We start from the raw sequence: 57,671 nt of genomic DNA on the forward strand, positions 1-57,671 counted from the left end.
CGGCGACCGCCCGCCGCTGCACCCCGTCCCACGGGGTGCCGCCCGGCCGCGGCGCGCCCTCCATCGCGGGCAGCGGCAGCCGCGCCACCACGCGCGGCTCCTCCGGGTCGAGCAGCACCAGCTCGTCGCCGTCCGGGTGCACCCGGGCGAAGGCGACGTGCGCGCTGGAGACGGCGAGACGGAAGACCAGTCCGCGCCCGAGCGGTATCCGGCCGGTGCGGCGGTCGTCGTCGAGGCCCTGGAACCACGCGTCGTTGGACCACTCCGGCCACCGGCCGGGGTCGGCGGGCCCGCCGCGCACACAGGACCACAGCGTCCGGCGGACCGGATCCAGCCGCAGGTAGTAGCCGCGTCCGGGACCGCCCCAGGACAGCGGCTCCTCGCGCACCAGCCGGTCGCCGTCCCGCCGCGCCCGGTGCACCCCGGAGCCGGCCGCCGCGAACAGCCGCCCCGTGACCGGGTCGTGGGCGTCGCCGTGGCCGTCCGCGTCGGGCAGCCGCGTCTCGTACGCCGGTACGGCGGGCGGGCAGGAGGGCGCGGCGGCCGCCAGGTCGGCGTGGCGGTACGCGGCGAGCGCGCCGGGCTCGCGGTGGCGCACCACCACGAGCGGGTCGTCGGCGCCGAGCACGGTGACGCCGGGCTCGCCGACGCGGGTGCGCACCCGTACCGCCCTCGGGCCGCCGGGCGCGCCGAGGTCGACGGCGGTCAGCAGGTCCGTCCAGGGCTCGTGGTTGCGGCCGAGGCCCGTGGTGACGGCGAGGCGCCGGCCGGACGGGTCGGCGGCCAGGTGCTCGGCGGGGACGGCCACCGGGGCGGTCGCCTCGACGAGGGGGCGCCCGGCGCCCGGGCCGTACGGGTCGAGGACGACCAGTTCGCCCGCGAGGTCGTCCACGAAGGCCGCCCGGCCGCCCGGAAGGGCCAGGAACCCGGCGTGCTCGGCGAGGTGGCGTCCCGTCAGTTCGCCGATTAGCGCGCCGTCCGGAAGGTCCAGCAGGCGCAGCGTTCCGGCCACCTGGTCGGCGACGAGCAGGCGGGGGGAGAGGGGCATCGCGGACTCCGTCCGTGGGGTGGGGGCGTAGGCACAGTTATCGATAATGATTATCATGTGGCGGATTCCCGCTCCACCCCTCAAGGAAAGAGGTCCGATGCCCCACCCGACGATCCCGAGGTCACGCAGGATGGCGCGAACCGTGCGCCGTTGGGCCGCCGCCGCCGTCCTCGGCGCGCTCATCACCGGCTGCGGCACCGCCGCGACGACCGACGAGGGCCGGAAGGCGGGGGAGGAGCGGCCGAAGACCGAGGTCTCCGTCCGCCCCATCGCCGCCGCCCGCCAGATCACCGACCCCCACGGCCACACGGTCGCCACCAAGGCGCCCCCGCGCCGGATCGTCTGCCTCGTCGCCCTCTGCGACGACATGCTGACCGAACTCGGCCTCACCCCCGCCGCCACCAACTCCGGCCTGCTGGCGCACCCGGGCTTCCTCGGCAAGGAGGCGGCGGCCCGCGTGCCCGTCGTGCCGGGCGGGTTCATCGCCCCCGAGACGGAGGCGATCCTCTCCCACAAGCCGGACCTGGTCATCGGTCTGGAGGACACCCACGGCAAGCTCGCCCCCGCCCTGGAGGGCGCCACCGTCTTCTGGCCCGTCCAGCCGCGCAACTGGCAGGACAGCGTCGGCTACCTGCGCGGCCTCGCCGCCCTCACCGGGCGCACCGCCCAGGGCGAGGACGCCGAACGCGCCTTCCGCGCCAAGCTCGCCGCCGCCGAGAAGAACCGGAGCGGCAAGACCGCGCTGATCATCTTCGGCAGCGACGAGAACTTCGGCGTGGCGACGCCCGGCCGGGACGTGGCCGGCGGCCTGATGCCCGGCCTGGCCGACTACCCGTGGAAGGACCGGGGCGTCGAGGGCACCTACAGCATGGAGGAGATCCTCGCCCGCGACGTCGACGTGCTGTTCGTGGAGACGCTCTCCTTCGGCGGCTCGGACGGCAAGCTCTCCGAGAAGCTCGCCGAGAACCCGCTCTGGTCGCGCATCCCGGCGGTGCGCGAGGGCGCCGTCCACGAGGTGGACGCCGAGGTCTGGGCCAAGGGGCGCGGCACCCGCTCCCTCGGCATCGTCCTCGACGAGGCGACGGCCGCGCTGAGGTGACCGGGACCCCACCGACCCCCCGCCCCCCGTCCGGCGACCGGCCCGCGCCGGGGACCGCCGAGCCGGCGGGGGCGTCTGAACCGATGGGGGTGCCCGAGCCGACGGGGGTCCCCGAGCCGACGGAGGCGCCTGAGCCGACGGGGGCGCCTGAGCCGTCCGGGGGTACCGGGCCGACCGGCGCCGCCGGGCGGTCCGGTGCCGCCGCCGAGCCGATCGGGGCCGCCGGGCGGTCCGGGCGGTCCGGGCGGTCCGGGCCGTCCCGGCCGTCCGGGGCCTCCGGGCCGTCGGAGGTTGTCGGGCCGTCCGGGGCGGTCGGGCCGTCCGGGCGGCCCGGGGTGGATGCCGGGCGCGAGGCGGTGCGTCCGCGCAGGGCGGGCCGCCCGTCCGGGGCCTGGCGGTCGTACGCGGGCGGCGGGGCCGTCCTCGTCGCCGCCACCGGTACGGCGCTCTGCCTCGGCACCCCGTACGTCCCGCCGTCCGAGCTGTTCGCGGCGATCGGCGGCGACGGCCTCGCCGGGGTCGTCGTCACCGAACTGCGGCTGCCCCGGCTGCTCCTGGCCCTCGTCGCCGGGGCCTGCCTGGGCGCCGCCGGGCTCGTCCTCCAGGAGGCGCTGCGCAACCCGCTCGCCGTGCCAGAGATGCTCGGCGTCTCCGGCGGAGCCGCCCTCGGCGTCGCCGCGCCGCTCGTCCTCGCCCTGTCCGTGCCGCTCGCCGCGCAGCCGTTCCTCGCCCTGGGCGGGGCGGCGCTCGGCGGGATTCTCACCCTGGCCGCCTCCGGGTTCGGGCGCAGCCCGTCCGCCGTGCTGCTCACCGGCGCGGCCGTGTCCGCCGCCCTGCAGTCCGCGCTGCTCGTGATGATGGTCCTGGCCGACCAGCTCGACCTCCAGCTGATCTACCGGTACCTGCTGGGCAGCCTGTCCGCCCGGACCTGGGACGACCTGGCGGGCCTGTGGCCCTGGCTCGTCGCGGCCGTGCCCGCGATGGTGCTGTGCGCGCCCGTCCTGGGGGTGCTGCGGCTCGGCGACGACGACGCGCGCGCCCTGGGCGTCAGGGTGCGGCGCGCCCGGCTCGCCGCGCTCGCCGTCGCCGTCGTGCTGATCGCGCCCGTGGTGGCGGTGTGCGGGCCGGTCGCGTGGGTCGGGTTCCTCGCCCCGCACCTGGCGCGGCGGCTGCGCCCCGACCTGGACGCGGTCGGCTGGCTCCCCTGGTCGGCGGCGTGGGGCGCCCTCGTCGTCGCCGTCGCCGACCAGCCGGCCCGCCTCGCCCTGGCGCCGACGGAGACCCCGGTCGGCGCCTGGACGGCCCTCGTCGGCGTGCCGGTGGGCGTGGCGCTGCTGCGACGGGGGGTGCGGAAGTGAACCTCCTCCGAGGCCGACTGCCCCTCGTCCTGCTGCTCGCCGCCGCCCTCGCCGCCGCCTTCGGCGGGCTCGTCGCCGGACGCGCCGTCGGGCCGTCCGGCGTGGCCGATGTGCTGGCCGGCGGCGGCGACCCCACCGCCCGGCACGTCGTGCTGAACCTGCGCCTGCCCCGTACCCTCGTCGCCCTCGTCGCCGGCGCCTGCCTCGGCGTGGCCGGCACCGTGCTCCAGTCCGCGCTGCGCAACCCGCTCGCCGGGCCCGAGGTCACCGGCGTGACGCCCGGCGCCGTGCTCGGCGCGGTGGCCGCGACGGGGCTGGGCATCGCCGGGTGGCGCTCACCCGCCGCCGTGGTGGCCGCCGCGTGCGTGGGCGGGTTCGCCGGGGCCGGCCTGCTGTGGCTGCTCGCCGGGCGGGACCGGGGCGACCCGGCGCGCACGGCCGTGCACGGCGTCCTCGTGTCGGCCGTGCTGTCCGGGCTCACCGCCATGGTGCTGCTGGTCGCCCCCGGCGAACTGGGCAGCGTCGTGCAGTGGCTGGTGGGCTCCACCGAGGGGCGGGTGTGGACCCACTGGGCGCTGCTGTGGCCGTGGGCGCTCGTCTGGGGCGGCGCGGCGTGGCTGCTGGCCGTCCCGCTGACCCTGCTGCGGTGCGGTGACGAGCAGGCCGCCGCCGCCGGGCTGAGCGCCGGCCGCGCCCGGCTGGCCGCGCTGGCCTGCGCGGTGGCCCTGACCGCCGGGGCGGTGTCGGTCGTGGGCGCGCTGGGCTTCGTCGGACTGCTCGTCCCGCACCTGGCCCTCGCGCTGTTCGGCGCGGACCTGCGGTACACCGTGCCGGGCGCGGCCCTGACCGGCGCGGCCGTGGTGGGCGGCGCCGACGCCGCCGCGCAGTGGCTCTCCCGGCTCCTCGGCCCCGCCCTGGGCTCGGACCGGCTGAGCATCCCGGCCGGTGCGCTGACCACCTGCGTGGGTGCGGCGCTGCTGCTGATCGTGGCTCGACGACGGAAGGATCCGACATGACGTCCGTACCCGCCGGGGCCGCCGCCCCGGAGCCCGTGCCCGCCGGGGCCGCCGCCCCGGAGCGCGTGCCCGCGGCGCGTCCTGCCCCGCAGCGCGTGCCCGATGCGCCGCCCCCCGCCCCGGACGGCCCGACGGCCGCCCGGCGGGGGCCCGCCGGCCCGCAGGCGCCCGCCGGGTCGGTGCGGGTGGAGGGGGTGCGGTTCGGCTATCCGGGCCGGGAGGTGCTGGCCGGGGTCGACCTGCGGGTGGAGCCCGGTGAGTCGGTCGCCCTCGTGGGGCTCAACGGCTGCGGCAAGAGCACGCTCCTGCGGTTGTGCGCCGGGCTTCTGCGCCCGGCCGCCGGCCGCGTGCTGCTGGACGGCGAGGAGGTCGCCCGGCTCTCCCGGCGGGCCACGGCCCGCCGGGTGGCGCTGCTGCACCAGTCGGCGCCTCCGGTGCCGGGCATGACGGTGCGTCAGCTCGTGCGGCAGGGGCGGTACGCGGCGCGCGGGCCGCTCGGGATGCTGCGCGACGGCGACGACGCCGTGTGCGCGCGGGCGCTGGCCGACGTGGGCGTCCAGGAGTGGGCCGACCGGCCCGTGGACGACCTGTCGGGCGGCGAGCGGCAGCGCGTACGGCTCGCCATGGCCCTCGCGCAGGACACCCGCGTGCTGCTGCTGGACGAGCCGACCACCTACCTGGACCTGCGCCACCAGCTGGAGGTCATGCGGACCGTCGTACGGCTGCGCGAGGAGCGGGGCCTGACGGTCCTGATGGTCCTGCACGACCTGGGGCACGCCGCCCGCTTCGCCGACCGGATCGTCGCGCTGCGGCGGGGCCGGGTCGCGGCGGACGGGCCGCCGGACGAGGTGGTCACCCCGCACCTGCTCGCCGAAGTCCTGGGCGTGGTGGGCCGGGTGGGGCGCGACCCGGAGGGCGGGTGGCCGGTGTGTTACCCGGATCACCCTCTGCCCTCCGGCCTTGCGGAATGATAATCATATTCATTAGTGTCTGAGTGTGCCGCCGGAACCGGTGGCACACCGTCAGACGCATCACTCATCCGATATGGAGGATCAATCCATGGAGCAGCAGAGCGTGTTCTCGCCGATCGCCGAGCAGGGCCAGCTCGCCCACCTCTCCGCGACCCACTCCAACGCCCTCGTCGAGAACCCCTTCGACGAGGTGGCCGAGGCGGACGCGGACAAGTAGTCCACGGCCGACCCCGTACTGGGCCCGCCCGGATCGCCTTCCCGGGCGGGCCCGCCCCGTCCCGCCCGGGCCGCCTTCCCGGGCGGGCCCGCCCCGTCCCGCCCCGTGCCGGCCGCATCCCGGCCCGGTGCGGCGCCCCGGCCCCGCGCCCCGATCCAGGAGGAACCCCGTGCCTCTCGCCCCCGGCGTCGTCCTCGTCACCGTCCCCGGCGGAGGGCTCGCCGTCCGCACGCCCGACGGAACGTTCCTGCGGGTCGACACGGCCGGCACCGAACCGCACGCCGCCACCGCCCTGCTGACCGGCCGTCCGGCACCGGACGGGGCTCCGGCCGCCGCGCCCGGCACCCGCCCCGGCCCGGGTCCCGGCACCCGCCCGGCCGTCGACTCGTCCCCCGAGCCGGGCCCCGAGCCGGGCCCCGACCGCCTCACCGCCGCCTTCGCCGAGGCGGGCTACACGGGCGACACCCCGCCGCCGCCCCTCACCGGGCGCACGGTCGCCGTCCTCGGCGACCCGGTCCTCACCGCGCCCCTCACCCGGTTCGTACGCGACGCGGGCGGCCTCACCCGCACGGTCACCCCCGAGGAGGCCGCCGCGCTGGACGGCGACCGCACCGCCGTGGTCTGGTGCCTCGACGGGCCCGTGCCGCCCGGCCTCTGGGACGACGCCGACCGGCTCCCCGACCGGGGCACCGCCTGGCTGCGCACCCACCGCGAGGGCGCCCACGCCTGGATCGAGCCGCCCGCCACCGGCCCCGGCGACGTCACCTCCGCCCATGTGCGGCTGCGGCGCCTCGCCGCCACCCCCGCCCACCGCGAACTGGCCGCCCTGTGGGCCGGACACGGCACCCCCGACAACGGCCCCCGGCACAGCGAGGCGTCCGCCGCGCTGACCGCCGCGCTGCTCACCGCCGACCTCCTCGCCTGGGCCGCCGGGGCGCCGCCGGCCGTACGGCGCCGACTGCGCCGCCTGGACCTGCGCGACCTGGCCGTCACCGGTCACCCGGTCCTGCCCGTCCCCGACGTGGCCCCGCTCCCGGCCCCGGCGTCCGGCGCCGTACCCCCCACCCCCGCACCGGCGCCCGCGCCGGGCCCCGCGCCGTCGGTGCGGCCCGCATGACGGCCGCGCACCCGGCGGCCCCGAGGCCGTCCGCGCCCTCCGTGTCCCCCGCGCCCCCCACCACCGTGCGGATCGACGGCCTCGCCACCGACGTGCTCCTCCCCACCGGGCCCGGACCGCACCCCGCCGTCCTCGTCCGCACCCCCTACGACCGGCGCTCCCACACGGCCGAGCTCGCCGCGTGGGCCGCGCACGGCTTCGCCGCCCTCGCCCAGGACGTGCGCGGCCGGTACGGCTCACGCGGCGACTGGCGCCCCTACGGCGACCACGAGTCCCGCGACGCCGCCACCACCCTGCGCTGGGTCCGCGACCAGCCGTGGAGCGACGGACGGGCCGTCGCCGCCGGGGCGTCCTACGCCGCGTACTGCGCCCTCGCCGCCCCCGGCGCCGACGCCGTCCTCGCCGCCGTGCCCGCCCTCGGACCCGCCGAGACCGCCCGCGAACCCACCGGACCCGAACGGCTCCACGCCCGCGCCGGCTGGTGGACCGCCCACGGCCGGGGCCGCGCCTCCACGGCCGCCGCCCCGCCCGACCTGCGCCGGCTCCCCGTGCGGGCCCTCCTCGACACCCCCGGCTGGGCCGCCCTGTGGGACGCCCCCCGCCGCCCGCCGCGCACCGGCGACGTGCCGCTCCTGGCGGTCGGCGGCACCCGCGACCCGTTCGCGGAGGACACCGTACGGCTGTGGCGCGGCTGGCGCGGCCCCGCCCGGCTGCTGCTCGGCCCCTGGGGCCACGGCCTCACCGCCGACCCCGCGCCGGAGGCCCGGCCCGCCCACCGCGTCCCCCTCGGGCGGCTGTACACGCGCTGGGCGCACGCCGCCCTCGCGGGCGCCCTCCACGGGCACCGGGCGGCCGTCGGGCTCGGCGACAGCGACCACTGGTACGCCCTGCCCGACCCGGCCGGGGCCGCCCTCTACCGCTTCGGCGACCCGGCGGGCCTGCGGCTGCTGCACGGCGCCGAGTTCACCGCCGACCCCGAGCACCCCGTGCGCTCCGACGACCTCGCCGTCCCCGCCCGCACCCCCGCCGACCGCTGCCTCCTCGCCGGGCCGCCGCTGCCCCGCCCCCTCGACCTGCTCGGCCCCGCCGAGGTTCGGCTCGACGCCACCGCCGACACCCCGTCCGCCGACTGGGCCGTCCGCCTCGTCGCGCTCACCCCCGACGGCCACGCCCGCCCCCTCGCCACCGGCGTCGTGCGCCGCACCCGGCCGGGCCCCTTCACCGTGCCGCTCGGCCACCTCGCCCGCCGCCTCGACGCGGGGACCCGCCTGCGCGTCGAGGTCGCCGGCCACCACTTCCCCGCCCACGCCCGCAACCCGCACACCGGCGAGGACCCGGTCACCGCGACCCGCCTCACCGCCTCGCGGCGCACCGTGCGCCCCTCCGGCAGCCACCTGCGGCTGCCCGCCGTGCCCCGCGCCCGGCTGCACCGGGCCGACCCCCTACAGGAGATACCGACGTGAGCAGCGCCCTGGACATCGAGTCGCTGGTCGACCCCGTCTGCGGCATCGTCCGCGAGGTCGCGCCCGTACCGCACCCCGACGGCGCCCCGCCCCGCTACACGGCCGTGACCGCCGACGTCGCCGACGCCCGCCGGTTCGGGGCCTGGCCCGCCGACCGGGTCTCCCTCGGCACCACGTTCGGCGACCCCGAGGGCGCCCGGATCGCCGCCGTGGCGGAGGCCGTGGAGCGCTACTGCGGCAACCGGCTGCCCCCGCCCGGCCACCCCGGCGCCCCCGTCCGCGCGACCGCCGCCGAACTCGCCGGGCGCGGCGAGCGGCTGTACGGACCCGGCGACCTCCCCGCGTACGCCCCCTGGCAGTACGACCGGCCCGGCTTCCCCTACCGGCCCCTCACCCCCGACACGCCGGCCCTGTGGGCCCGCGCCACCGAGGACGGTGCCGACTGCTGGGTGCCGGTCGCCCTCAGCCACCTCAACTGGCGCCAGGGGTCCTTGCGCTCGCTGCCCCGCACCCACCACCTCAACTACGCGGGCATCGCCACCGGCCAGGGCCTCGACGACGCCGTCGAGCGCGGTCTGCTGGAGGTCGTGGAGCGCGACGCGCTCGAACTGTGGTGGCACCTCGACGGACCCACGCGCGGCATCGACCCGGCGAGCGTCCCCGGCCTCGACCGGGACCTCGAGGGGACCGGCCTGGACGTGGCCCTGGTGGAGATGCCGTCCGAGTTCGCGCCGTGCGTCGCCGCGCTCGTCCACGACCCGGCGACCGGCATCCACGCCGCCGGATTCGCCTGCCGCCACGACCCCGCCGAGGCCGCCCGCAAGGCCGTCCTGGAGGCCGTCCACACCTGGGTGTTCACCCAGGGCGCCACCGAGCCGGACGGCTGGGTGTTCCGCGCCATCGAGACGGGCCTCCTCGCGCGCGGCCTCTACCTCGACCACCGCGCCGACCGCCGCTACCTCGACGCCTGCGGCGAGGACTTCGCCGCCGTCCGCGACCTCGGTGCCCACGTGCAGGTCTGGCTCGACCCGCGCATGGCCCCCTACGCCCGCCGGTTCACCGCGCCCGCCCTGGGCACCGTCCCCGTCCAGGACCTCGCCCCCGGCGGCCCCGAGACCCTGCGCGCCCGCCTCGCCGAACGCGGCCACCGCGTCATCACCCTCGACCTCACCACCGAGGACGTCGCCGAGACCCCGCTGCGGGTCGCCCGCGTCCTCGTCTCCGGCCTCGTGCCCAACGCCCCGGCCGCCTTCGCCTACCTGGGCTGCCCGCGCTTCGCGGACGCCGCCCTCGAGCGCGGCTGGCGCGACCGGCCGCCCACCGCTCCGGGCGACTTCACCCTCGCCCCGCCCCCGCACATGTGAGGCCCGCCGTGTCCTCCGAACCCGCCGGCTCCCGCGCCTCCTCCACGTCCCGCGCCTCCTCCGCCTCCTTCATGTCCCCCGCCCCCCGCGCCCTCCCGGGCCGCTCGCCGGTCTCCGTCGCCCTGTCCCTCGCCCGCTCCGGCCGGGTGCCCGGCCCGCGCTTTCCCGCCGGGCCGCAGACCACGCCCTGGCCGGGCCCCGCCCTGCCCGTACCGGGCCCGCTCGACCGGCTGCTGCGCCGCTCCCTGGCGGGCGGCAGACTGCGTCCCGCCGCGTCCGCCGGGGCGCTGCACCCCGTCAACGCCCACCTGCTGCTGGGCGCGGGCACGGGGCTGCCGCCCGGGAGGTACGCGTACCAGCCCGTCACGCACCGGCTGCACCCGCGCGGCGCCGTCGACGGGAACGTGCCGCCCGGCGCCCTGGCGGTCCTGACCGTCACGGCCCGGCGGACCGTGTCCCAGTACGGCCACCGCGGCTGGCCGCTGCTCCTCCTGGACACCGGCCACGCCGCCGCCGCGCTCGTCCTCGCCGGGGCGCCCGCCTGGTGCCCCGACGCGGACGGCGCCCTCCTCGCGGCCGCCGCCGGGCTGCCGTCCGGCCGGTGCGGCGAACACGCCCTGGCGGCCGTGCGGCTGACGCCCGGCCCGGAGGACGCCCTCGCCTGGTGGGCCGCCCGCCCGCCGGGCGCCCCGCCCCCGCCGGACGCCCACCCCGCGCCGCCCGTCCTGCGGCACGCGTGGGACGTGCTGGACGCCCTGACGGCGCCCGCCCGCGGCCGTGCGGTGCCGGCCGCGCGGCGGCGCGGGGGCGCGCCGTACCCGGACGCCGTCTGGCGGGCGCCGGGCGCGGCCGTACCGCCCGAGGCCGGGACGGGGCCGGACGGGGCGGAGGCGGGGCCGGACGGGGCGGAGGCGGTGGCCGCCCGGCGCAGCGCGCAGCCGCCGTTCCCGGGCGTCCCGGACGAGACGCGGCTCGCCGCCGTCGCACGCGCCGCCGCGGCCGCCGCCGCGGCCGCGCACCCCCCGCGTGGCCGCGCCACCGGGGCCCCCGCCGGGGCGACCGCCGGGGCGACCGCCACCACCGCCGGCCCGGCGCTCGCCTGGGACCTCGTACGGGCCGACGCCCCCGGCGCGCCCCGCCGCGCCGAGGACCTCGCCCGCCGCGCCGCCGGGCAGGCGTGGCTGACCCGCACCGGGGCGCTGCTGCTCGCCCACGGCTGCCCGGACGACGCCGGCCCCGCGCACGTACGCCACGCCCACCTCACCGCCGGGTACGCCGTCGGCGCCGCCCAGGCCACCGCCGCCCGGCTCGGCCTGGCCTCCCGCCCCGTCGGGTCCTGGCAGCACGGACCCGGCGGCCCCGCGCACCTCGTCCACGCCCTGGCGCTGGGCACCGCCACCGAAGGGAACAGCCCCCGATGATGCTCCACCCGGAGCTGCTGCGCGCCGCCCGGACCGCCCGCCGGCCCCTCCTCGGCGCCACCGCGCTCCTCGCCGCCGTCACCGCCACCCACCTGGCCCAGGCCGTCCTCCTCGCCGTCGCGCTCGCCCGCATCGCGCGCGGCGAGACGGCCGCCCTGCCGCCCGTCCTCGGCGGCGTCCTCGCCGCCGTGGCCGTACGGGCGCTCCTCGGCCGCCTCCAGCGCGCACTCGCCGCCCGCGCGGGCGCCCGCGTCCGCACCGACCTGCGCGACGCCCTCCTCGGCCGGCTCGGCGCCCTCGGACCCGCGCGCGGCGCCGGCGACCGGGCCGGCGCGGTGCGCGCCACGCTCGTCGACGGCGTCGAGGGCGTCGACGCGTACGTCTCCCGCTACCTGCCGCAGTTCCTCGTCACCTGCGCCGCCCCGCCGCTGCTCCTGCTGGCCGTCGCCGCCGTGGAGCCGTACGCCGTCCTCGCCCTCGCCCCGGCCCTCCTCCTCGCGCTGTTCGCGCCCCGCTGGTGGGACCGGCTCCTCGCCCGGCGCGGTCAGGAGCACTGGGGCTCGTACGAGGCGCTGGCCGCCGACTACCTGGAAGCCCTCCAGGGCATGCCCGCGCTGCGCGCCGCCGGCGCCGTCGCCCGCACCCGCGCCCGCCTCGGGGAGCGCTCGGCCGCGCTGCACCGGGCGACCGTCGCCAAGCTGCGGGTGTCGCTGGTCGACACGGGCATCACCGATCTCGCCGTGCAGGGCGGCACGGTCGCCGCCGCCCTCGTCGCCTGCGCCTCCGCCGCATCCGGCAGGACCGCCGCGACCGGCACCTACCTGGTGCTGATGCTGGCCTCCGAGTGCTTCCGGCCCGTCCGCGACCTCTCCCGCGAGTGGCACTCCGGCTACCTGGGCGTCTCGGCCGCCGACGGCATCGCCGCCCTGCGCACGGCCCGCCCGGCCGTCCCCGACGACGGCGTCGCCGAACTGCCCGCCGGGACCCCGCCCGCCATCGCCTTCCACGACGTCCGCTACACCCATCCCGGTGCGGCCCGGCCCGCTCTGCGCGGGGTGACCTTCACCGCCGAGGCGGGGCGCACCACCGCGGTCGTCGGCCCGTCCGGCGCGGGCAAGTCCACCCTCCTCGCGCTGCTCCTGCGCCATGGGGACCCCGACGCGGGCCGCATCACCCTGGACGGCACCGACCACACCGCGTACACCCTCGCCTCGCTGCGGCGCGGCATCGCGGTCGTGTCGCAGGAGACGTACCTGTTCCACGCCACCGTCGCGGAGAACCTGCGGCTCGCCCGGCCCGGCGCCACCGACCGGGAGCTGCGGGCCGCGGCCCGCGCGGCGGGCGTCCACGACGAGATCGCCGCCCTGCCCGACGGGTACGACACCCTGGTCGGCGAGCGCGGCGCCACCCTCTCCGGCGGCCAGCGCCAGCGCCTCGCCCTGGCGCGGGCGCTGCTCGCCGACGCCCCGGTGCTCGTCCTGGACGAGGCGACCAGCGCCGTCGACGAGCGCCGCGAGGCGCACATCGGCCGGGCCCTGCGGCGCGCCGCGCGCGGGCGCACCTGCCTGGTCGTCGCGCACCGGCTGGCGTCGGTGCGCGACGCCGACCGGATCGTCGTCCTGGACGGCGGCCGGGTGGAGGCGATCGGCACGCACGCCGCCCTCACGGAGCGCAGCGCGGTGTACGCCCGGCTCGTCGCGGCGGGCGGCACGGGGGAGGCGGCGGCATGACGCACCCGCCGTACGGCACCCCGCCGCGGGCCGGGCACGGCGCCGCCCCGGACGGGCGGGGCGGCGCGGGGACGACGGACCGCCGGGAGGGCGACGCGCAGACGGCGAGGCACCGGGAGGGCCACGCGGACAGGGCGGACCGCCGGGAGGACCACAGGGACACGATGGAGCACCTGGAAGGCGACACGGACATGGCGGACCGCCGGGAGGGCGACACGGACACGGCGGACCGCCGGGAGGGCGACACGGACACGATGGAGCACCTGGAGGGCGACCTGGGGGCGCGACGAGCCGACGGCCCGTTCCGGGACGCGTATCCGGACGGGGACGCGCGGCCGGACGGGGACGCGCGTCCGGACCGGGGCAGCCCACCGGACCGCGGCACACTCCCGGACCCGGACCCGGACCCGGACCCGGGCGCCGGCGCCGGGGCGGAGGCGCCGCGCGGGGCCCTGCGGGCCCTGCTGCCGGTGCTGGGCGAGGACCGGGAGATGCGGTCCATGACCGTACGGACGTTCGCCGCGGCGCTCGTCGACCAGGCCGCGCTGGTCGCGCTGGTGACGCTGGCCGCGTACACGGTCGGCACGGCCGTCGCGCGCGGCGCACTGCCGGGGGCCGGCACCGTCGCCGCCCTGGTCGCCCTCGTCCTCGTCCGCGCGGTCGCGACCTGGCGCGAGATGGACCTCTCCCACGACCTCGCGTACCGGGTCCTCGCCGGCCTGCGCGTACGGGTCTTCGACGGGCTGGCCCGCTCCGCGCCGGCCCGGATCGGGGGGCGGCGCAGCGGCGACCTCGCGGCGGCGGCGCTCGGGGACGTGGAGGCCCTGGAGTTCTTCTACGCCCACGCCGTGGCCCAGCTCGCCGCGTCCGCCGCGGTCTTCGCCGGCGGCTCCGTGGTGCTGGCGGCGGCCGACCCGGCGCTGCTCGCCGCGGTCGTGCCCGCCGCGGCGCTGCTGGCGGTGGTGCCCGTGCTGGACGCGCGGGGCCGGGCGGCGCGCGGTGCCCGTACCCGGCGCGCGGCGGCCGACCTGTCGGCGGACGCGGTGGAGACGGTGGACGGGATGCCGGAACTCCTCGCGTTCGGGGCGCTGGACCGGCGCCGCGCGCGGCTGCGGGAGCGCGGTCGCCGCCTGGGCGACGCCCAGCGCGCCGAGGCGGCCTGGGAGTCGGGGGCCGCCGCGGTGCGGGACGTGCTGGTGGTCGCCGCCGTCGTGGGCGCCGTCGCCGTCGCCGCCCGTGCCCTGGCCGACGGGTCCGGCGGGTGGGCGCCGGCCGCGACGGCCCTCGCACTGGGCGTCCTGACGCCGGTCGCCGACGCCGCGGCGGCGCTCGGCCAGGCGGGCGGGCTGCGCGCGGCGGCCGGGCGGGTGGGCGCCGCCGTCCGCGCCGAGGCGGGCGCCCCACCGCCCGCCTCGCCCCGCCCGGTGCCGAGCGGGCCGCTGGCGGTGCGGCTGCGGGGGGTGCGTTTCGACTACGGCGCCGGGCGGCCCGTCCTCGACGGCCTGGACCTGACCGTGCGGGCAGGGGAGACGCTGGCGCTGGTCGGCGCCTCCGGGGCGGGCAAGTCGACGTGCGCGCACCTGCTGGCCCGCTTCTGGGACCCCGTGGAGGGCGCCGTCGAACTGGTCGGCGCGGACGGCCGCGCCGTGGACCTGCGGGACGTGGCCGACGCCGAACTGCGGCGCACCGTCGCGGTGGTCGGGCAGGACGCGCCGCTGTTCCACGGCACCCTCGCGGAGAACCTGCGCCTCGCCGCGCCCGACGCGACCGACGCCGAACTGCGCGAGGCCGCCCGGCTGAGCGGGGTGGACCGGATCGCCGGCGCCCTGCCCGACGGGTACGCGACGGCGGTGGGGGAGCGGGGCGCCACGCTCTCCGGCGGGCAGCGCTCGCGGGTCGCGCTGGCCCGCGCGCTGCTGGTCCGGCCCCGCGTGCTCGTGCTGGACGAGACGACCGCGCACCTCGACGCGGAGGGCGACGCCGAGCTGGCCGCGGCGCTGGCGGCCGCGTCGCGGGGCCGCACGACGCTGGTGATAGCCCACCGCCCGGCGACCGTGCGCCGCGCGGACCGGATCGCCGTCCTGGAGGGCGGCCGGATCGCGGAGGAGGGCGGCTGGAGGGAACTGGCGGCCGGGGAGGGCGCGTTCACCCGCGTGCTGACGCGCTGAGGAAGGCGGCCGGTCCGGGAGCCCCGGACCGGCCGCCCGGCCACGCGTGCCCGACGGGGCGTCAGGACATGCGCAGTGCCAGGAAGAAGTCGAGCTTGTCCTCCAGCCGGGACAGGTCGCGGCCGGTCAGCTGCTCGATGCGGCCCACCCGGTACCGCAGCGTGTTGACGTGCAGGTGCAGCCGGGACGCGCAGCGGGTCCACGAGCCGTCGCAGTCGAGGAACGCCTCCAGGGTGGGGATCAGCTCCGCCCGGTGGCGCCGGTCGTAGTCCCGCAGCGGGTCCAGCAGCCGGGCCGTGAACGCGCGCCGCACGTCGTCCGGGACGAACGGCAGCAGCAGCACGTGCGAGGCCAGCTCGTCGTGGCCGGCCGCGCAGACCCGTCCGGGGCGGGCCGCGGCGACCCGGCGGGCGTGCCGGGCCTCCTCCAGCGCGCCGCGCAGTCCCTCCGCCGAGTGCACGGGCGCGCTGACGCCCAGCGTGAGGCGTCCGTCGTCGCCGAGGCCGGCCGAGAGCGGGGCCCGTACGGCGGCCAGCAGCCGCTCCGCGTCGAGCCCCGGCCCGCCGGCGGCCGCGGGGGCGCCGGCCCCGCCCGCCCCGGCATCGGCGTCCCCGCCCGCCCCCGTTCCGGCACCACCGCGGGACCCACCGGCCCCGACCGCCTCCGCCGCCTCGGCTGCCGGAGTCGCCCCGGCCGCCTCGGCCGCGTGCCCACCGGCGGCCTCCGCACCGCCCGCACCGGCGCCGCTCCCCGCCGAGGGCGCCGCCGCGACGGCGGGCAGCGCCACCAGCGCGACGGCCTCGTCCCCGGAGTGCGCCACGGCGATCCGGTCGCCCGGGTCCGCGTCCATCGCCGCCGGGTCGACCAGCACCTCCTCCAGCAGCGCCTGCGCGGCCGGTCCCGCCTCGACCGCGCCGTCGCCGTCCCACTCCACGCGGGCCACCACGATCTGCCAGTGCGGCGCCGTGCCGAGCCCCGGCAGCAGCACCGGCGCGGCCACCCGCAGCCGCGCGGCGACCTCGGCGGGCGCGGCGCCCGTCTGCACCAGTTCCAGCACCTCCTGGGCGAGCCGCCGCCGCACCGTACGGGCGGCGTCCCGGCGGTCCCGCTCCACGGCGATGAGCTGCGTCACGCCCTGGAGGAGGTCCAGCCGCGCCGCCGGCCAGTCGGCCGCGTCCGCCTCCACGGCGAGCAGCCACTCCGCCAGCACCGTCTCGCGCACGTCCCGCACCGCCGGGGCGGCACCCCGCCCGGTGTTGCGGATCGGGAACAGCGAGTACGCCGTCCCCGCCACCTGCGCCCGGTGCGGGCCGCGCCGCCCGGCGCGCGTCGCCGCCAGGTGCTCACCGGCCAGCGCGGCGGCCGTCCGGGCGGGCAGCGGCGCCGACCCCGCGACGCGCCGCCCCGTCGGCGACAGCACCCAGGCGCGCAGGTCCAGGTCCGTGCCGAGCAGGTCCAGGACGGCCTCGGGACCGCCGCCCGCGGGACCGGACGTCATCAGCCGCCGGTGCCGGTCCACGACCGCCGCGAGGTCCCCGGCGCGCTCGCCGGACACCTGTCGAACGACATGCTCGGTGATCGTTGCGAACGCGACGGACTCGTGCACGGCGAAGAGGGGCAGCCGGTGGCGGGAACACGCCTGTACGAGGTCCTCCGGCACGGCGCCCAGCTCGGCCTCCCCGGCCGCCAGCCCCGCCACCCCGGCGGCGGTCAGGATCCGTACGAAGGGCTCGGAGTCCGCCGCGTCGCGCCGCCACGCCAGGCCGGTGAGGACCAGCTCACCGCCGGACAGGTAGCGGCTGGGGTCCCTGAGGTCCGTCGTCATGACCCCGCGCACGGGGCGGTCGAGCTGGTCCCCGCCGCCGAGCAGCCGCAGCCCCAGCGCGTCGGTCTCCAGCAGTGCGCGCAGCCGCATGTCGTCGCCGCCGATCCTTACTCGTGGTGTCTCGACGGGACCGGTGACCCGCGTCACCGTTCCCGGGGGAAAACGAAGAGGTGGTCGCCTCTCACGTTCGTTCGAATCTACAAGACACCGGGTGTCGTCAGCCAACCGCTTCGGGGCTCCGGCGACCGCGGCGTGCGGAGCACGGCGGGGTGCCGGACCCGGCGGGGGTGCCCGCACGGCGCCCTCCGGCTCGGCTTCCGGGGGCCGCCCGGCGGGCCGTGTGGCCCCCGGCGCGCGGGCCGGGGCCGCGCGCGAAGGCCGGGGCGCGGCCCGGGTGCCATGCTGACCTGGCGGGCCCCGCCGGGCGGCCCCGGACTCCACGGGGCCCGTCGGCGCCGCCCCCGAGCGCGGATGCGGGGTCCCCGGCTCTCCGGGGTAACCGGCACGGGGCACCCCGCCCGCGCCCCGCCCGTGTCCCGCAGCCGAGCCAGTCCCCGACCCCCGAGCCACGTCCCCGACCCCCGGCCTTGCACTCCGCCCTCCGCCCCCCGAGCCCGACCCCCGAGCCACGTCCCCGAGCCACCTCCCCCCGGGCCCGGCCCGCCCCCCGCCCGAGTCCGGCCCGAGTCCGGGACAGGACGTCCGGCCCGAGCCCCGAGCCCCGGGCTGCCCCAGGGTCCACCGGGCCGACCGCGTCCCCGGGGCCCCACCGGGCCGCCCCGCCCCCCGGCCCGAACCCCCCGACCCCGACCCCCTCAAGGAGGCCGCCATGCTGGACATCGCCGACGAACTCGCCCGGTGGGCCGAGCAGGGGCGGGACTTCGCCGTCGCCACCGTCGTCTCCGTCACCGGCAGCGCTCCCCGGCCGCCCGGCGCCGCGCTCGCCGTCGACCGCGACGGCACCGCCGTCGGGTCGGTCTCCGGCGGCTGCGTGGAGGGGGCCGTCTACGAGCTGTGCCGGCAGGCGGTCGAGGATGGCCGTACCGTCGTCGAACGCTTCGCCCCCAGCGACGAGGACGCCTTCGCCGCGGGCCTCACCTGCGGCGGGACCATCGACGTCCTGGTCACCCCGGTGCGCGGCGGCGTCTACCGGGCCGCGCTCGCGCAGGCCGCCGCCGGGCGGGCCGCCGCCCTGGTCCGCGTCGTGGACGGCCCGCCGGAGACCAGGGGCCGCCCCCTCCTCGTACGGCCCGACGGCACGTACGAGGGCGGCCTCGGCGGCCGGCCCGAACTGGACCGGACCGCCGCGGCCGAGGCCCGCGCCCTGCTGGACGCCGGACGCACCGGCACGGTCACCGTCGGCGCCGAGGGAGCCCGGTGCGGCCGGCCCGTCACCCTGCTGGTCGAGTCCAGCGTCCCGCCGCCCCGCATGATCGTGTTCGGCGCCGTCGACTTCGCGTCCGCGCTGGTCCGGGTCGGCGGGTTCCTCGGCTACCGGGTGACCGTCTGCGACGCCCGTCCGGTCTTCGCGACCGCGAGCCGCTTCCCCGGTGCCGACGAGGTGGTGGTGGCCTGGCCGCACGCCTATCTGGACGCGACCGAGGTGGACCCCCGCACCGTGCTGTGCGTCCTCACGCACGACCCCCGGTTCGACGTCCCCCTGCTGCGGCGCGCCCTGCGCCTGCCGGTCGCCTACGTGGGCGCCATGGGGTCCCGCAGGACCCACGAGGACCGCGTCCGCCGGCTGCGCGAGGCGGGGCTCACCGACCGCGAGCTGGACCGGCTCCACTCGCCGATCGGCCTCGACCTGGGCGCCCGCACCCCGGAGGAGACGGCGGTGTCCATCGCCGCCGAGATCGTCGCCGTGCTCCGGGGCGGCGGCGGAGCCCCCCTGACCGGCGCCCGCACCCCGATCCACCACGACGGGGACACAGCGCACGGCGCGGACGCCGGCCGGCCCGGGGCCGGCCGCGACGAGGACCCCGCCCGCGACGAGGACCCCGCCCGCGGCGGGAGCGCCGCCCGCGGCGCAGCCCCCGCCCGCGACGGGGCGGTCGTCTGACGGTCCGGGCCGCGGCCCCGGCCCCCGCCCGGCCGGACAGCCGCCGCTCAGTCCAGGGTCTGCGTCAGCTCGCTCCGGGTCGCGGTGTGGACCACGCGGGCGCGGGCGCCGTTGACGAGCGGCAGGTACGGCGGCACGTGGCCGCACTCCACGTCCGCGATCAGCGGCACGCCCAGCGTGCCCAGCGCGTCGAGCACCGCCTCGTCCTGGGACAGGGACGGCCGGCCCGGCGCCGCCGTACGGCCGACCAGCACGGCGCTCGCCGCGTCGAAGAACCCGGCGAGCCGCATCCCGTGCAGGGCGCGGCAGATGGCGAACGCGTCGTCCTCGCCGGCCTCCACGTACACGATCAGCCCCTCCGGCGCGTGGGCGCGGGCGAAGGCGGGCACGTCGCCGTACGGGCTCCCCACCACGTGGTGCAGCGTCTCGACGCAGCCGCCGACCAGCCGGCCCCGCACGTCCACGTCGCCCGGGCCGTCGAGCCGCCGCCACGTCCCGGCGGTGTCCAGCACCATCGTGTCCACGTGCGGGTCGGCGGCCCAGTCGTCCCAGCCGGAGGAGCGGTGGCGGCCCGGCGGGGTCTGCGTGAAGGAGCCGCCCTCCGGCACCGTCACGACGTCCAGCCAGGACAGCAGCCCCTCCGGCGTCCGGTACGGGGTGTCCATCAGGTTGTTGCCGTGGAGCGTGGCCGTGCCGGTGAGCAGCGTCAGCGGCGTCAGCAGGGTGGACATGTCCGACCAGCCGACGAGCCAGGTGGGTTCGGCCTCCCGCAGTCGGTCCCAGTCGAGCAGCGGCACCAGGTCGATCGCCGTCTCGCCGCCCCACGGCGGTACGACCGCCCGCACGTCCGGGTCGGTGAGCATCCGCGTCAGCTCGGCGGCGCGGGCGGCGGCCGGGGCGCTCACATGCCCGGCGCCGTCCATGCAGTCGCCCACCACCACCTCGTAGCCGCGCGCCTCCACCGCCCGCACGGCCGTGTCGAGCCGCGCGCGCAGCGCCTCGGGGACTCCGCTCGACGGGGAGGTGACGGCGACGCGGTCACCGGGACGCAGGGGGCGCGGGTAGCGAATCGGCATGCGCGGGATTCTGGCACGCGCCCCCTCCACGGCGCCCCGGGATTCTCGCCCCGCACGGGCGGCCGGAACCGGCCGCCCGCCCCTCCACCCGCCCGGCCGCGCTCCGGCGCGCCCTCACCGCGCCCCCGTCGCGCCGTGCCGCGCGGGAGCACGGTGCCGGGGGCGTGCGCCGGGTGGCGCGCGCGGGCGGCACGGTCGCCGTCCGGCCTGGGGCGGTGGGAACCCGCCAGATCCCCGCGACCGGCCCCCGGGGCCTGTGCGTGCCCTCTCCGCAGCGTGGATGATGGACGGCCCGGCACGTACGGCAAGTCCGGCGGTTCCGTCAGTTGTCCAGCAGGATGCGATCGGAAAGGCGGGTTCTTTTGCGCAGCGTCGGAGTGGAGGAGGAACTCCTCCTCGTGGACCCGCGAACGGGTCAGCCGCGCGCCCTCTCCGAGGAGGTGCTGGCCATCGCCGCCAGGCACTACCAGGGGCGGGACCACGCGTACACCAGGGAATTGCACGGCCAGCAGCTGGAGTTCGGGACCGAGCCCCGCACCAGCATGGCCGAGGTCGCCGACGAGATCGAGCGGTGCCGCAGCGGCGCGGCCCGGCTCGCCGCGGAGGCGGGCGCCGCCGCCGTGGCGCTGGCCACCTCGCCGCTCCCGGTCGGGCCCGCCATCGCCGAGGGCAGGCGCTACCGGTGGATCGAGGAGCACTACGGGCTGACCGCCCTCGAACAGCTCACCTGCGGCTGCCACGTCCATGTGTCGGTCGCCTCCGACGAGGAGGGCGTCGCGGTGCTCGACCGGATACGGCCCTGGCTGTCGGTCCTGGTCGCGCTGAGCGCCAACTCGCCCTTCTGGCACGGCAAGGACAGCGGCTACCACAGCTACCGCAGCCGTGTGTGGGGCCGTTGGCCGACCGTCGGGCCCGTGGAGCTGTTCGGGTCCCCCGACCGGTACCGCGAGCAGGTGCGCGAACTCCTCGCCACGGGCGTCCTCCAGGACGAGGGCATGGTCTACTACGACGCCCGGTTGTCCCGCCACTACCCGACCGTCGAGATCCGCGCCGCCGACGTGTGCCTGGACGCCTCGACGACCGTCCTCGTGGCCACCCTGGCCCGCGCCCTGGTGGACACGGCCGCCCGGCAGTGGCGGGAGGGCCACCCGCCGGTGGACCACGCCATCGGGCTGCTGCGGGCCGCCGCGTGGCGGGCCGCCCGCTCCGGGCTCGACGACGAGCTGATCGACCCGCACACCATGCGGCCCGCCCCCGCCGAGCACGTCGTGCAGGCGCTGTTCCGGCACGTCGAGGCGGCGCTGGAGGACAACGGCGACCACGCGCACGCTCGCAAGGCCCTCGACGACCTGCTGAGCTGCGGGAACGGGGCCCGCGTCCAGCGGCGGCTGCTGCGCCGCCACGGCACGCTGCGGGCGGTGGTCGCCGAGTGCGTGCGCCGGACCCAGGAAGGGGTGCGCTGACCGGCCGGGCGCCGGTCGCGGGCGGTCGGTGCGGGTTTGCCCGGATCGGCGCGGGGCAGGCGCAGCGTCGTGGGGGAACGACCTACAGCGAGGGAGGACGCACCATGTCCGCGAAGCGCAAGACCTCCGCCAAGGCCGAGCAGGCCAAGGGCACCGTCAAGGAGACCGTGGGCCGCGCCGTCGGCGACCGGAGCATGGAGGACGAGGGCCGCGCCGAGCGCGCCAAGGGCGACCTCCGGGAGGCCGGCCAGAAGGCGAAGGACGCCTTCAAGCGCTGACCCCGGCGCCCGGCCGGCCCGCCCGGCCGAGCCCGCACCACCGAGCGGCCCGCCGTGCACCCCCGCACGGCGGGCCGCTCGGCGTCCCGGTGTCCCCGGCCCCTCGCGCCCCGGCCCGCGCCCGGCGCCTGATGCCGCGCCCCCGGGCCGTCCCGCCCGCCGCCCCGGATGCCGCCGGGTGCCGCCCCCGTACCCCGCGTCCCGTGCCCCGTGCCCATGCCTCGCGCCCGGCTTCCCGTGCCCCCCGCGCCCCGTTTGCACCGTGCGCGGGTGCCGGGAGGTGTGACCTGGTCCAGGCTGGATACGCGGAGCAGGCGAGACCGCAGCAGACCGGGAGCCAGCATGGGAACCGAAGGAACGATGGGCGACGAGGTCTACCAGCCCGACCCCACCGACGACCGCGAGATCCGCGAGGACCACGGCATCCTCGACGACGAGGACACCCTCTCCGACCGCGCCGCCGACCCCTACGACGAGGGCTACTCGCCCCCGGAGCGGCCCCTGGCCGCCGACGACGTCGGCACCACCGCCCGCGAGCAGCGCGAGGGCGAGTCCCTCGACCGGCGCCTGGCCCGCGAGGTCCCCGATCCCACCCAGCGCGTCGGCGACCCCGAGGCGTCCGACGGCATCGGCGACCTGCCCGGCGGCATGGGAGAGCCGATGGACGAACAGGTCGGCCGCCACCGGTCCGGCCGGCTCGTCGCCCCGGACGAGGGCGTCCGCAGCGACACGGAGAAGGACGTCGTCGGCCGGGACGTGGGCGTCGACGGCGGCGCCGCGTCCGCCGAGGAGGCCGCCGTCCACCTCGTACCGGAGCCCGACGAGGAAGGCGAGGGCGACCGGGGATACCTGGGCGGCACCGACACCGACACCGACATCGACACCGAGGCCGGCACCGGCGCCGAGGGCGGCCCCGGCGACCGGCGCGGCGGCTGACGCCCCCGGCGCGCGCCCCGTCCCACCGCCCACCGAAAGGCCCCGCACCCGTGCAGCCGACGACGCCCCCGCCCGACGTGTACCACTCCGAGGTCGCCCTCCGGGTGAACGGCGAGCCGCGCCGGCTCACCGTCGACCACCGCACCACCCTCCTCGACGCGCTGCGGGAAGCCCTCGGCCTCACCGGCGCCAAGAAGGGCTGCGACCACGGCCAGTGCGGTGCCTGCACCGTCCTCGTGGACGGGCGCCGCGCCAACGCCTGCCTGCTCCTCGCGGTCACCCTCGACGGCAGCGACGTCACCACCGTCGAGGGCATCGCCAAGGACGGCGGCGAACGGCTCCACCCGCTCCAGCGGGCCTTCCTGGACCGCGACGCCTTCCAGTGCGGCTACTGCACCCCCGGCCAGCTCTGCTCCGCGCTCGGCATGCTCGGCGAGGCCGCCGCCGGGCACCCCTCGCTCGCCACCGACCCGGACACGCCGCCCGCCCAGGGGCCCGCCGCGCTCACCCCGGACGAGATCCGCGAGCGGATGAGCGGCAACCTGTGCCGCTGCGGCGCCTACCCGAACATCGTGCGGGCCGTGGAGGACGTGATCCGGTGAAGCCCTTCGCGTACGTCCGCGCCCGCACCGTCGAGGAGGCGACGGCCGCCCACGCCGGCCGCCCCGGCGCCCGCTACCTCGCCGGCGGCACCAACCTGGTCGACCTGATGAAGCTGGGCGTCGAGACCCCCGACACCCTCGTCGACATCACCCGCCTGCCGCTCGACACCGTCGAGGAGCTGCCCGACGGCGGGCTGCGCGCGGGCGCCACCGTCCGCAACAGCGACCTCGCCGCGCACCCCCTGGTACGGGCCCGCTACCCCGCCGTCTCCCGCGCCCTGCTCTCCGGCGCCTCCGCCCAGCTCCGCAACACGGCCACCACCGGCGGCAACCTCCTCCAGCGCACCCGCTGCCCCTACTTCCAGGACCTCACCAAGCCCTGCGGCAAGCGCGCCCCCGGCAGCGGCTGCGGCGCCCGCGACGGCGTCCACCGCGACCACGCCGTCCTCGGCCACTCCGCCCGGTGCATCGCCACCCACCCCTCGGACCTCGCCGTCGCCCTCGCCGCCCTCGACGCCGACGTCGAGCTGGCCGGCCCGGACGGCGAACGCTCCGTGCCCGCGGCCGAGTTCCACCGGCTCCCCGGCGACCGCCCCGAGCGGGACACCGTCGTGGCGCCCGGCGAACTCGTCACCGCCGTGACCCTGCCCGCCGCCACCGCCGGGCTGCCCTCCGCGTACCGCAAGGCCCGCGACCGCGCCTCCTACGCCTTCGCCCTCGTCTCCGTCGCCGCCGTCCTCGACCTCGCCGCCGACGGCACCGTCCGCCGGCTGGGCCTGGCCTTCGGCGGGCTCGCGCACCGGCCGTGGCGCGCCCGCCGCGCCGAGGAGGCCCTGCGGGGCGCCCCGCCCACCGCCGCGCACGTCTCCCGCGCCCTCGCCGCCGAACTGGACGCCGCGGAGCCGCTCCGCGACAACGCGTACAAGGTCCCCCTCGCCCACCGGCTCGCCGCGGACGTCATCGCCGGCCTCGCCGGCGCCCCCCGCCCCTCCTGACCGCCCCAGCCCCTCCCGAGACTGCGCCCTTCCCGACCCTCCCCGCACCTCCGACCGCCCCCGCTCCTCCGAACCGCCCCCCGCCCCGACCGACCCCCGGAGCACCCATGGCCGCCACCGCCACCCCGCACCTCCTCGGCACCCCCGCCGAGCGCGTCGAGGGCCGGGCCAAGGTCACCGGCGCCGCCCGGTACGCCGCCGAGCACACCCCGCCCGGCTGCGCCTACGCCTGGCCCGTCCCGGCGGGCGTCGCCTGCGGCCGGCTCACCGGCGTCGACATCACCGACGCCATGGCCCAGCCGGGCGCCATCGCCGTCCTCACCCCGTTCAACGCGCCCCGCTTCGCCGCCCCGCCCGACGACGCCGAACTCGACGTCCTCCAGTACGACTCCGTCCCGCACCGCGGCTGGTACGTCGCCCTCGCCGTCGCCGACACCCCGGAGAACGCCCGCGCGGCGGCCGCCGCCGTCCGCGTGACCTGCGCCGGGCACGGGGACGAGCCCGAGCCGCACGACGTCGTACTCGCCGAGGACCACCCCGACGCGTACACCCCGGAGAAGGCCAACGGCGGCCATCCCGCCCACCGCGAACGCGGCGACGCCGCCGCCGCGTTCGCCTCCGCCCCGGTCCGCGTCGACACCGGCTACCGCGTGCCGCCGCTGCACAACCACCCCATGGAGCCGCACGCCGCCACCGCCCACTACGCGGGCGGCCGGCTCACCGTCTACGACTCCTGCCAGGGCACGGGCCCGGTCCGCGCCGTCCTCGCCGCCCTCTTCGACCTGCCCGAGGACCGCGTCACCGTCGTCGCCGAGCACGTCGGGGGCGGCTTCGGCGGCAAGGGCACCCCCCGCCCGCACGTCGTCCTCGCCGCGATGGCCGCCATCCACACCGGCCGCCCCGTCAAACTGGCCCTGCCCCGCCGCCACCTGCCGTCCGTCACCGGCCACCGCGCGCCCACCCTGCACCGGCTGCGCCTGGGCGCCGAGACCGACGGCACCCTCGTCTCCGTCAGCCACGAGGTGACCACCCACACCTCCCGCGTCAACGAGTTCGTGGAGCAGGCCGCCGTGCCCGCCCGCGTCATGTACGGCTCGCCGCACAGCCTCACCACCCACCGCGTCGTCCCCCTCGACGTGCCCAGCCCCTCCTGGATGCGCGCCCCCGGCGAGACCCCCGGCATGTACGCCCTGGAGTCCGCCATGGACGAGCTGGCCGGCGCCCTCGGCATGGACCCCGTCGACCTGCGCGTGCGCAACGACCCCGCCACCGAACCCGACAGCGGGCGCCCCTTCAGCAGCCGCCACCTCGTCGAGTGCCTCCGCGAGGGCGCCCGCCGCTTCGGCTGGGACCGGCGCGACCCGCGCCCCGCCGCCCACCGCGAGGGCCCCTTCCTCGTCGGCACCGGCGTCGCCGCCTCCACCTACCCCGTGCTCGTCTCGCCGTCCGCCGCGAGCGCCACCGCCCACCCCGACGGCACCTTCACCGTCCGCGTCAACGCCACCGACATCGGCACCGGCGCCCGCACGGTCCTCGCCCAGGTCGCCGCCGCCGCGCTCGCCGTGCCGCTGGAGGCCGTACGCATCGAGATCGGCAGCACCCGCCTGCCGCGCGCCCCGCTCGCCGGCGGCTCCTCCGGCACCGCCTCCTGGGGCTGGGCGGTGCACCGGGCGTGCGAGGCGCTGACCCGGACGGTCGCCCGGCACGCGGGGCCGCTGCCCGACGGCGGGCTGACCGCCACCGCCGACACCGCCGACGAGGCCCGCCGCACACCCCCGTACGCCCGCCACGCCTTCGGCGCCCAGTTCGCCGAGGTGCGGGTGGACACCGTCACCGGGGAGGTGCGCGTCCGCCGCATGCTGGGCGTCTTCGCCGTCGGGCGGGTCCTCAACGCGCGCACGGCCCGCTCCCAGCTCGTCGGCGGCATGGTCATGGGCCTCGGCATGGCGCTCACCGAGCACAGCACCATGGACGCCGCCCACGGGGACTTCACCGAGTGCGACCTCGCCTCCTACCACGTGCCCGCCCACGCCGACGTCCCGGACATCGAGGCCCACTGGATCGACGAGGACGACACCCTGCTCAACCCCATGGGCAGCAAGGGCGTCGGGGAGATCGGCACCACGGGCGCGGCGGCGGCCATCGGCAACGCCGTCCACCACGCGACCGGCGTCCGCTTCCGCGAACTGCCGCTCACCCCGGACCGGGTGCTCCCCGCGCTGCTGTCCGCCGGCGGGCCCACCGCCTGACCGGACACCGCCGCACGCTGCCGCCGCGCGCCCGGCCCCGCCCTGCCGCACGGGGCGGCCGGACGGTGGGGGAGACCGGCCCCCGGGACCCCGCGCACCGGCCGGGGGCGCACAATGGGGGCGGCGCGGAACGCCCCCGTCCGCCCCGCCCCGTCCCCGTACCCGTACCGCCGGAGTGAGCAGCGCCGTGGCCCCCGCCTTCCAGCCCGTCCTCGACCAGATCGCGGCCGACATCGCCGCCCGACCGGGCCGGGGCCGCCCGGCGGACTACATCCCGGCGCTCGCCGAGGCCGACACCAGCCGGTTCGGCATGGCGGTCGCGGAGCCCGACGGCACCGTCTACGGGGTGGGGGACTGGCGGCACCCGTTCTCCGCGCAGTCCATCACCAAGGCGTTCACGCTCGCCCTCACCCTCGCCCTGGAGGGCGAGGCGCTGTGGGAGCACGTGGGCCGCGAGCCGTCGGGCAACCCCTTCAACTCCCTGGTCCAGCTCGAGTACGAGAACGGCATCCCCCGCAACCCGTTCATCAACGCGGGCGCCCTCGTCGTCACCGACCGGCTGCACGCCCTGACCGGCGACGCCTCCGGCACGCTGCGGGCGTTCCTGCGCGCCGAGAGCGGCCGGCAGGAGCTCGACTTCGACCTCGCGGTCGCCGCGTCGGAGGCCGCCCACGGGGACCGCAACGCGGCCCTGGCCCACTTCATGGCCTCGTACGGCAACATCCGCACCCCCGTGCCCGAGCTGCTGGAGCAGTACTTCCGCCAGTGCTCGCTCGAGACCTCCTGCGCCGACCTGGCGCTGGCCGCCGGGTTCCTCGCCCGGCACGGCATCCGCGCCGACGGCTCGTCCCTGCTCACCCGCAGCCAGGCCAAGCAGGTCAACGCCGTGATGCTGACCTGCGGGACCTACGACGCGGCCGGGGACTTCGCGTACCGGGTGGGGCTGCCCGGCAAGAGCGGGGTCGGCGGGGGCATCGTCGCCGTCGTGCCGGGGCGCTGCACGCTGTGCGTGTGGAGCCCCGGACTGGACGAGCGCGGCAACTCCGTCGCCGGGGTCGCCGCGCTCGACCGGTTCACGACCCTGACGGGCCTGTCCGTGTTCTGAGGGAGCTGGGCCACCACGACACCGGGCCGATGTCCCGTACCAGCGCGGGCACGAGCAGCGACCGGACGACCAGCGTGTCGAGGAGCACGCCGAAGGCGACGATGAACGCGATCTGGAGCAGGAACGCCAGCGGGATCACCGCGAGCGCGGCGAACGTCGCGGCCAGCACCACACCCGCCGACGTGATCACCCCGCCGGTCGCGGTGAGCCCCCGCAGCACGCCCTCCCGGGTGCCGTGGAGGAAGGTCTCCTCCCGCACCCGCGACATCAGGAAGATGTTGTAGTCCACGCCGAGCGCGACCAGGAAGACGAAGCCGTACAGCGGCACCGACGCGTCCGTGCCGGTGAACCCGAGCAGCTTCTCGAAGACCAGCGCGGAGACGCCCAGCGTCGCCAGGAAGTTCAGCGCCACCGTCGCCACCAGCAGCACCGGCAGCAGCAGCGAGCGCAGCAGCCCCACCAGGATCAGCAGGATCAGGACCAGGACGACCGGCACGATGACCATCCGGTCCCGCTCGGAGGTGCGCTGGGTGTCGTACTGCTGCGCGGTGTACCCGCCGACCAGCGCGTCCGCGTCCGGTACGGCGTGCACGGCGTCCCGCAGCCTCACCAGCGTCTCCTTGGCGGCGTCGCTGTCCGGCGCGGCCTCCAGGGTGGCGCTGAGCTGCGCCCGGCCGTCGACCACCAGCGGCGGGCCGCCGCCGGGCCGCCCGGAGGCGGTGACCGGCACGACCGAGGCGACCCCGTCGGTCTCCTCGGCTGCCTTCGCCACGGCGGGCAGCGCCGAGGCGTCCGTGATGATCACGGCCGGGTTGCCGGAGCCGCCGGGGAAGTGCTCGGCGAGGACCTTGCCCGCGGTGACGGACGGCGCGTCGTTCACGAAGATCTCGTCCAGCGGCACGCCCCGCGCGGTGAGCGTCGGCGCGAACGCCGCGCACGCCACCAGCGCGGCGAGCGTCACCGCCCACACGCGGCGCGGCGCCCGGTCGACGAGCGCGGCCACCTTGGTCCACACCCCGTGCCCGGCGCCGTCGGTGGCCGGCTTCGGCCTGGCCGGCCAGTAGGCGGTCCGGCCCAGCAGCACCAGGACGGCCGGGAGGAAGGTGAGCGCGCCGAGGACGGCGCACACGATGCCGATCGCCCCGACGGGGCCGAGCGCCCGGTTGTTCGTCAGGTCGCTGAGCAGCAGGGCGAGCAGGCCGAGCGCGACCGTGGCGGCGCTCGCGACGATCGGCCCGAAGGACTGGCGCAGCGCCGACCGCATCGCGGCGTACCGGTCCTCGTTCCGGCCGAGTTCCTCCCGGAACCGGGCGGCGAGCAGCAGCGCGTAGTCGGTGGCGGCGCCGATGACCAGGATGAACAGGATGCCCTGCACCTGGCCGTCCACCCGCACCACGTCCGCGTCGGCCAGGGCGTACACCACCGCGCACGCCAGGCCCAGAGCGAAGACCGCGGTCAGGATGACCATGAACGGCAGCAGCACGCTCCGGTAGACCAGGAGCAGGATCAGCAGCACCGTGGTGAGGGCCACACCGAGCAGCAGCCCGTCGATGCCCGCGAAGGCGTCCTTGAGGTCGGCCTGCGTGGCCGCCGGGCCCGCCAGGTACACCCGCGTGCCGGATACCTCCTCGGCGGCGGCCGTCACGCGGTCCAGCACGCCCTCCAGCTCGTCGCCGAGGTCGGGGGCCAGCCGGAGCACGCCCTGGAGCGCCTCGCCGTCCTCGGACGGCAGGGCGGGTGAGGGGGCGCCGACCAGGCCCTCCGTGCCGGCCAGCGAGGCCAGCTGCCGGGTGGCGGCCTCCCGCGCGGCGGGGTCGAGACGGCCGCCGTCGTCGGCGGTCCACACGACGACGAGCGGTAGGGACTCCTCCTGGCGGAAGTCGGCCTGGGCGTCGAGGACGCGGGTCGACTCGGCGTCGTCCGGGAGGAAGGCGGCCTGGTCGTTGGTGGCGACCTCGCCGAGCTTCCCGGCGTACGGGCCGAGGCCGCCGCCGACGGCGAGCCAGACGGCGATGAGGAGCGCGGGCAGCAGGCGCCGCGCGAGGACGGTGGAGGAGGACATGGCTCTCCTGCGGGGGAACGGGGCTCTGTTCGACCGATCGGGGGATCAATCTCGACAGAAAACTATCTTAATGATTGAGATATATGGCGGGCGGGGTCATCCGTCACCGGCGTGCCGGGACCGGAGGACGGGAGCGCAGGCTCCAACATGCCCCCGGCGGTCCTCGGCACACCGACGCCGTGCGGGGTATTCCGCGACGCTCAGCCACACGGATGCGCGGCCGGTCGACCGGCCGGCCGACCGCGGGAACGCGCAGCCGCTCAGCGGCCCATCAGCCCATCAGCCCAGCGGCTCGGCGGGCCATCAGCCCATCGGCTCAGTGGCTCGTCGGCTCAGCGGGCCATCAGCTCAGCGGGCGCCGTCCCGGCCGAGCTCCTCGTTGAGGGCGGTCAGGAAGCGCAGCGCCGCGTCCAGCTCCTCCGGGGCGAACCGCGCGGTCGCCGCCTCCGCCGCCGTGGCGAGCGGCAGGAAGAAGGCGCGGGCGGCGGCGCGGGCGCCCGCCTCGTAGTGCAGGTGGACGACCCGCCGGTCGGTGCTCTCCCGCGACCGGCGGATGTGCCCGGCGCGCTCCAGCCGGTCCACGCACGCCGTCACCGCCCCGGAGGTCAGCCCCAGGTGCTCCCGCAGCCGCCCCGGTGTCATCGGCTCGTCGGCGTCGAGGATCGCGCCGAGCGCCTGCACATCCGTCGGATGGAGGCCCTGGGCGGCGGCGAAGGTGTGCACCAGCCGGTTCACCTCGCCGTTCATCCGGCGGAGCTGGACGGCGAACGCCTGGAGGTCCGCCGGGGGCACCCGCTCACCCCGCGTCTCCCCGTCAGTACGGTCGTCCCTGGTCACCACCTGGTCAGCCTATAGAAACCACGACGTCCGCACCTCGGAGGCACCAGGCGGGCGGAAACCGGGCAGGCGGTACACGGTGGAGGGAGGACCCTCCCCGCAGCGGCAGAACCCGATGGACGGAGCCCCCATGCCGGAGCACCAGCCCCCGCCCCGAGACCCGGTCCCCGCGGGCCCCCCGCCCCGTCCCGGCGCCCGGCCGGGCCCCGGCTCCACCAGGCGCCCGGACACCCCGGGACCGGCGGAGGCCACCCACGGCGCACCAGACGGAGCCCCCGCTCCCGGCCCCCGCCCCGCCGCCCAGGACACCCCCGCTCCCGGCCCCCGCCCCGCCGCCCCGGACACCCCCGGTGCCGCTCCCGCTCCCGGCGCCCACGCTCCCCACAGCCCCGTCCCTGACGCCGCGACCGGCGCCGCTTCCGCCCCGGACTCTCCCGGTGCCGCCCCCTCCCCGGACACCGCCGCCGACGAGGCCGCCCCCACCCCGCCGGACGAGGGCGCGGGCGCGCTGTGCCTGGTCACCGGGGCGACCGGCTACATCGGGGGGCGGCTCGTGCCCGAGCTGCTCGACGCCGGGTACCGGGTCCGCTGCCTCGCCCGCACCCCGGCCAAGCTCCGCGACCACCCGTGGGCCGGGCGGGTCGAGATCGTACGGGGCGACGTGACCGACCCGGAGTCGGTGAGCGAGGCGATGCGCGGCGCCTCCGTCGCGTACTACCTGGTCCACTCGCTCGGCACCGGCGGCGGCTTCGAGGACACCGACCGCCGGGGCGCCACCGTCTTCGCCGACGCGGCCCGCGCCGCCGGGGTGCGGCGCCTCGTCTACCTCGGCGGCCTCACCCCGGTCGGCGTGCCCGAACGCGACCTCTCCCCGCACCTGCGGTCCCGCGACGAGGTCGGCCGCCTCCTCGCCGCGTCCGGCGTCCCCACCACCGTGCTGCGCGCCGCCGTCATCCTCGGCTCCGGCTCCGCCTCGTTCGAGATGCTGCGGTACCTCACCGAACGCCTCCCGTTCATGGTGACCCCGCGCTGGCTGCACACCCGCATCCAGCCGATCGCCGTGCGCGACGTGCTGCGCTACCTCGTCGGCAGCGCCGCCATGCCGCCGGAGGTCAGCCGCTCCTTCGACATCGGCGGCCCCGACGTGCTCACCTACCGCGACCTGATGCGCCGGTACGCCGCCGTCGCCGGGCTCCCGCCGCGCGTCATCCTGCCCGTGCCGCTGCTCACCCTGCGGCTGTCGAGCCTCTGGGTCGGGTTCGTCACACCCGTGCCCGCGTCCATCGCGCGGCCCCTCGCCGACTCGCTGCGGCACGAGGTCGTCTGCCACGAGCACGACATCGCCCGGTACGTCCCCGACCCGCCCGGCGCGCCGCTCGGCGTGGACGACGCCCTCGCGCTGGCCGTGCGCCGGGTGCGGGAGGCGCGCGTCGCCACCCGCTGGTCGTCGGCCTCCGTGCCCGGCGCGCCCAGCGACCCGCTGCCCACCGACCCCGACTGGGCGGGCGGCAGCCTCTACACCGACGAGCGGGAACGGCCGGTGGACGCGACGCCCGAGCGGCTGTGGCGGATCATCGAGGGCGTCGGCGGCGACAACGGCTGGTACTCCTTCCCGCTGGCCTGGGCGGTGCGCGGCTGGCTGGACCGGCTCGTCGGCGGGGTGGGGCTGCGCCGGGGCCGCCGCGACGCGGCCACGCTCCGCGCCGGCGACTCCCTGGACTTCTGGCGCGTCGAGGAGATCGAGCGGGGCCGTCTGCTGCGGCTGCGCGCCGAGATGCGGCTGCCCGGCCTCGCCTGGCTGGAGATGTACGCCGAGCGCGACGAGCGGGGCCGCACCCGCTACCGGCAGCGGGCCCTGTTCCACCCGCGCGGACTGCTCGGCCACGCCTACTGGTGGAGCGTGGCGCCCTTCCACGCCGTCGTCTTCGGCGGCATGGCCCGCAACATCACCAAAGCCGCCGAGAAGCCGACCCCCGACCTCGCCACCGGTGCGAACCCGGACACGGACCGGGCCACGAACGCGGACCCGACGACAACGCCCCACTGACCGGGCCCTCGTACGGCACGGACCTCCGCTACGGGACCGCCCCCGGGCCCCCGCCCGCCGCCGGACCGCTTGCCGCCCGTCCGGCGCTCCGCCGCGCCCATCGCGGGACGGGACCCTCCGGCCCGTCGGGCGCCATGCCGCGACGGGCCGGAGGGTCCCTCAGGCCCCCCGGTGGCCGCGGCGGAGTTGCCAGACGAAGTACGGGGTGCCGATCAGGGCCGCCAGCAGGCCCGACGGGATCTCGGCGGGGGCGATGGCGGTGCGCCCCACCGTGTCCGCGGCGATCATCAGGGCCGCGCCCAGCAGCCCCGCCACCGGCAGCAGCCGGTGGGCCCGCGAGCCGACCAGCATCCGCGCCGCGTGCGGGGCCACCAGGCCGACGAACGCGACCGTGCCGACCACCGCGACCGCGCACGCCGCCAGCGCCACCGCCAGGACCAGCACCGCGAGCCGGGTCCGCTCCAGCGGCACCCCCAGCGTGCGGGGCGTGTCCTCGCCCAGCGCCAGCAGGTCCAGCCGCCGGAAGGACACCACCAGCAGCGGTACGCCCACGGCCGCCGCCCCGGCCAGCACCGACAGGTCCGTCGCGTCCCGCGCGTACGTCGAGCCCGACAGCCACGTCAGCGCCTGCGCCACCTGGAAACGCGCCCCCACCACCAGGTAGTCGGTGGCCGCCGAGGTCAGCGCGAACGTGCCGATGCCGACCAGCACCAGCCGCTCCGGCGCCACCGACCCCTTCCGCAGCGACAGCCCGTACGTCAGCGCGAACGCCGCCGTGCCGCCCAGCAGCGCCGCCACCGGCAGCAACGCGTACGGCACGGCCGGCAGCGCCACCAGCACCAGCGCCGCCCCGAACCCGGCCCCGCCGCTGACGCCCATCACCGTCAGGTCGGCGAGCGGGTTGCGCGACACGGTCTGCACGATGCCGCCCGCCACCGCCAGCAGCGCGCCCGCCAGCGCCGCCACCAGCAGCCGCGGCAGCCGGTACTCCAGCACCACGCCCCGCAGCAGTTCGTCGCCGCCGCCCGCCAGCAGCCCCGGCAGGTCCGCGACCGGCACGGCGATGTCGCCCAGCACCAGTCCGCCCGCCAGCAGCGCCGCCACCACGGCGGCCCCGCCCGCCAGCAGCGGCGGGTACGGCAGCCGCCGGCCGCGCCGACCGGGCATCACCGTGCCGGGCGCGACCGGCTCCGACGGCAGCCGCCGCGCCAGCCACAGGAACAGCGGCGCGCCGAACAGGGCCGTCACCACGCCGGCCGCGACCTCGTTGCCGGTCGGCGAGGTGACCCGCGCCAGCAGGTCCGCGGCGAGCAGCAGCGTGGCACCCCACAGGGCCGCCGCGGGCAGCAGGACGACGTGCCGTCGCACCCCGGCGAGCCGCACCAGGTGCGGGGCGGCCAGGCCGACGAAGCCGATCGGGCCGGTCACCGCGACCGCGCACGCCGTCAGCAGCACCGACAGCAGCACCGCCGTCAGCCGCACCCGGCCGACCGGCACGCCCAGCCCGCGGGCCGTCTCGTCCCCGGTGCCCAGGATGTCGAGCGTCCGGGCCAGCAGCAGTCCGCCGCCGAGCCCGGCGGCCAGCAGCGGTAGCACCGTCAAGGACCGCGCGCTGTCGGCGACGGCGAGGGACCCGTGCCCCCAGAAGAACACCGCGCCGGTCTCCTCCTGGAAGAGCACCACCAGCACCGCCGTCACGCTGGACAGCGCCAGCGTCACCGACACCCCCGCCAGCACCAGGTGGGCGGGCCGCCCCCGCGACCCGCCGGCCACGGTGTGGACGAGCGCCGCCGCCAGCAGCCCGCCGGCGAAGGCGACCCCGCCGCGCGGCAGGTCGCCCGGCGAGAAGCCGGTGATCGCGCTGACGGTGACCGCCAGATAGGTGCCCGCTGTCACCCCGAGCGTGTCGGGCGAGGCCAGCGGGTTGCGCACCGACGACTGGAGCAGGCACCCGGCGACGGCCAGCGCCGCGCCCGCGACCAGCCCGGCCAGGGTGCGCGGCAGCCGCCCGCCGAGCAGCACCGACCACGTGTCGGCGTCCCCGCCGCCCGCGAGCAGCCGCAGCAGGTCCCCATGGCCGATGTCGCCGCGCCCGTACCCGAGGTGGGCCGCGGACACCGCGAGCAGGGCGAGCACCCCGCCCGCGACGACCGCGGCGGGGCCGGCCGGGAGGCGCTCGGCCTTCCCGGTCCGGCCCGGCCCGGCGTCCCGCCGGCCTTCCGCGGGGCGTGTGGCGATCCCGGTCATGAGGTGAGCGCGTCCGCGATCTCGTCGGCGACCCGGGCGGTCGAGTACGGGCCGCCGAAGAACCAGGTGCCCGGGTCGAGGGCGTGGACCCGGTCGTTCTTCGCGAAGTCCAGGTTCCGCCACAGGGCGTTCTTCGGCAGCGCGGTGGCGAACACGTCGTCGTTCCGTGCGGCGACGTACAGCAGGCTGGACTTCTCCACGGGCTTGAGGCCCTCGATGTCCACCTTGCTCATCCCGTACGCGTCGGCCTGCCCCCGCCACGCGTTCCGCAGGCCCAGTCGCGGCAGCAGCCCGCCGGGGATGGTGGAGCCGGTGAGGACCTCCACGACGGCGGCGCCGTCGGTGGTGTAGCCGCGGGCGACGGTGACCTCGGTGCCGCCCTCGCCCGCCGCGTCCAGCTTCCGCTTCGCCGCGCCGATCTTCGCGTCGAGCTCCTTCAGCGCCGTGTCGGCCGCCTCCGGCCTGCCGACCGCCGTGCCGATGGTCTTCAGCGTGGCCCGCATCTCCTCGTACTCGCCGTCCGCGGAGTACGGGTCGAACATCAGCGTCGGCGCGATCTCGTTCAGCTGTGCGTAGTTGGCCTCGGAACGCACCTTGGAGGTGATGATCAGGTCGGGCTTCAGCGCCTTGATCGTCTCCAGGCTGGGCGCCTGACGGGTGCCGACGTCCCTGACGTCCGCGCCGAAGCGGGGCCCGCCGGTGACCCACTGGCCGTAGCCCTCGACGTCGGCGACCCCGGCGGGGGACACCCCGAGGGCCAGCAGGTCCTCGGCGTAGGTCCACTCCAGGGCGACGACCTTCCGCGCGGGCGCCTTCAGCGTGGTGGAGCCCTTGAGGTGGGTGACGGTGACACCGCCCCCGCCCCCGTCCCCGGCGGGGGAGCCGCCGCCGGCCTCCTCGGCGGCGGACCCGCAGCCGGCGGCGGTGACGGCGAGCGCCGCGGCGGCGAGGAGGCCGGCGAGGGCCGGGCGGCCCGTGCGGCCCGTGTGGCCGGTGTGGCCGGTGTGGCCCGTGCTGGCGGTGCGGGCCGTGCTGGTCCTTGGTGGAGTGCGCATACGTGAGGTCCCTTCGCTCGATGGGCCGGTTCGACCCCGGGCATACGCCGCATGGCCCGACAGGGCGGCGTGCGGTGACCGGGGGCGCGGCGCGACGGGGCGAACCGGTGGTACGGCCGGTCGCACGGACGTGCGGCCGGGTCGCGCGAGGCGGCCGGGTCGCGCGAGGCGTGCGGGTCGTGCGAGGCGTGCGAGGTGCGCGGGGCGTGCGGGTCGTGCGGGGCGTGCCGGTCGTGCGGGGCGTGCAGGGTGTGCCGGTCGCACGGGGCGTGCGGGGGCCGGTCGCACGGGGCGTGCGGGGCGTGCGGCCGGGCGGTGCTCGCGGGGGGTGGTCAGGTGACCGCGGGCGACGGCTCGCGCCACGTCGGCAGACAGGTCGGCACCCCCGTACGGGGGTCGACGGTGACCGTCGTGTCGATCCGGAAGGCGGTCCGCACGGTCTCCTCCGTCAGCGCCTCGGCCGGCGGCCCCGACGCGACGATCCGGCCCCCCGCCAGCACCACCATCGCGTCGGCGAACGCGGCCGCCTGGTTCAGCTCGTGCAGCACCACCACCACGGTGATGCCGTGCTCGTCCGCCAGCCGCCGCACCAGCCGCAGCACCTCGATCTGGTACCGGATGTCGAGGTACGTCGTCGGTTCGTCCAGCAGCAGCAGGCCCGTCCGCTGGGCCAGCGCCATCGCGATCCACGCCCGCTGCCGCTCGCCCCCCGACAGCCGGTCCAGGGTGCGCTCCGCCAGCGGCCGCAGGTTCGTGGCGTCCAGCGCCCAGGAGACCGCCTCCCGGTCCCCGTCGCCGTCCCGCGCCAGCAGGCCCCTGTGCGGATGGCGGCCGTACGCCACCAGCTCCTCCACGGTCACCCCGGCGGGCACGAGGGGCGACTGCGTCAGGAAGCTCAGCCTCCGCGCCAGCTCCCGCGGCCGGTACGCGGCGAGGTCCCGCCCGTCCAGCACGATCCGGCCCCCGTCCGGGGAGTGCAGCCGCGCCAGCGCCCGCAGCAGCGTCGACTTGCCCGAACCGTTCGGGCCGACGAGCGCGGTCACCGCGCCCGGTGCCGGCGTCACGTCCACCCCCCGCACGACCGGCTCGCCCCCGTGCCCCAGCGTCAGCTCCCGCGCGCTGATCTCCACGCTCACGACAGCGGGTTGGGGACGGTGCCGTTCGGGCGCAGCGCGTGCCGCAGCGCCCGGTCGACGTAGCGGGTGACGACCAGCCGGTCCGTGTTGAACGGATAGCGCGGGAACTCCGCCGCGAGCATGTCGTACTCGGCGTACCGGTCCTTCCGCTCCGGGAACCGCCGCTGGTACGACACGACCGCCTCACGCACCAGCCGCCAGAACCGCTCCTCGTCCACGCCCATCTGCTCCGCGGCGAGCGGCGCCAGGTAGCGGAAGTGCCCCAGCAGGAGCTGGTCCACGACGTGCTGGCGGATCACGACCGGGTTCTTGCGGGGCAGCACGTGGTCGTGGCCGTCCGGCTCGGGCCCGCGCTCCGGGACGGGCGTGTGCGACACGGACACGTCGTCCACGAAGTCCTTCAGGAACAGCCGCCGGGGCACGTCGTCCGCGTCGTACCCGACGAGGGTGTTCTGGCCGTGCGGGTTGAAGGTGATGCCGTACGTGTACATCACGTGCAGCACCGGGTGCAGCACCGTCTCGAACAGCCGGGACAGCCACTCCTCGGCGGGCAGCCCCGACGCGCGGGCCAGCTCCGCCGCGAACGACGTGCCCTGCTCGTCCACGTACAGCAGCGACGCGAAGGTCCGGACCCGCTCGCCCTCGTCCTTCCGCGACGACACCGACTCCCGCCAGATGCAGCCCAGCGTCTCCAGGTGCTGGTACGGCATGTCGGGCACCCGGTCCAGGTACGGGTGGCGGACCGTCACCGAGGCGACCTCGCCCAGGAACACCGTCCGCAGTTCGTCGCGCAGCAGCCCGTCCCGGCCGAGCAGGCCCGTCAGCCACTGCGTGGTCAGCGGCGCGCCCTGCGTGCAGTGCGGAGGGATGCCCCGCCAGATCAGCGTGTTGACGATCTTCAGCGGGAGCTTGACGTCGTACCTGCCGCGGTCCGACACGTTCGTCATCGTCCGCACCGACTGCTGCGGCAGGTACACGTCGGCACTGTCCCCGAGCGGGACGATCCGCCGCTGCGCGACCTCCCCGGCGAACAGCACCTGCACCGCGTGGTCCCACTGCCAGGGATGGACCGGCATCCACACGTACGCGTCCGGGTCGCCGCCGGCCGCCTCCACCCGCGCCCGGAACGCGGCGACCGTCCCCGCGTCCAGCTCGTGCCCGACGACCGCCCGCTCGCTCAGGCCCGGCACGCCCCGGAACTCCCCGAGGCCCCGGTGCACGGCGATCCACTTCAGCGCCACCGGCCGCCCCGCCTCCGGCGCGTACGCCCGCACGTCCGAGGCGGAGAAGCCGATTCGGCCCTTGTTCGCGACGAGCGTCGGATGGCCCGTCATCGCGCACTCCAGCTCCGCGTGGTCCAGCTCCCGCAGCTCGGCGGCGGTCCGCCCGCCGTGCTCGACGCGGGCCGCGTCCACGGCGAGCGTCGCCGACACCTCCGTCAGGTACATCCCGAGCGTCGGCGCGTCGGTGCCTATCGTGCCCGCGCAGTCCACCAGGAACCGCTGCACGTCCCACGCGGGCGTCTCGATCTCGTTGCCCAGCAGCCCCGCCGCGCCACGCGTCACCGAGTCCCCGGCGACCCGCCACGACCCCAGCGCCCCGCGCGTCGCGGAGAACGCGTACGAGACACCGCTGTCCAGGTCGACCCGGTACCGGCCCGCGCCCCCGCCTCCGCCCTCGTCCTCGTCCTCTCCTTCTCCCCTTCCCTCCAGCTCCAGCGGTGTGATCAGCTCCTCGAAGGCGAACTCCGACAGGGTCTTCGCCAGCAGCCTGCGGTTCGCCTCCCGCCACGACTCCGGTGAGACGTCGGCGAGTTCGGGGACGGGGTGGTGGCCGTCAGTCATACAGGGGTTCCTCTCTCTTGTTCGGCTCGTTGCGCCTCCGGGCGCTGTGAGCGGGTCCCGGACGACCGAACGTGCTCAGCACTGCGTGCTGCTCTGTTTCGGCTCGTTGCGCCTCCGGGCGCTGTGAGCGAGTCCCGGGCGGCCGAACGTGCTCAGCACTGCGTGCTGCTCTGTTTCGGCTCATTCCGCCTCCGGGGCGCTGTGAGCGGATGCCGGGCGACCGAACGTGCTCAGCACTGCGTGCCTCCGCGCGATCGGCCTCCCGGCACCCGCGCGCCCCTTCGGCTCCACTCGCGCATCAGGTGCGCGGCCCTCCCCTCCCAGGGCCGGGGCCGTCAGGGCCAAGGCGGCCAGGAGGGCGCCGCCCGTGAGGAGGGGGGCCCACAGGGCGGCCGTGGCCGCGCCGGTGGCGATCAGGGGGGCCAGCAGCAGGCCCGCCGTCTGCCCCACCGCTATCAGGCTGTACGCCGCCCCCGACCCGCTCGCCGCCACGACCCGCTCGTCCAGGGCGACCTGGCCCAGCGCCAGCCCCGCCCCGAACACCAGCCGCGCCGCGGCCAGCCATACCGGCTCCGTGACGGCCGCCTGCGCGGCGAGCCCCGCCGCGGCGACGAGCATCCCGTACCGGAACAGCCGCCCGCCCAGCCGGGCCCGCAGCGCCGCCGCCGCGGGCAGCAGCGCCAGCACCGCCGCGTGCGGCAGCACGAACAGCACCGCCGCCGCGCCCGCCGACGCGCCCGCGGCCGTCACGTACTCGGTGAAGTACGGCCGCGCCGCGTACACGGCGACGGTCGTCAGCAGCACGTACACCGCGGGCCGCCACACCGCGCCCCCCACCGGCGGCCCGGGGGCCCCGGCCGGCGTGCCCGCGCCGCACGCGGGAGGCCCCGCACCCGGCCGCAGCACCCGCAGGCACGCCACCAGCAGCACCGCCTCCAGCAGGGCCAGCAGCGGCAGCGCCGTCCTCGGCTCGGGCACCGCCACGACGAGCCCGCCCAGCAGCGTCGCCACCACGGACGCGCCGTGCAGCACGGCCACGTACTGCACCACACCGGGCAGCACCCCGCGCGGGTGGCTCCGGGCGAGCCCCGGATAGGCGAGGAGCACCACCGCCTTCGCGGCGACGAGCAGCACGGACACCCCGGTGAACACCGCGTACGACGGGGCCAGGACCAGCCCCGCCGCCAGCAGCACCGCCGCCGACTGGCCGGCCGTCACCAGCCGCCCCAGCGGCACCCGGCGCAGCGCGCGGCCCCACAGCGGCAGCGCGGCGACCGCCGCCACCTGGCACGCCACCAGGAACGCCCCGGTCGCGGCCAGCGCCTCCACCCCGTACGCGGCGCGGAACAGCGCCGGGTAGAACGGGGCCAGCGCCGACTGGGTCACCATGTGCAGCCCCGCCGCCGCCAGCAGCACCGGGCGCCCCCGCGCCCCCGTGCTCACGCACGCTCACGGACCATGAAGGCCGCCCGCTTCCCCGGCAGTTCGATCTGGCGCAGCAGCCGGAAGCCGGCCCGCTCGAAGACGCGCACCGACCGCTCGTTGCGGACGTCCGGCTCGGCGACGACCCGCTCGGCGTACACGTCGGTGCGCAGCAGCCACTGCGCGACCTCCCGCAGCAGCACCGCGCCGAGACCCCGCCCCCGGTACGCGGACGGGCCGAGCAGCAGGTGCACCCCGACGTCCCGCGGCCGGGCCGGGTAGTGGTGGCGCAGCGGGTCCAGGTCGGCCCGGTACACCTCCCAGTAGCTCATCGGCACCCCGTCGGCGCAGCCCACGTACGGGGTGGAGTGCGCGCTGCCCACCTGCTCCCGCAGGTACGCGCCGATCCGCTCCGCCGGCTGCGCCAGCTCCCAGAACGCGGCCACCTCCGGGTCGTTCATCCAGCCGTGGACCAGCTCCGCGTCCGCGGCCGGGTCGACCGCCCGCAGCGTGAACGCGCCCACGTCCGGCACCGCCTCGGAGACGACCAGGGCCTCACCCGTCACTTGCGCACCTCCACCAGGGGGTTGGCGATGTCCACGTAGACCGACTGGGCCTCCAGCGGGCCGGTCAGCTCGTCCATGCCGCGCACCCGCGTCAGCAGGTTCGCCTTGCAGCGCAGCACCGGCTCGTCCCGCAGCAGCGAGGCGAGCCGCAGCCGGTCGCCGTGCTCGGCGGCGGCCCCGGCGAGGAACCGGTCGGCGACGGCGAGCAGCCGCGCCTCGTCGGCGAGGCCCTGCGAGCCGAGCGCGCCGACCACACCGAGCAGGTTGTTGACGCCGACGTAGTAGGCGAGCCGCTCGTCGATCACCTCGTCGGCGGCGTACGTGCCGAGGTCCCGGCCGACGCCCGGCACCCACCGGTACAGGGCGCCGCTGCGGGCGGGGGAGAAGTAGTAGCCCTGGTTGTCCCGGTACCGCCCGCCCGCGGGCAGGCCGTCCGCGTCGAGGACGACCAGGGTGTTCTGCTGGTGGGCCTCCAGGCCCAGCCCGTACACGGCGTGCAGCCACAGCACCGGGGCGACGACGTGCCGGGTGTAGCGGGTGAACCACTCCTCCGCGGCCTCGGCGACCGGCCGGCCCGTCCGCTCGGCCAGGGCGTGCACGAGCGCCGCCAGGTGCGAGCGCCCGCCGGGCAGGTCGGGCCGGGGCGCCACCAGCCCGGCCACGCACAGGGCCTGCGGCGCCGCGCCCGCGGCGAACGGGTTGGCGCGGACCACGACGTCGAGGCCCGTACCGTCCTCGCCGCCGCCGCCGCCGCTCCCGCCCTCGCCCTCGCCCCCGCCGCTCCCGTGCCCGGTGCCGACCGGTGCGGGGTCCACGGCGAGCCACGCCGGGTCGCGGACGATCCCGAAACCGGGGTGCGCGGCCTGGAGGGCCCCTTCCAGCCCGGCGGTGAGAAGCCGGTCCACGGCGAGGCCCCGGTGCAGCTCCGCGCGCATGTTCTCGCGCCGCGAGTTGGTGATCCGCAGGCCCAGCGAGAACTTCAGCATCACGGGCGCGTCGGCCCGGTAGACCGTGCGCACGGACGACGTGGGCGACCACGCCGGTCCGGCGGGGCCCAGGTCGTGCAGGAGCCCCGCGTCGAGGAGCGCCCGGACGGCGGGCCGGTGCACGGCGTCCCGCGCCTGCCACGGGTGGGCCGGGACGAGGACGGTGCCCCCGGGCCGGGCCGGGGCGTCCCCGGCGAGGGAGGCGAGGAGGTCCGCGGCGCTCCGGCCGAGGGAGGAGTCGGAGCTGACGACGGCCGGGTCGGCGGCGAACCAGTGCAGCGGGAACGCGCCGCGCGTCTCGGGCGAGTAGCGGGCCCCCTCCGCCTCCGTGAGCCCCTCGCGGCTCTTGGGCGTCGGATGCAGCGGGTGCCCGGTCAGCAGCGCCTGCTCGGCGGCGAGGAACGGCGTCGTGCCCGCCGGGTCGCCGGGGACGGCGGCCCGCGCCCGTACGAAGCCGGTGACGCGCCGTACCGAGTCGGCGACCCGCCCCGTCAGGTCCGCCACCGACTCCGGGTCGCCGCCCGCGGCCTCCACCCCCAGCAGCGCGGCCAGCGCCGTGGCGCAGGCGGGGGCGCCCGAGGGCAGCCGGGCGGTCCCGAACCGGTGCCAGCCGACGGCTGACCAGTACCGCACGGGGGCCTCCACCGCCGTGCCGGCGGCGGCGAGCTCCAGGCGCAGCACGCCGTCGGCGGGCCGCTCCACACCGGTCTCCCGCACCCAGCAGCGCAGCAGGTTGTCGACGGCGGCCCGGTCGGCCTCCGCGGCGGGGTCCAGGGGCTGGGTCTGGCTCATGCGCACTCTTTCCGGTCGTCGTGGCCGCGGCCGGGGGAGGGAGAGGCCGCGTGGTCGGGGGCGGTGCGGTGGTGGCCGGTGAGGCCGAAGGTGGTGAACGCCGTGCGGCGGGGCAGCGGATAGGCGTCCCGGCCGGTCAGCGCGTTGAGGATGACGGCGGACCGCCACGCGGCCAGGCCGAGGTCGGGCGTGCCGACCCCGTGGGTGTGCTGCTCGGCGTTCTGCACGAAGACGGCGCCGCCGACCTCGTCGCCGAGGACGAGCCGCTGGTCGGGGCCGACCAGGGGGCGGCCGGAGCCGTCGCGGGCCAGGTGCGGGCCGAGCGCGTTCAGCAGGCGGTCGACGGGCCGCCGCGCGTACCCGGTGGCGAGGACCACGGCGTCGGTGGCGAGCACGGCCCGAGACCCCTCCTCCGCGTGCTCCAGCGCCAGGCGCACCCGCCCGCCGCGCCGCTCGGCGGCGGTGACGGCGACACCGGGCGTCAGGGCGACGTCGGGCCAGCCGCCCGCGAGGGCCCGCCGGTACAGCTCGTCGTGGATGTCGGAGAGCGTCCCGGCGCTGACGCCCTTGTAGAGCTGCCACTGGGCGGGCAGCAGCCGGTCGCGGGCGGCCTCCGGCAGGCCGTGGAAGTAGCGGGTGTAGTCGGGCGTGAAGTGCTCCAGGCCGATCTTGCTGTACTCCATGGGCGCGAACGCCCGGGTGCGGGCGAGCCATGTCAGCCCCTCCCGGCCCTCGGGCCTGGCCCGCAGCAGGTCGAGCAGGACCTCGGCACCCGACTGCCCGGCGCCGACGACGGTCACGTGCCGGGCGGCGCGCAGCCGCTCGCGGTGGGCGAGGTAGTCGGCGGAGTGCAGCACCGGGACCTCCGGGTCGGCGGCGAGCTCCCGCAGCGGGGCGGGCACGTGGGGTGCGGTGCCCACGCCGAGCGCCAGGTGCCGGGCGCGGATCCGGCCGGTGGACAGGGCGGCGCCGTCCGCGTCGACGCGGGTGAACCCCACCTCGAACACCCGCCGCCGCGCGTCCCAGCGGACGGTGTCGGCCCGGTGCCCGAACCGCAGGGACGGCAGCTCCTCGCTGACCCAGCGGCAGTACGCGTCGTACTCGGCGCGCGGGATGTGGAACCGCTCGGCGAAGTAGAACGGGAACAGCCGCTCCCGGACGCGCACGTAGTTGAGGAACGACCAGCGGCTCGTCGGGTCGACGAGGCTCACCAGGTCGGCGAGGAACGGCACCTGGAGGGTGGCGCCCTCGATCAGCAGGCCGGGGTGCCAGCGGAACGCGGTCCGCTGCTCCAGGAACACGGCGTCGAGTCCGGGCACCCCGTCGGCCAGCGCGGCCAGCGACAGGTTGAACGGCCCGGCGCCCACGCCGACCAGGTCGGCGGTCGGCGGTTCCCCGGCGGCTTGCTCGGTCGTCATCGAGGTCCTTCCGTATGCGGTGCGTGCGGGAGGTGCGGTGCGCGCGGGGCGCCGACGCGGTCCGCGGCCGCGGCGGCCAGGTCGAGCAGGCCGGCCAGGTCCCCGCCGGTGGCCCGCGGGTGCAGCAGGGTGGCCTTCAGCCACAGCCGCCGGGTGCCGTCGGCGTCCTCGGCGACGGCCCGCCCGACGACCGCCCGCCCCTCGGCGAGCAGCAGCCGGCGGACCTCCGCCACCAGGGCGTCGCCCGCGCCGGGCGGGCCCGTGTCGGCGGCGGCCGGCCGGAACAGCACGGTGCTGATGCCGGGCTCGCCGGGGCGGCGGCGCAGCGCCGGGTGCGCGTCGACCAGCGCGGCGAACTCCCGCGCGGCGGCCACGCAGTGCTCGACGAGCGCGCCCAGCCCGGTGCGGCCCAGCGCCCGCAGTGTGGCGGCGATCTTGAGCACGTCGGGGCGGCGGGTCGTGCGCAGCGAGCGGCCCAGCAGGTCGGGCAGGCCGGCCTCGCCGTCGTCGTCGGCGTTGAGGTAGTCGGCGCGCAGCGCGAGCGGGGCGAGCAGATCCGTGCCGGACACCGCGAGGACCCCGGCGGCGACCGGTTGCCAGCCCAGTTTGTGCAGGTCGAAGGTGACGGAGACGGCCGAGTCCAGCCCGTCCAGGAGCGGCGCCAGCCGGTCGCTGAACAGCAGCGGACCGCCGTACGCGGCGTCCACGTGCAGTTCGGCGCCGTGCCGGGCCGCCACCCGCGCCAGCTCGGGCAGCGGGTCGATCAGCCCCTCGTCGGTGGTCCCGGCGGTGGCCACCACCAGGACGGGTGCCGCGGGCCGGCCGGGCGCCGCCGGGCCCGAGGGCCCGTACGCGCTCCGCCCCGCCCGTAAGCCGCACGCCTCCGGCCCGCCGGGCGCCGGGGACTCCGGCCGGCCGGCTGCCGCCGGGACGGTGTGCGGGGCGAGCGGGGCGAGGGCCCGGTCCAGGGCGGCCGGGTCCAGCCGTCCGCCCGGGCAGGCGACGGTGACGGGCTCGGGCAGGCCCAGCAGCCAGGCGGCCCGCCGCACGCTGTGGTGGGCGCCGGCCCCGCACACCACGCGGAGCGCCGGGGCCCCGGCGGCACGGGCCCGCTCGCGGGCCAGGAGCAGGGCGACGAGGTTCGACTCGGTGCCGCCGCTGGTGATGAGCGCGTCGGGCGCGGGCGCCCGCGGGTAGACCAGGGCGGCGAGCGCGGCCGTGACCTCCTGTTCCAGGACGGCCGCGGCGGGCGCCTGGTCCCAGGAGTCCAGCGAGGGGTTGAGGGCCGCTGCGGCCAGGTCGGCGGCGGCGGCCACCGCGAGGGGCGGGCAGTGCAGATGGGCGGTGCACCACGGGTCGGCCGGGTCCGCGGCGCCCTCCGCCACGGCCCGTACGACGGTGCGCAGGGCCTCCTCGGCGCCCGTCCCGTGCTCCGGGAGGACGGGGGCGCAGGCGGCGCGCAACCGCGCGGCGACCGCGCCGGGTCCGCCGCCGGGCAGGGGGCCGCCCCGGACGGTGGCCCCCTCGGCGAGCGCGTCGAGGACCACCGAGGTCAGCTTCCCCAGGGCGTACGCCCCGTGGGCGCCCCCGGCGACGGCGGTGTCCACCTCGCCGGGCGGAACCGGTGGCCCGGCGCGGCGGGCGGGCGGCCGGGTGCCCCCGGGCGGGGGAGCGTCCGCCGGTGCGGTGCCGGGCCGCCGGGCGCCGCCCGGTGCGGGGGCGGAGGTGGGAGCGCCCGGTGCGGGGGCGGAGGTGGGAGCGCCCGGTGCGGGGGCGGAGGTGGGAGCGCCCGGTGCGGGGGCGGAGGTGGGAGCGGCCGGTGCGGGGGCGGGCGAGGGAGTGGCCTGTCCGGGGGCGGGCGAGGGAGCGGCGTCCGGTCCGGGCGAGGGCGCGGCGGGTGTGCGGGGGAGCGGCTCGCCGCGGCTCACCGGGTGCTCTCCAGGGCGGCGGCGAGGCGTTCCACGACGGAGTCGGCCTGCTCGTCGGTGAGGACCAGCGGCGGCAGCAGCCGTACGACCGTGTCGTCGCGTCCGCCCAGCTCCAGGATGAGCCCGCGCTCCAGGCAGGCCGCGCGGACGGCGCGGGCGCGGACGGGATCGCCGGGCGGGACGCCGTACCGGTCGGGGGCGCCGTCCCGGTCGACCAGCTCGGCGCCGATCATCAGGCCCCGCCCGCGCACCTCGCCCAGGCCCGGGTCGCAGGCGGCCACCTCGCGCAGCCCGCGGGTGATCCGCTCGCCCAGTTTCAGCGCCCGCTCGGCCAGTTGCTCCTCGGCGACCGTGCGGAGCGCGATCTCCCCGGCGACCATGGCGAGCGTGTTGCCGCGGAAGGTCCCCGTGTGGTGGCCGGGGCGCCAGGTGTCCAGCTCGGGCCGGTACGCGATGAGGGCGAGCGGCAGCCCGCCGCCGACGGCCTTGGACGTGACCAGCACGTCGGGGGTGACCCCGGCCCGTTCGCAGGCCCAGAAGCGGCCGGTGCGCCCGACGCCGGTCTGCACCTCGTCGACGACGAGGACGACGCCGTGCTGCTCGGTGACGCGCCGGACCTCCCGCAGCCACCGGTCGGGGCCCTCGACGACCCCGCCCTCGCCCTGGACGACCTCCAGGATGACCGCCGCCGGGGTGCCGACCCCGCTGCTCGGGTCCGTCAGCAGGCTCTCCAGCAGCCGCGCCGACAACTCCCCGGACCGCTCGGCGTCGCCGGTGCCGAACGGGCAGCGCATCCCGTACGGATAGGGGAGGCGGGTCACCGGGACGCCGTCCGCGCCGACGGCGCCGCTCATCCGCGGTGGGCCGGACACGGCGGAGGCGCCGAGCGTCATCCCGTGGTAGGCGCCGGTGAAGGCGACGACGCCGCGGCGGCCGGTGGCGTGCCGGGCCAGTTTCAGGGCCGCCTCGACGGCGTCCGTCCCGGCGGGACTGCAGAAGTGCAGCCGCGCCCGGTCCCGCAGCCCGCCCGGCAGGCGCCGGAGCAACTCCCCCGAGAACGCGTCCTTCTGCGGGGTGATCATGTCCAGGGTGTGCAGCGGCGCGCCGGATGCGAGGAGCGAGGTGAGGGCCGCGACGGTCGCGGGGTGGTTGTGCCCGAGCGCGAGGGTGCCCGCGCCGGAGAGGCAGTCCAGGTAGGTGCGCCCGTCAGCGCCGGTGACCACCGCCCCGGCGGCGTGCACGGGGGCGAGGGGCAGGGTGCTGGCGTAGGTACGGGCGGAGGACTCGCGTCGCTCCTGGCGCGCGAGGAGCTCGGCGCGCAGCGCACCGTTCGGCATGGCGGACGCCCTTCGGTCGTGTTGCGGAGGTCACGCGCGAGGCGCGCACAGGGCAGGCGCGGCGGGGGTGGCCCACCGCCGCCTACGGGAAGTTAGGTTAGCCTAACCTGCGGGGAGATCAAGGGTGCGCGGTAGCGCGTTCCGCCATGGAGGGGGCGCCAACTCTGCGCCGTGCGCCCCCTGTTGCCGCGACGGCCCGGAGGTGTGTGCGGGTCATCCCGGCGGCAGGGGATGCGCGCGGGTCGCCCCGGCGAGGGCGCCGAGTCCCGATGCGGTCCCCTGGCCGCGAGGGCGCGCATCCGGCTTCCCGGCCAAAAATGATCTTGCTCGGCCGCTCACCGCCCGTGTTTCATGATCACGACCACTTTCCGGGGACTCCGCTTCCGGCGGGTCCCCTCATCGCTGTCCCAAGGGGGAACCACCATGCGCAAGTTCGGAGCCGGGGTCTCGGCACTCGCCGCAGCCGCCCTGCTGGCCGTCGGGTTCACGGGGCCGGCCGAGGCGGCCGGCAAGCTGTGGCGCGCCGAGGTGCAGTGCACCAAGTGGCGCATAGCCGACTCCTCGGGGCACGGGCTCTTCAAGGCGACCGGCACCGGCAAGACCCCGGACGCGGCCTACAAGGCGGCGATCAAGAACGCCAACGACAAGATGCCGAAGGGCTACCGTGCCAAGCACTGCACCAAGAAGGGCGTCAAGAAGTAGGCGCACCATGAGGACACGCACACTGGCCTTCGGCCTGTACGCGGACGAGCGGGACGCCGCGCGGGTCGCCGGTCTCGTCGAGGCTCAGGCCAGGGCGCGAGGCGCCCGGGTCGTCGCCGTGACGGTCTCGGACGTCCTGCCGTCCGGTGAGATGACGGCCGGGGAGGCGTACGACTTCCTCGCCGAGCAGTGGGCCGACGAGCACCCGGGGCAGGACCCCGGCGCCCGGCGGGCCGTGGACCTGCGGGTCGCGGTGGTGTGCTCGCTGCGCACCTGGCGGGCGATCCGCAAGGCCGCCCTGCGGGCGCTGTGCCCCGAGGGCAACGCGCCCCACGTGTGCAGGGTGCCCTGGTTCGCGGGCTGAGCCCCGCGAAGCCGTCCGGGCCGTGGACGCCACGGCCCGGACGGTACCGGACGCCCCGGGAGCCGGGGCCCCGCGCGCCGGGTGCCGAGGCGCCCGGGGGCCGGCGCGCCCGGGGGCCGGACGCGCCGGCACCGCCCGGTCCGGAGGGGCCGGGAGCCCGGCGGCCCGCGCCCCGGCGGCGCCTACTCCGGCAGCGGCAGCCGTACCGAGCGGCCCGGCTCGATGGACACCGCCGTCCCCGGCAGCGCGATGTCGATCGGCGCGACGCCCGACTCCGGCACCGCCACGTGCAGGCTGTCCGGCGTCATCCGCAGCCGCACCCCCCAGTGCCCGTGGAACCGCAGCGTGAACGCGTACTCCGACAGCTCCGGCAGCCGCACCGGGTCCAGCCGCAGTGTGCCGCCCCGCGTCTCCAGGCCCGTCAGCCCCCGCTGCACCAGGTCCAGGGTGCCCGCCATGGCGCCCAGGTGGATGCCCTCACCGGTCGTCCCGCCGTGCACGTCGGCGATGTCCGCCTCCAGCGCCTCCTGGCAGAACTCCCAGGCGCCCGCCCTCCGCACCCGCGCCAGCACCCACCCGTGCACCAGCACGCTCAGCGTCGAGCCGTGGCTGGTGCGCCGCAGGTAGTAGTCGACGGTCCGCCACCATGTGTCGTCGTCCAGCACGTGCCCCAGCCGCCGCAGCAGGCCCCGCAGCTCCGCCGGCTGGAACAGGTAGCCGAGCATCAGCACGTCCGCCTGCTTGGACGCCTGGTAGCGGTTGACCGTGTCGCCCTCCGCCTCCAGGATGCGGTCCAGCCGCCGGATGTCCCCGTACTTGTGCCGCAGCCCCTCCCAGTCCAGCTCCTCCAGCTCCCCGTAGCCGTGGAACTGGCTGATCACCCCGTCGTGGAACGGCACGTACAGCCGCCGCGACACCTCCTCCCACAGCGCCGTCTCGCCGTGGTGCAGCCCGATCCGCTCCTCCAGCTCCCGCCGCCGCGGCTCCGGCAGCTCCGCCATGAGCTGCAGCGCCCGCGCCAGCACCCAGGCCGCCGTCACGTTCGTGTACGCGTTGTCGTCCAGGCCGGGCGCCGCCGCCCCCGGATACGCGTCGTGGTACTCGTCGGGCCCCATCACCCCGCGGATCCGGTACCGGTCCAGCGCCTCGTCGTACTGCGCCGAGTCCGCCCAGAACCGGGCGATCTCCAGCAGCGTCTCGGCGCCCTTGGTGTGCAGGAACTCGTCGTCGCCGGTCGCCTCCCAGTACCGCCACACGTTGTACGCGATGGCCGAGCCCACATGGTGCTGGAGGTGCGAGTGGTCCGGCAGCCAGTGCCCCGACCGGGGGTTGAGGTGCACCCGCTGCGCCTCCTCCCGGCCGTCGCTGCCGCTCTGCCAGGGGTACATCGCCCCCGCGCGGCCCGCGTCCCGCGCCGCCGCCCGCGCCCGCCCGAGCCGCCGGTGGCGGTAGGCCAGCAGGGCCCGCGACACCTCGGGGAAGTGCAGGTTCAGATACGGCAGCACGAACAGCTCGTCCCAGAACACATGGCCCCGGTACGCCTCCCCGTGCAGCCCGCGCGCCGGCACGCCCACGTCCAGGTCGGCGGTGTGCGGCGACAGCGTCTGCAGCACGTGGAACAGGTGCAGCCGCAGGATCCGGCCCGCCTGCTCCGGCACCTCCAGCTCGCCGCGCCGCCACAGCTGCTGCCACGCCGCCCGGTGCGTCGCCACCAGCCGCCCGAAGCCGTCCGCCCGGCCCACCCGGTCCACCGCCGCGTGCAGCGGGTCGGAGATCGCCCGGTCCCGCGAGGTGTGCAGCGCCACCACCTTGTCCACCACGACCGGCGCGCCCGGTTGCAGCGTCAGCAGGTACCGCTGCGTCACCCGGCCCTCCGCGTGCACCACATCGGCGTCCGCGGGTGCCGTCGTCCGCGCGGCCAGCCCGATCCGCACCTCGGACGAGACCGTACGGCAGCTCAGCCACACCCGGCCGTCCGCGGTCTCGCCGGTCTTCAGGTCCTCCAGGTGCCGCGACGCGAGCTGCCGGTACCGGGCCACACCCGTGTTGGCGACCGCGCCGTCCAGCGCGGCCTCCACCTCCAGCGCCCCCGACCAGTTCTCGGCGGTGAACTCGGTGCGCAGCGCCGCCACGTGCGGGTCGCCCATGTGGACCAGCCGGAGCTGCCGCACCGCCAGGCGCCGCCCGTCGTCGTCCTCGTACCGGCTGCGCCGCTCCAGCACGCCGCCGCGCACGTCGAGGGAGACCACGTGGTCGGTGAGGAACTCGTGCGCGGGCTCCAGCCACGGACCCGGCTCGGCGCCGTCGGCCACCCGGTAGCGCACCGGCAGCCAGTTCGGCAGGTTCACCAGGTCCTCGTTCTCGACCTGCCGCCCGGCCACCTCCGAGACGAGCCGGTCGTAGCAGCCGGCGACGTACGTCCCCGGGTAGTGCGTGCCGTCCGCGGCGCACTCGGGCAGCGCGCCGCGCGTCGAGAAGTAGCCGTTCGCCAGGGTGCACAGGGACTCGCGCAGCGACTCGCGCTCCGGCGCGTACCCCTCGAACTCCCACGTCCAGTCCCTCATGACGGCTCTCCCTCCCGCCCGGCGAGCAGCTCGGCGAGGTCCGCCACGACGAGGTCCGCGCCGTGCCGCCGCAGCGCCCCCGCGGTGGGCGTATCCTCCCCGGCCCGCGTCGGCGCCCCGGCCCCGGACCGGGCGCCGGACCCGGTTCCTGTGCCGGCCGCCGCGTCCGTGGCGCCCGCCGCCCCTGGCCCGGTGGCCGTGTCCGCGCCGCCCTCCGGGGCGCCGCCCGCGCCGCTCCCGCCCGCGCCGCTCCCGCCCGCGCCGCTCCCGCCCGCGCCGCTCCCGCCCGCGCCGCTCCCGCCCGCGCCGCTCCCGCCCGCGCCGCTCCCGCCCGCGCCGCTCCCGCCCGCGCCGGTTCCGGCCGCGCCGGTTCCGGCCGCGCGGTCCACGCCGACCACCAGCCCGAAGCCGCCGCGCCGCCCCGCCTCCACCCCCGCCAGGGCGTCCTCCACCAGGGCGCACCGCCCGGGCGGGATGCCGAGCCGCCGCGCCGCCTCCAGGAACAGCGCCGGGTGCGGTTTCCCGGGCAGCCCCAGCCGGGCGGCCTCCACCCCGTCCACCAGCGCGTCGAACAGGTCGAGCAGCCCGGCGCCCGCCAGCACCTCGCGGGCGTGCCGGGACGCCGAGGCGGCGGCCATCGGCACCCCCGCCCCGCGCAGGGCGCGCAGCAGACGCACCGAACCGGGGTAGGCGGCCACGGGGCGGTCCCGCAGCCGCTCGGTGAAGCGGCGCTCCTTGTCGGCGGCGACCGCCGCCACGGCGGCCCGGTCGGCGGGCAGGCCCCGCGCGGCGAGGAAGGCGGCGGCCCCGTCCAGCCGGGAGCGCCCGTCCACGTACCGGCGGTAGTCCTCCGCCGCGTCGAACGGCCGCCGGGAGGCCGCGCCGGCGCCGTCGGCGGCACCACTGGTCGCGGTGTCCCGCGGCAGGGCGGCCAGCCAGGCGTCGAACGCCTCCTTCCACGCCGCCGCGTGGACCCGCGCCGAGTCGGTGAGCACCCCGTCCGTGTCGAAGACGACGGCACGCGCGGACCGCAGCGCGGGAACCACCGGGCTGCGGGCCGTGCCTGGGGTCATGGCGGCGTCTCCTAGCGTCGTCGCCCGCCCGCGTGCCCCAGGGCCCCGGGGTCACGCGGTACGGGCGCGAGGAACGGGCTCCACCGCCCATCATGGCCCCGTCCGGCCGGGAGGGACGGCCGGACAGGGCCATGAGGGGCACACCCCTCCCGCGCCGCGCCGCCCGCACGCCCGCGGCCGCGCGGCCCGGTCCTGTCCTGCCCGCCGGCCACGAGCCCCACGGGGCCGCGCGCGCCCCCCGTGGGGCCGCACCCACCCGCGCCCGCGCCTGCGCGCGACGGTCGGGGGCCGGCCGGGACGGGCAGGCCGGACCGGTCAGCCGCCTCAGTCGGTCATCGCCTCCGCCAGGAGGCGTGCCGCCTCCGCGACGAGGACGTTGTCGGCCTCGGCGTCCGGGGTGAACCGGGTCGTCTGGACGGCCAGCACGACCGGCGGGCGTCCGGGCGGCCAGGCGACCCCCGCGTCGTTGTTGGTGCCGTAGTCGCCGCCGCCCGTCTTGTCCGCCAGCAGCCAGTCCGCGGGCAGGCCCTTGCGGAACCGCTCGTCACTCGTCCGGTTGTCCAGCATCCACCGCGTCAGCCGCTCCCGGTCGTGCGCCGCCAGCAGGTCGCCGAGGATCAGCCGCCCGTACGTGCGGCCGATGGCGCGCGGCGACGTGGTGTCGGTGACCCTCCCGGGCTCGGCCGAGTTCAGCTCGGGCTCCCAGCGGTCCAGCCGGGTGACGTGGTCGCCGACGGAGCGGCAGAAACGGGTCACCGCGGTCGGGCCGCCCAGATCGCGCAGGAGCAGGTTGGCCGCCGTGTTGTCGCTGCGGGTCAGCGTCGCCTCGCACAGCTCGGCGACGGTCATGCCGTTCGCCACGTTCTCCGGCAGCCCGGTGACGGGGGAGTAGCCCGACCGCTTCACGTAGTCCGCCGTGTAGTGGACGCGCCGGGCGAGGACCTCGCCGTCCCGGTCCAGGTCGCGCAGCACGGCGGCGACGGCGATCGTCTTGAACATCGACGCGATCGGGAAGCGCTCGTCCGCGCGGTACGCCACCGTCCGCCCCGTGCCCGTGTCGTACGCGAACGCGCCGAGCCGCGCGTCGTGCGTGCGCTCCAGCGCCCGCAGGCGCCCCTCGACGCGGGCGCCCCGCCCCGGAGCGGCGTGCGCGGGGCCCGCCGCTGCCGCGGTGGCCGCCAGCGCGGCCCCCACCCCTGTGGCGAGGACGGCTCGGCGGTTCGGACGTGCGGTGGTGCGATCCACGATGGACCCCTTCTCCCTACGGCAGGACGACATCCACGACGACGGTCCCTCCCGTCCCACCGGTTTCATCTGTCACTCGGTCGGCCGAAAACCGCCCCCGGCCGTCCCGTGCGTGGGGGCAGCCGCCCCTCCACCGGTGGCCGCGGCGCAGCCGAACCGGCCCGCGCCACGCCGTGCGGGGGGCGGAGGCCGTCCTTGACAGTGGTCGGCAGTAACGTTTCTGCCAGCAGTGGCCAAGCCGTGGCACACTGCGCCAATCATGTCTATGTCACGCCAAGACGCGCCTCTGCGCTTTTTCGTACGGAGTGGGTCGCCGACTCGATGAGCCAACGCACCACCGCTCAGTCCCCGCCCTCCCGGTCCCGGCCGTCCGGGGCCGTCCCCCCGACCCCCGCCGCCGAGCCCGGCCCCGACACGCCAGCCGACGAGCGGTCCGCGCAGGCGCCCGCGCCCGCGGACCCCCGGCCCTCGACCGAGCCCGCGGCGGCCGGGCCCGCCGAGGAGCCCGCCTCCGCGGAGCCCGGCGCGGACGCGCCCGTCGACGCGCCCGGTGGACCCGCATCCGTCGCCCCCGCGCCCGTTGACGCGCCCGGTGGACCCGCATCCGTCGCCCCCGCGCCCGTTGACGCGCCCGGTGGACCCGCATCCGTCGCCCCCGCGCCCGTTGACGCGCCCGGTGGACCCGCATCCGTCGCCCCCGCGCCCGTCGACGCGCCCGGTGGACCCGCATCCGTCGCCCCCGCGCCCGCCGAACCCGCCGCCGACGCGTCCGGGGCCCCCGAGCCGGGCACGGGCCCCACCACCGCCACCCGGCCGCCGGAGGACACCGCCCCCCGGTCGGCGGACGCCGGGCCGGCCGGTGCCGACCCGGTGGACGCGGAGACCACCGCCGAGGTGCCCCTGCCCACCGGGTCCGCCGCCCCCGGGTCCGGCGGTGAGGCGCCCACGGCCACCGGTCCGGACGCCGCCGGGCCCGGCGGCGACGCGGCCCCGTCCGCCGGCGCGACGGCCGCCGGGCCCGGCGGTGGCGCGGCCCCCGTGCCCGCCGTCGGCAGGGGTCGGGTGGAGTTCGACGCGCTCTACGAGCGGGCGGCGCCCGCCCTGATCCACCAGGTGTACCTGCTCACCGGCCGCCGCGGGGACGCCTTCGACTCCGTCGAGCACGCCTTCCAGCGGGCGTGGGAGCACTGGCCCGAGGTCTTCCACGACCCGGACCCGGTCGGCTGGGTCCGGTCGCGCGCCTTCGAGCACGCGCTCGCCCCCTGGCGGTGGTTCCGCCGGCCCCGGCGCCCCGGGGGGCCGCCCGCCGACCCGGTGCACCGCGCTCTGCTGGAGCTGCCGCCGCTGTACCGCCGCACCGTGCTGCTCTGCGACGGCGTCGGCCTGACCGTCGACGAGGCCGCCGCGGAGGCCGCCGCGACCGTTCCGGCCACGACCAGCCGCCTGGAGCACGCACGGGCCGCCCTCCTGGAGCGGCTCCCCGAACCGGTCGGCCCGGAGGAGGCGCGGGAGCGGCTGAGCGCCCTGGCGGGCGCGGTGTCCACGGCGACGCTGCCGCTGGCCCGCTCGGTGCGCACCGGCAGTGAGCGCCGGCTGCGCGCCCTGACCGGCACCGTGTTCGGGCTCACGGCCCTTCTCGCCGGCGCGGTCGTCTTCTCGGCGGTCACCCCGCGGTCCCCGTCCCCGGAGCCCGCACCGGCCCCGTACGGGAGCGTCAGCGACGACGGTGCGCCGGGGCGCGGCACGTCCGCCCCGCCCGGCGGCGGCCCGTCCGCCCCGCCGAGCCCGTGACCGGGTGCGCCGCGCAGGCCGCGGCGCACCCGGCCCGGGGTGCGGCGGGGCGGGTGGGGAAGCGGACGTGCCCGCGGCGTGAACCGGGCCCCGGCGGCCGAGCGCCGGGGCGGGCGGGCCGTCAGGTCTGGGTCAGGGAGCGGCCCGGCTGCTGCATCAGCTCCTGGAAGGCGGACATGCAGGACAGGCAGTGCCGGTCCGTCTCGTCGCCCACCTCCCGGAGCGGCTGTCCGCAGAGGGCGGAGGACCGGTCCTGGCCGACGACGTGCCAGACCAGGCCCGTACCGGTGGCGGCCGTACCGACGCGCATTTCGTACATGGCGGATCTCCGTGCGGTGGACGACGCTTGACTCCACCCCAGCACGGCCTTGGCCCGCCCGCCGCCGCTGCCGGTCCGTCCGGGTGAGGCGCTCACCACGGCAGGAAGACGTGGACGTCCTTGCCCTCGGGCCGGGTCTCCACGTTCACCTGCGTGGCGAGCGCGTTCACCAGGTACCAGCCCACCGCCCCGGTGTTGTCGGCCGGCGACCAGGGGCGCGGGACCGGCGGGCGCGGGTTGCTGTCCCGTACGACGACGTGGACCCCGTCGAACGTGCGCCGCAGCCGCAGGGAGAACGGCCCCGGCGCGTACTGGACGGCGTTGCCCGCCAGCTCGGTCACGACGAGCAGCACGTCGTCGCGCCGGTCCGGCTCGCTGGGCCGGGCGGCGCGCTCCAGGGCGTCCAGGTAGCGGTCGGTGACCAGCCTGGCGGCGGTCACGTCCTCCAGCGCCCCGGTGAAGCGGGTCTCCAGGTCGTCGGCGCCGTCGTGCGCGGGCGGGCCGGTGGCCACGGTCTCCTCCTGAGCGTCACCCGATTGCTGTCCGCCGGACGGGTGCCCAGGACGGCGCCGCCGATGCCCCCCGTGCCGGTTCCGGCGCGGTCTCCGGGGCGGGCGGGGGCGCCGGGGCGGTGCCGGTGGCGCCTTCCGCCGCCGTACGCCGGTGCCGCCCGGCCCCGCGCCCGGCCCCGCTCCCGGCCCCGCGCCCATCCCCGCGCCCATCCCCGCGCCCACCGCCGCTCCCGGCGGCCGCGGAGTGCGCCGCGCCCCGCCCCGCCCTACCGTGACGTGGGTGGCTCTGCGGGAGCCGTACGGCAGGAAGGCACGACCGATGCGGTACGACGAGTTCCTCACGCGGGTGCGTGAGCGGGGCGAGTACTACGACCAGGAAGAGGCCGCGCACATCACCCGTGCGGTGCTGGGGGTGCTCGGCCACCGCGTCGCGCCCGGCGAGGCGGCCGACCTGGCCCGGCTGCTGCCGAGCGGCCTCGGCGAGCTGCTCGCCCCCGACGGCGACCGCCCGGCCGAGGGCTTCGGTATCGAGGAGTTCCAGCGGCGCGTCGGGATGCGCACCGGACCGCGTCCTCGTACCGCCGAGTGGGACGCGACCGCCGTCCTGACCACGCTGGCCGAGATGGTGCCCGGCGAGGAGCTGGACCGGATCGTCGGGCGGCTCCCCGACGGCTACGCCGCGCTCTTCGGCATGGCCGCCTCACCCGACTGACGCACCGGCGCGCCCGCGTCGGTCCGGCGGCCGGCCCGCCCCCGCTTCCGGCGCGCCCAACCGCCTCTCCCCGCACGCCCCTTGACTGTTCCGCGCGCCGCCCCGATCCTCGTCGGACCCATGTGACGGGCTCATGACGACTCTGGCGGTGCGCCCATGCCCCGACCCTCGCACGCCTCCCGCCACGCCTCCCGGCGCGGCCTCCTCGCGCTGCTGTCGCTTCTCGTCGCGGCGACGGCCCTGGCCCTCGGCCCCGCGGCCCCGTCCGGCGCCGGCACCCCGCCCACCGGAGCCCGGCCCGCCTGGTGGGAGCCCGTGGCGCGGCCCGCCCCCGACTCGGCGGTCGGCGTCACCGGCGAGCCCTTCGGGGGCACCGACGCCCAGGGCCGGGTGCGCGGCTTCGTGGACGCCCACAACCACATCATGTCCAACGAGGCGTTCGGCGGGCGCCTGATCTGCGGGAAGCCCTTCTCCGAACGCGGCGTCGCCGACGCCCTCGAGGACTGTCCCGAGCACTACCCCGACGGCTCCCTGGCGCTCTTCGACTTCATCACCAGGGGCGGCGACGGCAGGCACGACCCGGACGGCTGGCCCACCTTCGCCGACTGGCCCGCCCACGACTCCCTCACCCACCAGCAGAACTACTACGCCTGGATCGAGCGCGCCTGGCGCGGCGGGCAGCGCGTCCTCGTCAACGACCTCGTCACCAACGGCGTCATCTGCTCGGTCTACTTCTTCAAGGACCGCGGCTGCGACGAGATGGAGTCCATCCGCCTCCAGGCCCGCAGGACGTACGAGATGCAGGAGTACGTGGACCGCATGTACGGCGGGCCCGGCAAGGGCTGGTTCCGGATCGTCACCGACAGCGCCCAGGCCCGCGAGGTGGTCCGGCAGGGTAGGCTCGCCGTCGTGCTCGGCGTGGAGACGTCCGAGCCGTTCGGCTGCAAGCAGGTCCTGGACGTGGCCCGGTGCGACCGCGAGGACATCGACCGGGGCCTGGACGAACTGCACCGGCTCGGCGTGCGCAGCATGTTCCTCTGCCACAAGTTCGACAACGCCCTGTGCGGTGTCCGCTTCGACTCCGGCGCGCTCGGCACCGCCGTCAACGTCGGCCAGTTCCTGTCCACCGGCACGTTCTGGAGGACGGAG

At 77.8% G+C, this 57,671-nt stretch carries 43 protein-coding genes and 2 pseudogenes (2 of these 45 cut by a window edge); 25 read left to right on the forward strand and 20 right to left on the reverse strand.

What is annotated here, in order from left to right; genetic code table 11:
- Window positions 1–1,048, reverse strand: the 5' portion of a protein-coding gene (locus tag CP974_RS25305) for a hypothetical protein (protein WP_031131012.1). The gene continues 176 nt to the left of window position 1, outside the view; only the first 1,048 of its 1,224 coding nucleotides appear in the window; the start codon lies at window positions 1,046–1,048; the stop codon falls past the left edge of the window.
- 130 nt (window positions 1,049–1,178) lie between these two features.
- Here CP974_RS25305 and CP974_RS25310 point away from each other — a divergent pair, with 130 nt between their 5' ends.
- From CP974_RS25310 to CP974_RS25355, 11 genes and pseudogenes are all read left to right on the forward strand, one after another.
- Window positions 1,179–2,147, forward strand: coding sequence for an ABC transporter substrate-binding protein (locus tag CP974_RS25310; protein ID WP_031131014.1), 969 nt, complete (start codon window positions 1,179–1,181; stop codon window positions 2,145–2,147).
- Between the two features lie 356 nt (window positions 2,148–2,503).
- The gene (locus CP974_RS25315) at window positions 2,504–3,505 is read left to right on the forward strand and encodes a FecCD family ABC transporter permease (RefSeq protein ID WP_078915556.1); all 1,002 of its coding nucleotides are present in this window, start codon (window positions 2,504–2,506) and stop codon (window positions 3,503–3,505) included.
- Entirely contained in the window at window positions 3,502–4,521 is a 1,020-nt protein-coding gene (locus CP974_RS25320) for a FecCD family ABC transporter permease (protein ID WP_031131018.1), read from the forward strand. Before CP974_RS25315 ends, CP974_RS25320 begins: the two co-directional genes overlap by 4 nt.
- Window positions 4,518–5,508 (forward strand): annotated as a pseudogene (locus CP974_RS25325) (ABC transporter ATP-binding protein). The gene CP974_RS25320 and the pseudogene CP974_RS25325 overlap by 4 nt, the downstream one beginning before the upstream one ends.
- Window positions 5,509–5,580: 72 nt before the next feature.
- Complete coding sequence (gene amiA, locus CP974_RS30765) at window positions 5,581–5,709, forward strand: streptamidine family RiPP (RefSeq protein WP_241389329.1); 129 nt, start codon at window positions 5,581–5,583, stop codon at window positions 5,707–5,709.
- 169 nt (window positions 5,710–5,878) lie between these two features.
- Window positions 5,879–6,826, forward strand: a complete 948-nt coding sequence (locus tag CP974_RS25330) for a hypothetical protein (RefSeq protein WP_085921486.1) — start codon at window positions 5,879–5,881, stop codon at window positions 6,824–6,826.
- Window positions 6,827–6,867: 41 nt separating this feature from the next.
- Window positions 6,868–8,289 carry a CocE/NonD family hydrolase gene (locus tag CP974_RS25335; RefSeq protein ID WP_031131022.1) on the forward strand — a complete coding sequence of 474 codons (1,422 nt, stop codon included), beginning with the start codon at window positions 6,868–6,870 and terminating at the stop codon, window positions 8,287–8,289.
- Window positions 8,286–9,653, forward strand: a complete 1,368-nt coding sequence (locus CP974_RS25340; RefSeq protein ID WP_031131024.1) for a YcaO-like family protein — start codon at window positions 8,286–8,288, stop codon at window positions 9,651–9,653. The genes CP974_RS25335 and CP974_RS25340 overlap by 4 nt, the downstream gene beginning before the upstream one ends.
- 8 nt (window positions 9,654–9,661) lie before the next feature.
- Complete coding sequence (locus CP974_RS25345) at window positions 9,662–11,074, forward strand: nitroreductase family protein (protein WP_085921487.1); 1,413 nt, start codon at window positions 9,662–9,664, stop codon at window positions 11,072–11,074.
- Window positions 11,071–12,804, forward strand: a complete 1,734-nt coding sequence (locus CP974_RS25350) for an ABC transporter ATP-binding protein/permease (RefSeq protein ID WP_031136770.1) — start codon at window positions 11,071–11,073, stop codon at window positions 12,802–12,804. The genes CP974_RS25345 and CP974_RS25350 overlap by 4 nt, the downstream gene beginning before the upstream one ends.
- Window positions 12,801–14,972: an ATP-binding cassette domain-containing protein gene (locus CP974_RS25355; protein WP_223844444.1), complete on the forward strand. Its 2,172-nt coding sequence runs from the start codon at window positions 12,801–12,803 to the stop codon at window positions 14,970–14,972. The genes CP974_RS25350 and CP974_RS25355 overlap by 4 nt, the downstream gene beginning before the upstream one ends.
- A gap of 61 nt (window positions 14,973–15,033) precedes the next feature.
- Here the strand turns inward: CP974_RS25355 and CP974_RS25360 are convergent, their stop codons facing one another.
- Window positions 15,034–16,887, reverse strand: a complete 1,854-nt coding sequence (locus CP974_RS25360) for a PucR family transcriptional regulator ligand-binding domain-containing protein (RefSeq protein ID WP_085921488.1) — start codon at window positions 16,885–16,887, stop codon at window positions 15,034–15,036.
- Window positions 16,888–17,626: 739 nt separating this feature from the next.
- On the opposite strand from CP974_RS25360, the gene CP974_RS25365 reads away from it, so the two are divergent.
- On the forward strand, window positions 17,627–18,859 hold the full coding sequence (locus tag CP974_RS25365) for an XdhC family protein (protein WP_078915854.1): 1,233 nt from the start codon (window positions 17,627–17,629) through the stop codon (window positions 18,857–18,859).
- A gap of 47 nt (window positions 18,860–18,906) precedes the next feature.
- Here the strand turns inward: CP974_RS25365 and CP974_RS25370 are convergent, their stop codons facing one another.
- Window positions 18,907–19,935 carry a S66 family peptidase gene (locus CP974_RS25370; protein WP_031135743.1) on the reverse strand — a complete coding sequence of 343 codons (1,029 nt, stop codon included), beginning with the start codon at window positions 19,933–19,935 and terminating at the stop codon, window positions 18,907–18,909.
- Between the two features lie 362 nt (window positions 19,936–20,297).
- On the opposite strand from CP974_RS25370, the gene CP974_RS25375 reads away from it, so the two are divergent.
- The 7 genes from CP974_RS25375 (at window position 20,298) to CP974_RS25405 (ending at window position 27,563) form a co-directional block, all read left to right on the forward strand.
- On the forward strand, window positions 20,298–21,398 hold the full coding sequence (locus tag CP974_RS25375; RefSeq protein WP_037939325.1) for a glutamate--cysteine ligase: 1,101 nt from the start codon (window positions 20,298–20,300) through the stop codon (window positions 21,396–21,398).
- 104 nt (window positions 21,399–21,502) lie between these two features.
- Complete coding sequence (locus CP974_RS25380; RefSeq protein WP_031135746.1) at window positions 21,503–21,676, forward strand: CsbD family protein; 174 nt, start codon at window positions 21,503–21,505, stop codon at window positions 21,674–21,676.
- Between the two features lie 342 nt (window positions 21,677–22,018).
- The gene (locus tag CP974_RS25385; RefSeq protein ID WP_219808164.1) at window positions 22,019–22,612 is read left to right on the forward strand and encodes a DUF5709 domain-containing protein; all 594 of its coding nucleotides are present in this window, start codon (window positions 22,019–22,021) and stop codon (window positions 22,610–22,612) included.
- A gap of 50 nt (window positions 22,613–22,662) precedes the next feature.
- Entirely contained in the window at window positions 22,663–23,214 is a 552-nt protein-coding gene (locus CP974_RS25390; RefSeq protein WP_031135750.1) for a 2Fe-2S iron-sulfur cluster-binding protein, read from the forward strand.
- Entirely contained in the window at window positions 23,211–24,209 is a 999-nt protein-coding gene (locus CP974_RS25395; protein ID WP_031135752.1) for an FAD binding domain-containing protein, read from the forward strand. The genes CP974_RS25390 and CP974_RS25395 overlap by 4 nt, the downstream gene beginning before the upstream one ends.
- 107 nt (window positions 24,210–24,316) lie before the next feature.
- Window positions 24,317–26,458 carry a xanthine dehydrogenase family protein molybdopterin-binding subunit gene (locus CP974_RS25400; RefSeq protein ID WP_037939407.1) on the forward strand — a complete coding sequence of 714 codons (2,142 nt, stop codon included), beginning with the start codon at window positions 24,317–24,319 and terminating at the stop codon, window positions 26,456–26,458.
- Window positions 26,459–26,633: 175 nt separating this feature from the next.
- Window positions 26,634–27,563 carry a glutaminase gene (locus tag CP974_RS25405; RefSeq protein ID WP_031135877.1) on the forward strand — a complete coding sequence of 310 codons (930 nt, stop codon included), beginning with the start codon at window positions 26,634–26,636 and terminating at the stop codon, window positions 27,561–27,563.
- Here CP974_RS25405 and CP974_RS25410 read toward each other — a convergent pair.
- Together CP974_RS25410 and CP974_RS25415 are read right to left on the reverse strand one after the other, a co-directional pair.
- Window positions 27,532–29,625, reverse strand: a complete 2,094-nt coding sequence (locus CP974_RS25410; RefSeq protein ID WP_031135879.1) for an MMPL family transporter — start codon at window positions 29,623–29,625, stop codon at window positions 27,532–27,534. The two genes, CP974_RS25405 and CP974_RS25410, sit on opposite strands and share 32 nt — an antisense overlap.
- Before the next feature lie 348 nt (window positions 29,626–29,973).
- Window positions 29,974–30,465 (reverse strand): MarR family winged helix-turn-helix transcriptional regulator, encoded by a 492-nt coding sequence (locus CP974_RS25415; protein WP_051839978.1) that lies wholly within the window; start codon window positions 30,463–30,465, stop codon window positions 29,974–29,976.
- Window positions 30,466–30,592: 127 nt separating this feature from the next.
- On the opposite strand from CP974_RS25415, the gene CP974_RS25420 reads away from it, so the two are divergent.
- Window positions 30,593–32,509: an SDR family oxidoreductase gene (locus CP974_RS25420; RefSeq protein WP_223844443.1), complete on the forward strand. Its 1,917-nt coding sequence runs from the start codon at window positions 30,593–30,595 to the stop codon at window positions 32,507–32,509.
- Window positions 32,510–32,668: 159 nt separating this feature from the next.
- On the opposite strand, the gene CP974_RS25425 is transcribed toward CP974_RS25420, so the two are convergent.
- The 10 genes from CP974_RS25425 to CP974_RS25470 form a co-directional block, all read right to left on the reverse strand.
- A complete protein-coding gene (locus tag CP974_RS25425) occupies window positions 32,669–34,756 on the reverse strand; it encodes an iron ABC transporter permease (protein WP_037938193.1) in 2,088 nt (695 codons plus the stop codon).
- Entirely contained in the window at window positions 34,753–35,811 is a 1,059-nt protein-coding gene (locus CP974_RS25430) for an ABC transporter substrate-binding protein (protein ID WP_078915683.1), read from the reverse strand. The genes CP974_RS25425 and CP974_RS25430 overlap by 4 nt, the downstream gene beginning before the upstream one ends.
- A 332-nt stretch (window positions 35,812–36,143) precedes the next feature.
- Window positions 36,144–36,947 (reverse strand): ABC transporter ATP-binding protein, encoded by an 804-nt coding sequence (locus CP974_RS25435; protein ID WP_031132791.1) that lies wholly within the window; start codon window positions 36,945–36,947, stop codon window positions 36,144–36,146.
- The gene (locus CP974_RS25440; protein WP_031132793.1) at window positions 36,944–38,791 is read right to left on the reverse strand and encodes an IucA/IucC family protein; all 1,848 of its coding nucleotides are present in this window, start codon (window positions 38,789–38,791) and stop codon (window positions 36,944–36,946) included. Before CP974_RS25440 ends, CP974_RS25435 begins: the two co-directional genes overlap by 4 nt.
- 180 nt (window positions 38,792–38,971) lie before the next feature.
- Window positions 38,972–40,234, reverse strand: a complete 1,263-nt coding sequence (locus tag CP974_RS25445) for a hypothetical protein (RefSeq protein ID WP_031132795.1) — start codon at window positions 40,232–40,234, stop codon at window positions 38,972–38,974.
- Window positions 40,231–40,779 carry a GNAT family N-acetyltransferase gene (locus CP974_RS25450; RefSeq protein WP_051839570.1) on the reverse strand — a complete coding sequence of 183 codons (549 nt, stop codon included), beginning with the start codon at window positions 40,777–40,779 and terminating at the stop codon, window positions 40,231–40,233. Before CP974_RS25450 ends, CP974_RS25445 begins: the two co-directional genes overlap by 4 nt.
- Window positions 40,776–42,557 (reverse strand): IucA/IucC family protein, encoded by a 1,782-nt coding sequence (locus tag CP974_RS25455; RefSeq protein ID WP_037938195.1) that lies wholly within the window; start codon window positions 42,555–42,557, stop codon window positions 40,776–40,778. Before CP974_RS25455 ends, CP974_RS25450 begins: the two co-directional genes overlap by 4 nt.
- The gene (locus CP974_RS25460; RefSeq protein ID WP_078915684.1) at window positions 42,554–43,975 is read right to left on the reverse strand and encodes a lysine N(6)-hydroxylase/L-ornithine N(5)-oxygenase family protein; all 1,422 of its coding nucleotides are present in this window, start codon (window positions 43,973–43,975) and stop codon (window positions 42,554–42,556) included. Before CP974_RS25460 ends, CP974_RS25455 begins: the two co-directional genes overlap by 4 nt.
- Window positions 43,972–45,582: a pyridoxal phosphate-dependent decarboxylase family protein gene (locus tag CP974_RS25465; RefSeq protein ID WP_051839572.1), complete on the reverse strand. Its 1,611-nt coding sequence runs from the start codon at window positions 45,580–45,582 to the stop codon at window positions 43,972–43,974. Before CP974_RS25465 ends, CP974_RS25460 begins: the two co-directional genes overlap by 4 nt.
- A gap of 317 nt (window positions 45,583–45,899) precedes the next feature.
- Window positions 45,900–47,240, reverse strand: coding sequence for a diaminobutyrate--2-oxoglutarate transaminase family protein (locus tag CP974_RS25470; protein WP_037939635.1), 1,341 nt, complete (start codon window positions 47,238–47,240; stop codon window positions 45,900–45,902).
- Between the two features lie 423 nt (window positions 47,241–47,663).
- Between CP974_RS25470 and CP974_RS25475 the strand changes: the two genes are divergently transcribed.
- Both CP974_RS25475 and CP974_RS25480 read left to right on the forward strand, forming a co-directional pair.
- Window positions 47,664–47,942 (forward strand): hypothetical protein, encoded by a 279-nt coding sequence (locus tag CP974_RS25475; RefSeq protein ID WP_031136241.1) that lies wholly within the window; start codon window positions 47,664–47,666, stop codon window positions 47,940–47,942.
- A 7-nt stretch (window positions 47,943–47,949) separates the two neighbouring features.
- Window positions 47,950–48,306 (forward strand): hypothetical protein, encoded by a 357-nt coding sequence (locus tag CP974_RS25480; RefSeq protein WP_031136243.1) that lies wholly within the window; start codon window positions 47,950–47,952, stop codon window positions 48,304–48,306.
- Between the two features lie 182 nt (window positions 48,307–48,488).
- Here the strand turns inward: CP974_RS25480 and CP974_RS25485 are convergent, their stop codons facing one another.
- The 3 genes and pseudogenes from CP974_RS25485 to bla all read right to left on the reverse strand — a co-directional run bounded on the left by CP974_RS25485 (window position 48,489) and on the right by bla (window position 53,221).
- The gene (locus CP974_RS25485) at window positions 48,489–50,870 is read right to left on the reverse strand and encodes a glycoside hydrolase family 65 protein (RefSeq protein WP_031136245.1); all 2,382 of its coding nucleotides are present in this window, start codon (window positions 50,868–50,870) and stop codon (window positions 48,489–48,491) included.
- A gap of 371 nt (window positions 50,871–51,241) precedes the next feature.
- Window positions 51,242–51,943, reverse strand: a pseudogene (locus CP974_RS25490) (HAD family hydrolase); the annotation flags it as partial.
- A 324-nt stretch (window positions 51,944–52,267) separates the two neighbouring features.
- On the reverse strand, window positions 52,268–53,221 hold the full coding sequence (bla, locus tag CP974_RS25495; RefSeq protein WP_051839961.1) for a class A beta-lactamase: 954 nt from the start codon (window positions 53,219–53,221) through the stop codon (window positions 52,268–52,270).
- A gap of 288 nt (window positions 53,222–53,509) precedes the next feature.
- Between bla and CP974_RS25500 the strand changes: the two genes are divergently transcribed.
- The gene (locus CP974_RS25500; protein ID WP_150485862.1) at window positions 53,510–54,979 is read left to right on the forward strand and encodes a sigma factor-like helix-turn-helix DNA-binding protein; all 1,470 of its coding nucleotides are present in this window, start codon (window positions 53,510–53,512) and stop codon (window positions 54,977–54,979) included.
- A 121-nt stretch (window positions 54,980–55,100) separates the two neighbouring features.
- On the opposite strand, the gene CP974_RS25505 is transcribed toward CP974_RS25500, so the two are convergent.
- Window positions 55,101–55,298, reverse strand: a complete 198-nt coding sequence (locus CP974_RS25505; RefSeq protein ID WP_031136323.1) for a hypothetical protein — start codon at window positions 55,296–55,298, stop codon at window positions 55,101–55,103.
- A 92-nt stretch (window positions 55,299–55,390) separates the two neighbouring features.
- Window positions 55,391–55,810, reverse strand: coding sequence for an ATP-binding protein (locus CP974_RS25510; RefSeq protein ID WP_031136326.1), 420 nt, complete (start codon window positions 55,808–55,810; stop codon window positions 55,391–55,393).
- Window positions 55,811–56,129: 319 nt separating this feature from the next.
- Between CP974_RS25510 and CP974_RS25515 the strand changes: the two genes are divergently transcribed.
- Both CP974_RS25515 and CP974_RS25520 read left to right on the forward strand, forming a co-directional pair.
- On the forward strand, window positions 56,130–56,522 hold the full coding sequence (locus CP974_RS25515; RefSeq protein ID WP_031136328.1) for a DUF2267 domain-containing protein: 393 nt from the start codon (window positions 56,130–56,132) through the stop codon (window positions 56,520–56,522).
- A gap of 156 nt (window positions 56,523–56,678) precedes the next feature.
- Window positions 56,679–57,671: the beginning of a discoidin domain-containing protein gene (locus CP974_RS25520; RefSeq protein WP_174887756.1), read on the forward strand. The gene runs 1,110 nt beyond the window's last position; 993 of the gene's 2,103 nt are visible here — the first part of the coding sequence; the start codon lies at window positions 56,679–56,681; its stop codon lies off the right edge, out of view.

It is taken from the genome of Streptomyces fradiae ATCC 10745 = DSM 40063 (assembly GCF_008704425.1).
GTDB classification, from domain to species: domain Bacteria; phylum Actinomycetota; class Actinomycetes; order Streptomycetales; family Streptomycetaceae; genus Streptomyces; species Streptomyces fradiae.

Excerpts from the sequence above, each read along its gene's own strand:
- CP974_RS25480 (WP_031136243.1), top strand. The coding sequence starts at position 47,950 with ATGAGGACACGCACACTGGCCTTCGGCCTGTACGCGGACGAGCGGGAC.
- CP974_RS25425 (WP_037938193.1), bottom strand. The coding sequence starts at position 34,756 with ATGACCGGGATCGCCACACGCCCCGCGGAAGGCCGGCGGGACGCCGGG.
- CP974_RS25420 (WP_223844443.1), top strand. The coding sequence starts at position 30,593 with ATGCCGGAGCACCAGCCCCCGCCCCGAGACCCGGTCCCCGCGGGCCCC.
- CP974_RS25455 (WP_037938195.1), bottom strand. The coding sequence starts at position 42,557 with ATGAGCCAGACCCAGCCCCTGGACCCCGCCGCGGAGGCCGACCGGGCC.
- CP974_RS25500 (WP_150485862.1), top strand. The coding sequence starts at position 53,510 with ATGAGCCAACGCACCACCGCTCAGTCCCCGCCCTCCCGGTCCCGGCCG.
- CP974_RS25460 (WP_078915684.1), bottom strand. The coding sequence starts at position 43,975 with ATGACGACCGAGCAAGCCGCCGGGGAACCGCCGACCGCCGACCTGGTC.
- CP974_RS25440 (WP_031132793.1), bottom strand. The coding sequence starts at position 38,791 with ATGACTGACGGCCACCACCCCGTCCCCGAACTCGCCGACGTCTCACCG.
- CP974_RS25350 (WP_031136770.1), top strand. The coding sequence starts at position 11,071 with ATGATGCTCCACCCGGAGCTGCTGCGCGCCGCCCGGACCGCCCGCCGG.
- CP974_RS25355 (WP_223844444.1), top strand. The coding sequence starts at position 12,801 with ATGACGCACCCGCCGTACGGCACCCCGCCGCGGGCCGGGCACGGCGCC.
- CP974_RS25365 (WP_078915854.1), top strand. The coding sequence starts at position 17,627 with ATGCTGGACATCGCCGACGAACTCGCCCGGTGGGCCGAGCAGGGGCGG.
- CP974_RS25505 (WP_031136323.1), bottom strand. The coding sequence starts at position 55,298 with ATGTACGAAATGCGCGTCGGTACGGCCGCCACCGGTACGGGCCTGGTC.
- CP974_RS25475 (WP_031136241.1), top strand. The coding sequence starts at position 47,664 with ATGCGCAAGTTCGGAGCCGGGGTCTCGGCACTCGCCGCAGCCGCCCTG.
- amiA (WP_241389329.1), top strand. The coding sequence starts at position 5,581 with ATGGAGCAGCAGAGCGTGTTCTCGCCGATCGCCGAGCAGGGCCAGCTC.
- CP974_RS25370 (WP_031135743.1), bottom strand. The coding sequence starts at position 19,935 with ATGCCGATTCGCTACCCGCGCCCCCTGCGTCCCGGTGACCGCGTCGCC.
- CP974_RS25470 (WP_037939635.1), bottom strand. The coding sequence starts at position 47,240 with ATGCCGAACGGTGCGCTGCGCGCCGAGCTCCTCGCGCGCCAGGAGCGA.
- CP974_RS25400 (WP_037939407.1), top strand. The coding sequence starts at position 24,317 with ATGGCCGCCACCGCCACCCCGCACCTCCTCGGCACCCCCGCCGAGCGC.
- CP974_RS25485 (WP_031136245.1), bottom strand. The coding sequence starts at position 50,870 with ATGAGGGACTGGACGTGGGAGTTCGAGGGGTACGCGCCGGAGCGCGAG.
- CP974_RS25430 (WP_078915683.1), bottom strand. The coding sequence starts at position 35,811 with ATGCGCACTCCACCAAGGACCAGCACGGCCCGCACCGCCAGCACGGGC.
- CP974_RS25515 (WP_031136328.1), top strand. The coding sequence starts at position 56,130 with ATGCGGTACGACGAGTTCCTCACGCGGGTGCGTGAGCGGGGCGAGTAC.
- CP974_RS25380 (WP_031135746.1), top strand. The coding sequence starts at position 21,503 with ATGTCCGCGAAGCGCAAGACCTCCGCCAAGGCCGAGCAGGCCAAGGGC.
- CP974_RS25310 (WP_031131014.1), top strand. The coding sequence starts at position 1,179 with ATGGCGCGAACCGTGCGCCGTTGGGCCGCCGCCGCCGTCCTCGGCGCG.
- CP974_RS25360 (WP_085921488.1), bottom strand. The coding sequence starts at position 16,887 with ATGCGGCTGCGCGCACTGCTGGAGACCGACGCGCTGGGGCTGCGGCTG.
- CP974_RS25385 (WP_219808164.1), top strand. The coding sequence starts at position 22,019 with ATGGGAACCGAAGGAACGATGGGCGACGAGGTCTACCAGCCCGACCCC.
- bla (WP_051839961.1), bottom strand. The coding sequence starts at position 53,221 with ATGTCGTCCTGCCGTAGGGAGAAGGGGTCCATCGTGGATCGCACCACC.
- CP974_RS25410 (WP_031135879.1), bottom strand. The coding sequence starts at position 29,625 with ATGTCCTCCTCCACCGTCCTCGCGCGGCGCCTGCTGCCCGCGCTCCTC.